The sequence below is a fragment of the Crenobacter luteus genome, assembly GCF_004345725.1.
Lineage (GTDB): Bacteria > Pseudomonadota > Gammaproteobacteria > Burkholderiales > Chromobacteriaceae > Crenobacter > Crenobacter luteus.
Genome location: NZ_SLXG01000011.1, coordinates 1 through 53602 on the forward strand (window position 1 = coordinate 1; position 53602 = coordinate 53602).

The 53602-nt window shown below is 66.8% G+C and carries 62 protein-coding genes and 1 tRNA gene (1 of these 63 cut by a window edge); 12 read left to right on the top strand and 51 right to left on the bottom strand.

Features of this window, described 5'->3' with window-relative positions; all coding sequences use genetic code 11:
• Positions 1-277: 277 nt before the first annotated feature.
• Positions 278-736 carry a GyrI-like domain-containing protein gene (locus tag EV683_RS07935; protein WP_131862430.1) on the top strand — a complete coding sequence of 153 codons (459 nt, stop codon included), beginning with the start codon at positions 278-280 and terminating at the stop codon, positions 734-736.
• A 189-nt stretch (positions 737-925) separates the two neighbouring features.
• Here EV683_RS07935 and EV683_RS07940 read toward each other — a convergent pair whose 3' ends face one another.
• The 22 genes from EV683_RS07940 to EV683_RS08040 all read right to left on the bottom strand — a co-directional run bounded on the left by EV683_RS07940 (position 926) and on the right by EV683_RS08040 (position 17585).
• Positions 926-1084: a hypothetical protein gene (locus EV683_RS07940; RefSeq protein ID WP_131862431.1), complete on the bottom strand. Its 159-nt coding sequence runs from the start codon at positions 1082-1084 to the stop codon at positions 926-928.
• Complete coding sequence (locus EV683_RS07945) at positions 1081-1392, bottom strand: hypothetical protein (protein WP_197457455.1); 312 nt, start codon at positions 1390-1392, stop codon at positions 1081-1083. Before EV683_RS07945 ends, EV683_RS07940 begins: the two co-directional genes overlap by 4 nt.
• On the bottom strand, positions 1389-2465 hold the full coding sequence (locus tag EV683_RS07950) for a TrbL/VirB6 family protein (protein WP_131862432.1): 1077 nt from the start codon (positions 2463-2465) through the stop codon (positions 1389-1391). Before EV683_RS07950 ends, EV683_RS07945 begins: the two co-directional genes overlap by 4 nt.
• A 3-nt stretch (positions 2466-2468) precedes the next feature.
• A complete protein-coding gene (locus EV683_RS07955; RefSeq protein WP_131862433.1) occupies positions 2469-2732 on the bottom strand; it encodes an EexN family lipoprotein in 264 nt (87 codons plus the stop codon).
• The gene (locus EV683_RS07960) at positions 2729-3217 is read right to left on the bottom strand and encodes a hypothetical protein (protein ID WP_131862434.1); all 489 of its coding nucleotides are present in this window, start codon (positions 3215-3217) and stop codon (positions 2729-2731) included. Before EV683_RS07960 ends, EV683_RS07955 begins: the two co-directional genes overlap by 4 nt.
• A 45-nt stretch (positions 3218-3262) precedes the next feature.
• Positions 3263-3547, bottom strand: a complete 285-nt coding sequence (locus EV683_RS07965; protein WP_066612727.1) for a hypothetical protein — start codon at positions 3545-3547, stop codon at positions 3263-3265.
• Complete coding sequence (locus tag EV683_RS14425) at positions 3544-3846, bottom strand: hypothetical protein (RefSeq protein ID WP_207910422.1); 303 nt, start codon at positions 3844-3846, stop codon at positions 3544-3546. The genes EV683_RS07965 and EV683_RS14425 overlap by 4 nt, the downstream gene beginning before the upstream one ends.
• A 175-nt stretch (positions 3847-4021) precedes the next feature.
• On the bottom strand, positions 4022-4387 hold the full coding sequence (locus EV683_RS14430) for a helix-turn-helix domain-containing protein (RefSeq protein ID WP_207910423.1): 366 nt from the start codon (positions 4385-4387) through the stop codon (positions 4022-4024).
• Positions 4384-4623, bottom strand: a complete 240-nt coding sequence (locus EV683_RS07975; RefSeq protein ID WP_082824190.1) for a plasmid-related protein — start codon at positions 4621-4623, stop codon at positions 4384-4386. The genes EV683_RS14430 and EV683_RS07975 overlap by 4 nt, the downstream gene beginning before the upstream one ends.
• 244 nt (positions 4624-4867) lie before the next feature.
• Entirely contained in the window at positions 4868-5962 is a 1095-nt protein-coding gene (locus EV683_RS07980) for an integrase (RefSeq protein ID WP_131862435.1), read from the bottom strand.
• 74 nt (positions 5963-6036) lie between these two features.
• A tRNA-Ile gene (locus EV683_RS07985) sits at positions 6037-6113 on the bottom strand.
• A 144-nt stretch (positions 6114-6257) separates the two neighbouring features.
• The gene (gene rpoD, locus EV683_RS07990; protein WP_066612742.1) at positions 6258-8189 is read right to left on the bottom strand and encodes an RNA polymerase sigma factor RpoD; all 1932 of its coding nucleotides are present in this window, start codon (positions 8187-8189) and stop codon (positions 6258-6260) included.
• A gap of 52 nt (positions 8190-8241) precedes the next feature.
• On the bottom strand, positions 8242-10032 hold the full coding sequence (gene dnaG / locus EV683_RS07995; RefSeq protein ID WP_131862436.1) for a DNA primase: 1791 nt from the start codon (positions 10030-10032) through the stop codon (positions 8242-8244).
• Positions 10033-10041: 9 nt separating this feature from the next.
• Positions 10042-10488, bottom strand: a complete 447-nt coding sequence (locus EV683_RS08000) for a GatB/YqeY domain-containing protein (RefSeq protein ID WP_066612746.1) — start codon at positions 10486-10488, stop codon at positions 10042-10044.
• 123 nt (positions 10489-10611) lie between these two features.
• Positions 10612-10824, bottom strand: coding sequence for a 30S ribosomal protein S21 (rpsU, locus tag EV683_RS08005; RefSeq protein WP_066612747.1), 213 nt, complete (start codon positions 10822-10824; stop codon positions 10612-10614).
• A 118-nt stretch (positions 10825-10942) separates the two neighbouring features.
• A complete protein-coding gene (locus tag EV683_RS08010) occupies positions 10943-11737 on the bottom strand; it encodes a thiazole synthase (RefSeq protein ID WP_066612752.1) in 795 nt (264 codons plus the stop codon).
• Positions 11738-11827: 90 nt separating this feature from the next.
• Positions 11828-12034, bottom strand: coding sequence for a sulfur carrier protein ThiS (thiS, locus tag EV683_RS08015; protein WP_231879871.1), 207 nt, complete (start codon positions 12032-12034; stop codon positions 11828-11830).
• The gene (locus EV683_RS08020; protein WP_131862437.1) at positions 12031-14184 is read right to left on the bottom strand and encodes a RelA/SpoT family protein; all 2154 of its coding nucleotides are present in this window, start codon (positions 14182-14184) and stop codon (positions 12031-12033) included. Before EV683_RS08020 ends, thiS begins: the two co-directional genes overlap by 4 nt.
• A 40-nt stretch (positions 14185-14224) precedes the next feature.
• Positions 14225-14431 (bottom strand): DNA-directed RNA polymerase subunit omega, encoded by a 207-nt coding sequence (rpoZ, locus tag EV683_RS08025; protein WP_066612758.1) that lies wholly within the window; start codon positions 14429-14431, stop codon positions 14225-14227.
• A gap of 76 nt (positions 14432-14507) precedes the next feature.
• Positions 14508-15137, bottom strand: a complete 630-nt coding sequence (gmk, locus tag EV683_RS08030) for a guanylate kinase (RefSeq protein ID WP_481764293.1) — start codon at positions 15135-15137, stop codon at positions 14508-14510.
• A 189-nt stretch (positions 15138-15326) separates the two neighbouring features.
• Entirely contained in the window at positions 15327-16706 is a 1380-nt protein-coding gene (locus tag EV683_RS08035) for an NCS2 family permease (protein ID WP_066612763.1), read from the bottom strand.
• A 492-nt stretch (positions 16707-17198) separates the two neighbouring features.
• Positions 17199-17585 (bottom strand): hypothetical protein, encoded by a 387-nt coding sequence (locus EV683_RS08040; protein WP_131862439.1) that lies wholly within the window; start codon positions 17583-17585, stop codon positions 17199-17201.
• A gap of 129 nt (positions 17586-17714) precedes the next feature.
• Here EV683_RS08040 and EV683_RS08045 point away from each other — a divergent pair, with 129 nt between their 5' ends.
• Positions 17715-18266, top strand: coding sequence for an adenine phosphoribosyltransferase (locus EV683_RS08045; RefSeq protein ID WP_207910424.1), 552 nt, complete (start codon positions 17715-17717; stop codon positions 18264-18266).
• Between the two features lie 66 nt (positions 18267-18332).
• Here EV683_RS08045 and EV683_RS08050 read toward each other — a convergent pair whose 3' ends face one another.
• Entirely contained in the window at positions 18333-18506 is a 174-nt protein-coding gene (locus EV683_RS08050; RefSeq protein ID WP_082824191.1) for a DUF3149 domain-containing protein, read from the bottom strand.
• A 244-nt stretch (positions 18507-18750) separates the two neighbouring features.
• Positions 18751-19785 (bottom strand): CDP-6-deoxy-delta-3,4-glucoseen reductase, encoded by a 1035-nt coding sequence (locus EV683_RS08055; RefSeq protein WP_131862441.1) that lies wholly within the window; start codon positions 19783-19785, stop codon positions 18751-18753.
• A 39-nt stretch (positions 19786-19824) separates the two neighbouring features.
• Between EV683_RS08055 and EV683_RS08060 the strand changes: the two genes are divergently transcribed.
• Positions 19825-20700, top strand: a complete 876-nt coding sequence (locus EV683_RS08060; protein WP_131862442.1) for an SDR family oxidoreductase — start codon at positions 19825-19827, stop codon at positions 20698-20700.
• Between the two features lie 77 nt (positions 20701-20777).
• Complete coding sequence (trmB, locus tag EV683_RS08065; RefSeq protein WP_131862443.1) at positions 20778-21458, top strand: tRNA (guanosine(46)-N7)-methyltransferase TrmB; 681 nt, start codon at positions 20778-20780, stop codon at positions 21456-21458.
• A gap of 60 nt (positions 21459-21518) precedes the next feature.
• Here the strand turns inward: trmB and EV683_RS08070 are convergent, their stop codons facing one another.
• Positions 21519-22007, bottom strand: a complete 489-nt coding sequence (locus EV683_RS08070; RefSeq protein ID WP_131862444.1) for a glutathione peroxidase — start codon at positions 22005-22007, stop codon at positions 21519-21521.
• Positions 22008-22059: 52 nt separating this feature from the next.
• Between EV683_RS08070 and EV683_RS08075 the strand changes: the two genes are divergently transcribed.
• A complete protein-coding gene (locus EV683_RS08075; protein ID WP_066612780.1) occupies positions 22060-22533 on the top strand; it encodes a DUF1841 family protein in 474 nt (157 codons plus the stop codon).
• A 67-nt stretch (positions 22534-22600) separates the two neighbouring features.
• On the opposite strand, the gene EV683_RS08080 is transcribed toward EV683_RS08075, so the two are convergent.
• From EV683_RS08080 to EV683_RS08130, 11 genes are all read right to left on the bottom strand, one after another.
• Positions 22601-23509: a MerR family transcriptional regulator gene (locus EV683_RS08080; RefSeq protein ID WP_066612781.1), complete on the bottom strand. Its 909-nt coding sequence runs from the start codon at positions 23507-23509 to the stop codon at positions 22601-22603.
• A gap of 30 nt (positions 23510-23539) precedes the next feature.
• Positions 23540-23953, bottom strand: coding sequence for a nuclear transport factor 2 family protein (locus EV683_RS08085; RefSeq protein ID WP_131862445.1), 414 nt, complete (start codon positions 23951-23953; stop codon positions 23540-23542).
• The gene (locus EV683_RS08090; RefSeq protein WP_207910425.1) at positions 23950-24726 is read right to left on the bottom strand and encodes an SDR family NAD(P)-dependent oxidoreductase; all 777 of its coding nucleotides are present in this window, start codon (positions 24724-24726) and stop codon (positions 23950-23952) included. The genes EV683_RS08085 and EV683_RS08090 overlap by 4 nt, the downstream gene beginning before the upstream one ends.
• Positions 24723-25292, bottom strand: a complete 570-nt coding sequence (locus EV683_RS08095) for a DUF3833 domain-containing protein (RefSeq protein ID WP_131862446.1) — start codon at positions 25290-25292, stop codon at positions 24723-24725. The genes EV683_RS08090 and EV683_RS08095 overlap by 4 nt, the downstream gene beginning before the upstream one ends.
• Entirely contained in the window at positions 25289-26518 is a 1230-nt protein-coding gene (locus EV683_RS08100; RefSeq protein WP_131862447.1) for an MFS transporter, read from the bottom strand. Before EV683_RS08100 ends, EV683_RS08095 begins: the two co-directional genes overlap by 4 nt.
• Positions 26515-27042 (bottom strand): chalcone isomerase family protein, encoded by a 528-nt coding sequence (locus tag EV683_RS08105; RefSeq protein WP_131862448.1) that lies wholly within the window; start codon positions 27040-27042, stop codon positions 26515-26517. The genes EV683_RS08100 and EV683_RS08105 overlap by 4 nt, the downstream gene beginning before the upstream one ends.
• Entirely contained in the window at positions 27011-28234 is a 1224-nt protein-coding gene (locus EV683_RS08110) for an SAM-dependent methyltransferase (RefSeq protein ID WP_066612787.1), read from the bottom strand. Before EV683_RS08110 ends, EV683_RS08105 begins: the two co-directional genes overlap by 32 nt.
• Positions 28231-28980 (bottom strand): DUF1365 domain-containing protein, encoded by a 750-nt coding sequence (locus EV683_RS08115; RefSeq protein ID WP_131862449.1) that lies wholly within the window; start codon positions 28978-28980, stop codon positions 28231-28233. The genes EV683_RS08110 and EV683_RS08115 overlap by 4 nt, the downstream gene beginning before the upstream one ends.
• Positions 28977-30299, bottom strand: a complete 1323-nt coding sequence (locus EV683_RS08120; RefSeq protein ID WP_066612793.1) for an NAD(P)/FAD-dependent oxidoreductase — start codon at positions 30297-30299, stop codon at positions 28977-28979. Before EV683_RS08120 ends, EV683_RS08115 begins: the two co-directional genes overlap by 4 nt.
• A 174-nt stretch (positions 30300-30473) precedes the next feature.
• On the bottom strand, positions 30474-31427 hold the full coding sequence (locus EV683_RS08125; protein WP_131862450.1) for a D-2-hydroxyacid dehydrogenase: 954 nt from the start codon (positions 31425-31427) through the stop codon (positions 30474-30476).
• An 8-nt stretch (positions 31428-31435) separates the two neighbouring features.
• The gene (locus EV683_RS08130) at positions 31436-32218 is read right to left on the bottom strand and encodes a DUF2189 domain-containing protein (RefSeq protein ID WP_066612798.1); all 783 of its coding nucleotides are present in this window, start codon (positions 32216-32218) and stop codon (positions 31436-31438) included.
• Positions 32219-32366: 148 nt separating this feature from the next.
• Here EV683_RS08130 and EV683_RS08135 point away from each other — a divergent pair, with 148 nt between their 5' ends.
• Positions 32367-32696, top strand: coding sequence for an FKBP-type peptidyl-prolyl cis-trans isomerase (locus tag EV683_RS08135; RefSeq protein WP_066612800.1), 330 nt, complete (start codon positions 32367-32369; stop codon positions 32694-32696).
• Positions 32697-32763: 67 nt separating this feature from the next.
• Here the strand turns inward: EV683_RS08135 and EV683_RS08140 are convergent, their stop codons facing one another.
• A complete protein-coding gene (locus EV683_RS08140) occupies positions 32764-33399 on the bottom strand; it encodes a DedA family protein (RefSeq protein ID WP_066612809.1) in 636 nt (211 codons plus the stop codon).
• A 101-nt stretch (positions 33400-33500) separates the two neighbouring features.
• Between EV683_RS08140 and alr the strand changes: the two genes are divergently transcribed.
• The gene (alr, locus tag EV683_RS08145) at positions 33501-34580 is read left to right on the top strand and encodes an alanine racemase (protein WP_131862451.1); all 1080 of its coding nucleotides are present in this window, start codon (positions 33501-33503) and stop codon (positions 34578-34580) included.
• Between the two features lie 135 nt (positions 34581-34715).
• Here alr and glmM read toward each other — a convergent pair whose 3' ends face one another.
• The 4 genes from glmM to rlmE form a co-directional block, all read right to left on the bottom strand.
• Complete coding sequence (gene glmM / locus EV683_RS08150; RefSeq protein ID WP_131862452.1) at positions 34716-36050, bottom strand: phosphoglucosamine mutase; 1335 nt, start codon at positions 36048-36050, stop codon at positions 34716-34718.
• Between the two features lie 44 nt (positions 36051-36094).
• Positions 36095-36934, bottom strand: coding sequence for a dihydropteroate synthase (gene folP / locus EV683_RS08155; RefSeq protein ID WP_131862453.1), 840 nt, complete (start codon positions 36932-36934; stop codon positions 36095-36097).
• 67 nt (positions 36935-37001) lie between these two features.
• Positions 37002-38912, bottom strand: coding sequence for an ATP-dependent zinc metalloprotease FtsH (ftsH, locus tag EV683_RS08160; protein WP_269446760.1), 1911 nt, complete (start codon positions 38910-38912; stop codon positions 37002-37004).
• A 79-nt stretch (positions 38913-38991) separates the two neighbouring features.
• Complete coding sequence (gene rlmE, locus EV683_RS08165; protein WP_066612818.1) at positions 38992-39609, bottom strand: 23S rRNA (uridine(2552)-2'-O)-methyltransferase RlmE; 618 nt, start codon at positions 39607-39609, stop codon at positions 38992-38994.
• Positions 39610-39781: 172 nt separating this feature from the next.
• On the opposite strand from rlmE, the gene yhbY reads away from it, so the two are divergent.
• Positions 39782-40102: a ribosome assembly RNA-binding protein YhbY gene (gene yhbY, locus EV683_RS08170; RefSeq protein ID WP_066612821.1), complete on the top strand. Its 321-nt coding sequence runs from the start codon at positions 39782-39784 to the stop codon at positions 40100-40102.
• Positions 40103-40175: 73 nt separating this feature from the next.
• Here the strand turns inward: yhbY and EV683_RS08175 are convergent, their stop codons facing one another.
• From EV683_RS08175 to EV683_RS08210, 8 genes are all read right to left on the bottom strand, one after another.
• The gene (locus EV683_RS08175) at positions 40176-40607 is read right to left on the bottom strand and encodes a DUF4149 domain-containing protein (protein ID WP_066612839.1); all 432 of its coding nucleotides are present in this window, start codon (positions 40605-40607) and stop codon (positions 40176-40178) included.
• 31 nt (positions 40608-40638) lie between these two features.
• Complete coding sequence (gene greA / locus EV683_RS08180; protein ID WP_066612842.1) at positions 40639-41115, bottom strand: transcription elongation factor GreA; 477 nt, start codon at positions 41113-41115, stop codon at positions 40639-40641.
• A gap of 150 nt (positions 41116-41265) precedes the next feature.
• Positions 41266-44472, bottom strand: a complete 3207-nt coding sequence (gene carB / locus EV683_RS08185; RefSeq protein WP_131862454.1) for a carbamoyl-phosphate synthase large subunit — start codon at positions 44470-44472, stop codon at positions 41266-41268.
• 21 nt (positions 44473-44493) lie between these two features.
• Positions 44494-45141 (bottom strand): leucine efflux protein LeuE, encoded by a 648-nt coding sequence (gene leuE / locus EV683_RS08190; RefSeq protein ID WP_131862455.1) that lies wholly within the window; start codon positions 45139-45141, stop codon positions 44494-44496.
• A gap of 54 nt (positions 45142-45195) precedes the next feature.
• Entirely contained in the window at positions 45196-46326 is a 1131-nt protein-coding gene (gene carA / locus EV683_RS08195; RefSeq protein WP_066612852.1) for a glutamine-hydrolyzing carbamoyl-phosphate synthase small subunit, read from the bottom strand.
• 198 nt (positions 46327-46524) lie between these two features.
• Positions 46525-48309, bottom strand: coding sequence for an acyl-CoA dehydrogenase (locus EV683_RS08200; protein ID WP_131862456.1), 1785 nt, complete (start codon positions 48307-48309; stop codon positions 46525-46527).
• Positions 48310-48472: 163 nt separating this feature from the next.
• The gene (locus tag EV683_RS08205; RefSeq protein WP_131862457.1) at positions 48473-49408 is read right to left on the bottom strand and encodes an electron transfer flavoprotein subunit alpha/FixB family protein; all 936 of its coding nucleotides are present in this window, start codon (positions 49406-49408) and stop codon (positions 48473-48475) included.
• 1 nt (position 49409) lies between these two features.
• Positions 49410-50159, bottom strand: coding sequence for an electron transfer flavoprotein subunit beta/FixA family protein (locus tag EV683_RS08210; RefSeq protein WP_131862458.1), 750 nt, complete (start codon positions 50157-50159; stop codon positions 49410-49412).
• Positions 50160-50195: 36 nt separating this feature from the next.
• Here EV683_RS08210 and EV683_RS08215 point away from each other — a divergent pair, with 36 nt between their 5' ends.
• Together EV683_RS08215 and EV683_RS08220 are read left to right on the top strand one after the other, a co-directional pair.
• Positions 50196-50438 (top strand): hypothetical protein, encoded by a 243-nt coding sequence (locus EV683_RS08215; RefSeq protein WP_131862459.1) that lies wholly within the window; start codon positions 50196-50198, stop codon positions 50436-50438.
• Positions 50435-50851 (top strand): MaoC family dehydratase, encoded by a 417-nt coding sequence (locus EV683_RS08220; protein ID WP_131862460.1) that lies wholly within the window; start codon positions 50435-50437, stop codon positions 50849-50851. Before EV683_RS08215 ends, EV683_RS08220 begins: the two co-directional genes overlap by 4 nt.
• Before the next feature lie 67 nt (positions 50852-50918).
• On the opposite strand, the gene murI is transcribed toward EV683_RS08220, so the two are convergent.
• Both murI and queG read right to left on the bottom strand, forming a co-directional pair.
• Positions 50919-51731: a glutamate racemase gene (gene murI / locus EV683_RS08225; protein ID WP_131862461.1), complete on the bottom strand. Its 813-nt coding sequence runs from the start codon at positions 51729-51731 to the stop codon at positions 50919-50921.
• 28 nt (positions 51732-51759) lie between these two features.
• Positions 51760-52848 carry a tRNA epoxyqueuosine(34) reductase QueG gene (gene queG / locus EV683_RS08230; RefSeq protein WP_131862462.1) on the bottom strand — a complete coding sequence of 363 codons (1089 nt, stop codon included), beginning with the start codon at positions 52846-52848 and terminating at the stop codon, positions 51760-51762.
• Here queG and tsaE point away from each other — a divergent pair.
• Positions 52847-53332 (top strand): tRNA (adenosine(37)-N6)-threonylcarbamoyltransferase complex ATPase subunit type 1 TsaE, encoded by a 486-nt coding sequence (gene tsaE / locus EV683_RS08235; protein WP_165916805.1) that lies wholly within the window; start codon positions 52847-52849, stop codon positions 53330-53332. The genes queG and tsaE overlap by 2 nt on opposite strands.
• A protein-coding gene (locus EV683_RS08240) for an N-acetylmuramoyl-L-alanine amidase (RefSeq protein WP_066612873.1) crosses the window boundary here: on the top strand, positions 53293-53602 show its start. Its footprint extends 935 nt past the window's final position; the window shows 310 of its 1245 coding nt (coding positions 1-310); its start codon is at positions 53293-53295; the stop codon falls past the right edge of the window. Before tsaE ends, EV683_RS08240 begins: the two co-directional genes overlap by 40 nt.

Here is a 53602-nt window from a genome sequence, read left to right on the forward strand (position 1 = left end):
GAAAACCGATGATCTGCTCTTCCGTGAACCGCTTCTTCAAGTCCGTTCTCCTCGTATAAAACGAACTTTACTAAGTTTCAGGTGGCCCTGTTTAGGGGGAGCAGGTCATGCCGCTGAAAAGCGCTTTTAGATTGACTCTTGTTTGATACTTCAACACGCCGCCCCGCTGGTGCGGCGGCGAAAGGCGGCTCTGCCGCGATGGCGCTCGGTACCATCTGTGCGACAACGCAGACCAATAATGACCTGCACCAACTCCAAACTCACATAGAGGGAAAATATGGAAATTCACGACACCGGCACCATGACGGTGCTATCGCGCACCCGCCGCCTGAATGTTTCGCAGATCGGTGAGGAGGCGGCATTGGTGTACGGCGAGCTTCATACTGAGGCTGCTGCGCGAGGTCTTGCGGTTAACGGGCCGGCAGTCTTTGTTGCTCGATCCATGCCGCAGGACGCACACACCCTTTTCGAGATTGATTTTTGCTTGCCAGTCGCTGGTGACGACCTGCCCACGTTGCCACCCTTGCGATGCGCTCGCCTAATTTACGAGGGGCCGCTAGCCAACCTGTTCGTTCAGGGCTATCAAACGCTGCTTCAGAGTATGGCCGATAAAGGTCTGACTCCGAACGGCGAATCCCGAGAGGTCTACCATGTTTGGTATGGACCAGAATCAGATGACAACCGGATTGAAGTACAGATTGGCGTCGCAAGCTCGACAGACGACAAAGCGCAGTAATTGATTGATGTTGCGCCGTCGTCGGTGATTTGCTGTCATTCCCCTGTTTGCGATAGTATTTGTAATAGTTTTACTACTACGATTACTACCGATTGCCATCAAGATGGCGACACAAACCTGGCCAGGCCCCGATGCCGCTGTCACCAAAAGAAAGCCCCGCCGAGGCGGGGCCGTGGTGCAGACCGAGAATTACCGCCGACGCAGCGCAAGCCGGACATGACGCCAGAAGATGCGCCATTCGCCACGCTGGCCGCCATCGAGCAGCAGCGACCGGAACATGGCGAAGGCTTCGGCGGGGCGCTTGCGGTACGCCTGGGCCATCGCTTCGTCGTGCGGCTTGTCCTTCATCGCTCAAACTCCATTGCCGGGAGAGGATGCGCCCGCGCGATGTTCTCCATGTTGAAGACGTACTCGCGGCGGCCGAGCGTCGAGGGCTTGGCCCACGTCGCTTGCGCCGCCTGTGCCAGCAGGCGAACGTCTCGCGCATGATCGGTGGCAAGGCCGGAAACATGGTCGGGGATATCCCGAGGGTCTTCGGCGCGCTCCCAGGCTTGCAGCCAGTGGGCGATGCGGCGGCTGTCGGGCACAAAGCCGAGCGCGTAGCGCATGAGCCGCATCAGCGCGGCGTGTTCTGCATTTCCGAACATCGTTGTCATCCTCGCTTCAGGCTGCCGCCGTTGGCGCGCCCCCAGTTGCTTTGCATGTGCTCCTTGACTGCCTGCTTGTAGGCCGGGTTCCACATCGTCCGGCCCATCATGAAGTGTTCTGCGCGACTACTGGTGGTTTGCAGGCCGGTTCGCGGGTCGAGCTTCGTCCGCTGCGCAAGCGGATTGACGGCATCGGCCAATGGCTTAGCGGGCGCAAGGATTTGCCGCAACCCAAGCGCCGCCATCGACACGCCGCCTGCAAGCCCCGCCGCGATGCCGGTCGCCTGCTTGGCGATGAAAGTGAGCGCCACCGTCAGCCCCAGCACTTGCAGACCGACCATAAACGGATGCTGTTGGCCATCGCCGGACAAGTTGGCCGACGCGACGAAGTGATCGAAGGCAACGATGCCGAACGACATGATGAGCGCCAGAATGACCACGGTGAAGGTGTAGTTGAGAACCTGCCCCATCCAGCTGTCGAAGAACTTCGACGTAACGGGGAACATCAGGGCCAGGATAAACAGCGGTCCCAGCGCGAACAGGATCGCCAGCGCGAACTTTGCCATGATGATGTTGACGCCGCCGACCAAGGCGAAGGCCAGCGTTCCCAGAGAGATGAACACGGCGGCCAGTACCCAACTAACGGCCGCGCCGATGTTCCAGCCTGCTTCCAGCGCATGATCGAGGCACGTTGAGGCCATCGTCGCCCCCTTGTTGAGCACGCCGTCCAGCGTTTCGTAAATCGACGTCGGTGGCGTTGCCGAACTGGCATCCAGCACGCTGGAAAGGCCGGTTTCCAGCCCCTGGAACGTCTCGACGACGTGGGCGTGATAGCCGTCCGCCGTGAGAGCGAAAGACGCGATGATGACAATCTTTACGCACTGCTTGATGAAGGTCGGAAAGGGAGCCTCAATCGATCCCGTCGCGATGGCATAGCCCGTCAGCACGAAGTACAGCGTCACGCCCAGCAGCGCGGTCATCTGGAGCTTGTAGATCAGGTCCGCAGCGGCGGGCACCACGAACGCATTGGTGGCGTTCGTGACCGTCTCGCCGATGAAGGTGAAAAGGGTCCAGTCCGGCATGGTTTACTCCCCCTTCTTCTTGAACGTCGGAGCCGTTGCGTTGACCCCGGACTGTGTCCCGAAAGCAATCGCATCCCTGGCCGCCTGAGCGTTGACACAGTTGGGGGTGAGCGCGAGTTCGCCGGGATTGGCTTTGCACTTGGCAAGCATCGCCTCGCGCTCGGCCTTGTGCGCTTTGTACCAGTCCACCGACTGGACGGGTTCGGGAGCCTTGTTGCAGCCCGCCAGAATGGCCGCTGCTGCGATGGAAAAGACGATCTTTCTCATTTTCGCATCTCCCGCGCTTCCGCTTCGATAATGCGGCCTGCCTCGCCATGCCGGCGTTCGGCTTCGTGGGCGCGCAGATAGTCCAACGCATGGGCCAGCTCGGCGGCATCGATGATGCGCAGGGCCGCTACCGTGCGCAGCGCGCTTTCGCGGGTGCCGGCCCAACTGCCGGCGAGCCGTTCGCCCGAGTTGCGCAACGCGAACAATGCAATGCCGATGCATGCGGCCGAGCACAGAACGGCGACGTAGGAATTGATCGGGTCTGCCTGGTGCGGCAGCGAGAAGCCGAGCCAATCGGCGGCCGCCATGGCGAACGGCATCACGCACATGATGGCGGCCACGTGATCGTTCTGGCGCAACGACGGCGCACGGCGGGCGACTTCCTGGGCGTAGCCCAGACGGTCGATACAGACCCAGAAGCGCCACAGAAACAGCAGCACGAAGGCCGATGCTGCCATCAGCCACAGGTGAACATAAGTGATCATGGGTTGCCCCTCCTTTCGATGTAGTGACCGGTTACCCCGGCCGGATTACCAACAGCTTCGATCGACGAGAAACGCGTCGTGCAGATACGGAACATTCGCCAGCTCCTCCAAGGCTTCATCCACGGTTCGGAACCACAATTGACGCCCGTGGTCGTCAATGACGCGCCGGAGGTCTCCGGCGTCCTCCACGCTCAAGGCGTATCCGCGCCGCCGATTCGCCTTGAGGATCACGCGCACGAGGCCGGTTCGCTCCAGGCTGTCGCAGTAGGCGTCTAGGTCTCGATAGCGCAAGGGCGCTGTCGGGCGGCGGCGTTGCGGCCGTTCGCTCATCCGATGGCGTTCTCCCTTCTGCCCAAGATCGCGCCAATGCGCGCCATGTGGTGCCGGATCGTCTCGGGCGAAGCTGCGCGAGTCGGCGGCTCGATGGGTGCGGACTGCGAGCGAAGCCGCTTTTCCTTCACTGCCAGTCCCGCCGAAGGCGCAAAGTGTCCTTGCCGGTAGCGCGCCACAATCGCGCGGAACCATCGTTCGGGCGTGGTCTTGAGGCTTCGGGTCGCCATCACACCCGCCAGCTCGTCCAGCAGCATTTGGGCGTCGCTGCCATCGATGCCGGCGAGCATCCGGGACATCACAAGCCGTTCGCCCGGCTCCATCCGCGAAGGCCACACCAAAGCGCCGCAGGCGCCTTTCTCCGCCTCGCCCGGCATGGGCGAGGGGGGCGGCGTGTGGATAACTTTCGCCGGTAGTGGTTGTGACGGTTCATTGATGGTTCTGTGTGGTGGTTCATGGGGTGACATAGCTCTGTCACCGGGGGGGGTGACAGAGCTGTGTCACCCCCGGGGTGTCACCGGTGCCGCCCCCCGGTGCCAATCTGTCGGAGGGGGGTGACGATTTGTCGGAGGGAGGGGCGAGGCTGAGGCTGTAGACGTTGGACGACTGGCCCCCGTCTTTCCGGTAGTTACGTTCGATGTGCAAGAAGCCTGCTGCTTCCAGCTCCTTCAATACACGCTGCACGGTGCGTTCGGACGTACAGCACTTTTCGGCAATGAGGCGGACACGTGGCCAGCATTGGCCGACCTCATCGGCTGCATCGGCCAGCGCCATCAGGATCAGCTTTGAATTGGGCGGCAGTCGCTGCTCCCACGCCCAGTTCATTGCCTTGATGCTCATCGCACCGCTGCTCCCGACGCGCTGCCATCGAGAGCCAGCGCGTCTTTCACCTGAAGAGTGCGGAAATACACGCGTCGTCCGACACGCAGCATCGTGGGCTTGAGCTTGCGGGCTACGTCGGTATCCGAATACAGGGCGACCCGAATGCCATCAGGGGAGCGGCCAAGTAATCCGGCGACATCGCCGAGACTCATCAGCGGACCATATCGCTGAAGGAGATATTCTTCCGTTGTCATCAATCCATCCACCGCAAGAAAGAGTAGATGGACGTATTTTTTGACTGGAAGAAAAACGAGTCAAACGCAAGTCATTGATTTATAAGACCAAAATACAGCATCTTGGTCAGCCAACCTATATCGTCGGAAACAACCAAAACGGTATATCTTGGCTTTTAAGTGTTTCGCGCCCTGGCGAAAAAATCGAATCAAATCAATGTCTTGACGGGTGCATAATCGAAAACAAGATTTCAATAAATAAATTTCATGAATGATCCGCCTTTTTCGCTACCTGATCGAGCTTTCCGACCAAATCCTCCGCGCGCAGGTGGGTGTAGCGTTTGAGCATCTGCATCGACTTGTGGCCGCTGATGGCGGCGACTTCTTGATCGGACAAGCCTGCCTCCACGAAGCGGCTCACAGCCTCATGGCGCAGGTCGTGAAAGCGGAAGTCGGGCACGCCTGCTTCCTTCTTGATGCGCATCCACACCGGATTGAACTGGTAGGGCCGCCGTTTGCCGTCGCGCCCCGGCTCGCCGAAGAAGATCAGGTCGGTATCGATGGGGCGCACCGGGTTGTTCAGCGCTTCGCGGAGCAGGCGTGTCGCCTCGGTGGTCAGCGGCACGGTGCGCGGCAGGGTGTTCTTCGTTTCCTGAAGGCGCACCACGCGCCGGGCCAGATCGACCTGACTGCGGCGAAGGCCCACGATCTCCGAGGAACGCATCCCCGTTTCCAGGGCAATGCGAACGATCCAGCCGAGCATCGGGTTCGAGTGAGCATCAACGGCCACTATCAGCCGCGCTTCTTCCTCGCGCGTCAGCCGCCGATCACGGCCCGGACTGGGTGCGGGTCGGCGAATGCTCTGCACCGGGTTATAGGTCAGCCCGATGCCCCACTCCTTGATCGCCACGTTGTACAGGTGGCCGAGTAAGGCGAGGTCGAGCCGCACCGTGTTAGGCGAGCGAGGCTTCGGCGCAGGCTTGCCCTTGGCGTCCTTGCGATCCAACCCGGCGAGCCGGTCGTCGCGGTACTTGGCGATGAGTTCAGGCGTCAGCGCGGCCAGCGAGTACTTGCCCAGGTGCTGCATCAGCGGCTTAGCGTGGCGCGCGTCGCTGGCGGCCGATGCCGGGCGCTTGGTCGGTGAGACTTCGGACAGGTAGCGCTTGAGCGCTTCTTCGATGGTCATCCGCTCGGACGGCGCACGTTGGATGTAGACGCCGCGCACCATCTCGTCTTCGGTGCGCCGCGCCCAATCCTCAGCGTCGCGTTTGGTGCGGAAGGTTTTGGCTGTGGTCGGCCATCCCGTCTTGCGGATGACCGCCTTCCACGTGCCGGAGGGTGTCTTGACGATGGTCGCCATTCGGTTGCTCCAGAACAGGGCTCGTGTACCGCCACTGTACCGAAACTGTACCGAAGCGCCAGCGCACGCGAAGATGGTGGGCCCAGCAGGACTTGAACCTGCAACCGACGGATTATGAGTCCGCTGCTCTAACCTATTGAGCTATAGGCCCTTTTTGACTTTTCGCGGTTCGTCTTGCCGCCGCTTCCGCCTTGCTCTCGCCCTGCCGATCCGGTCTCGATCAGTGGATTATGAGTCCTCTGCTCTAACCGACTGAGCTACAGGCCCGAGGGTTGGCATGATAGCAGATTATGGCTTACTGGTTACCGGGTTCGCTATCCAAGAAGCTCTTCAGCCGCTCCGAACGCGTCGGGTGGCGCAGCTTGCGCAGCGCCTTGGCCTCGATCTGACGGATACGCTCGCGGGTCACGTCGAACTGCTTGCCGACTTCTTCCAGCGTGTGGTCGGTGTTCATGTCGATGCCGAAGCGCATGCGCAGGACTTTCGCCTCGCGCGGCGTCAGCGTGTCGAGCACTTCCTTGGTCGCCTCGCGCAAGCTGGCGTACATCGCCGCCTCGGACGGCGCCACGGTCACCGAGTCCTCGATGAAGTCGCCCAGATGCGAATCGTCGTCGTCGCCGATCGGCGTTTCCATCGAGATCGGCTCCTTGGAGATCTTCATGATCTTGCGGATCTTCTCCTCGGGCATCTCCATCTTCTCGGCCAACTCGGCCGGATCCGGCTCGCGCCCCGACTCCTGCAGAATCTGGCGGCTGATCCGGTTCATCTTGTTGATGGTCTCGATCATGTGCACCGGGATACGGATGGTGCGCGCCTGGTCGGCGATCGAGCGGGTGATCGCCTGACGGATCCACCAGGTCGCGTAGGTCGAGAACTTGTAGCCGCGACGGTATTCGAACTTGTCCACCGCCTTCATCAGGCCGATGTTGCCTTCCTGGATCAGGTCGAGGAACTGCAGGCCGCGGTTGGTGTACTTCTTCGCGATCGAGATCACCAGACGCAGGTTGGCCTCGATCATTTCCTTCTTGGCGCGACGAGCCTTGGATTCGCCCATCGACATCTGACGGTTGATCTCCTTGAGCTCTTTGATCGACAGCATGGTGCGTTCCTGCATCTCGTCGATCTTGGTCTGCTTCTCGATGATCGCGTGCTTGAAGCGCGACAGCGCGTCGCTCCACGGCCGGCCGGCGTCGATCTCGCGCACCACCCAGTCGGTGTCGATCTCGTGGCCGGGGAAGCTGGCGATGAAGTGGTTGCGGTCCATGCGGACGCGGGTCACGCAGATGTCCTGGATGGTGCGTTCGTAGCGACGCACTTCCTCGACCTGCGAGCGCAGGCTTTCGCACAGCGCCTCGATCTGGCGGGTCGAGAAACGCACCTTCATGAACTCGGCGGAGATCGCCTCCTGCAGCTCGATGTACTGCTTGTGGCCGGTGCCGTGCTTTTTCAGCACCTCGAGCAGTTGCTCGAACAGCACTCGCACGCCGGCGAAGTGCTCGAGCGTCTGGCGCTTGAGTTCCTCGAGGTTGGCGTTGGTGGCCGCCTCGGCGGCCGCCTCGTCGTCCTCGGCCTCTTCTTCGTCCTCCTCGCCCTCGAGCGATTCGTCCTCGTCCACCGGCTCGGGGAATTCGACCTCCTCGGCAGCCTCGGCGTCCGGGTCGATGAAGCCGTCGACGACCTCGTCGACGCGGATCTCTTCCTTCTCGATGCGGTCGACCAGCGCCAGCACTTCGGCGATGGTGCCCGGACAAGCCGAGATGGCCTGGATCATGTTCTTCAGGCCCTCCTCGATGCGCTTGGCGATCTCGATTTCGCCTTCGCGGGTGAGGAGTTCGACCGAGCCCATTTCGCGCATGTACATGCGCACCGGGTCGGTGGTACGACCGAATTCGGAGTCGACCGACGACAGCGCCGCCTCGGCCTCTTCGACCGCATCCTCGTCGGCGACGGTAGGCGTCGCGTCGGACATCAGCAGGGCCTCGGCGTCGGGCGCCTCCTCGCACACCTGGATGCCCAGACCGGCGATCATCGTGACGATGTTCTCGATCTGCTCTGCGTCCGACACGTCTTCGGGAAGATGGTCGTTGATTTCGGCGAAGGTGATGTACCCCCGCTCTTTACCCAAGGCGATCAGCTGCCGCAGACGGCGTCGCTGCTCTTCCAGGCTCATTTGCGGAGCTTGGTCCTTGTCCTGCGAATCCTTGTTGTGCTCGGGAGAAGCCGCCATTTCGATTCCTGCTCGAAAAAAAGCCGAAAAAACACTCAATTATACCACAAAATCAGCTGTCTGCCGGGCCGCCGGCTTGGGTGCGGCTCAGCAACAGAGCCCAGAGCAATCGCTTCTCTTCCGGGCTTAGACCTTCGTGTTGACTCTTCAGTTTTAACTCGTCCAGCTGCGCGTCGTTCAAGACGCGCCACAAACGCGCGACCCCCTCGCGGAAACCCTCGCGGTCGGCCTCGTCCGGCTCGGCGAACTCGCTCGCTTCCTTAAGCGCGTGGTTCAGGATGCTGTCGATCAGCGCGTGGTAGGGGGTGTCGCGCAGGCTCTCGACCAGTTGCCCTGTCGACGGCGGCACCTCGTAGCCCTGCAGGCGCTCGACCAGCATCGCGAAACAGGCGGCCTCGTCGGTGAGTGGCACGCTATCGGGGATCACGATGTCGGCGGCCCAGCCCGGGTTCATCAGCAGCCAGCGGATCTGGCGCCGCACGATCGGCGTCACGTCGCGCCGCTGCGACTGCGCCGGCAGGCGGAACTCGCGCCTGCCGCGCGGCGCCGCCGGCTTGCCCTGCCCGCTCAGCACGTCCAGTTCGTCGAGCGTCACGCCGGCCAGCTCGGCCAACCTTTTTTTGACGATCAGCCCCAGGGCCGGCGCGGCGATCTGCGCCAGCAGCGGCGACGCGAGCTTGAGCAGATGCGCGCGCCCCTCGGGCGACTCCATGTCGACGCGGCGCGTCAACTCCTGGGTGAAGTACACCGACAGCGGCAGACTGTCGGCCAACAATCTCTCTTCGAAGCGTTCGGCGCCGAATTCGCGCACGAAGCTGTCCGGGTCGTGCTCGGCCGGCAGGAACAAAAAGTGCAGCGCCTTGCCGTCGACGAGAAAAGGCAGGCTGTTTTCCAGCGCCCGCCACGCCGCCTTCTGCCCGGCCGCGTCGCCGTCGAAGCAGAAATAGACGTCGTCGGCGTGGCGCAGCAACTTCTTCACATGCTCGCCGGTGGTGGCGGTGCCGAGCGTCGCCACCGCGTAGCCGACGCCGTGCTGCGCCAGCGCGACCACGTCCATATAGCCCTCGACCACCAGCACGCGGTTCTTGTCGCGGATCGCCTGGCGCGCCTCGTACAGGCCGTACAGCTCGCGGCCCTTCTCGAACAGCGGCGTCTCGGGCGAATTCAGGTACTTGGGCTCGCCCTTGCCGAGCACGCGGCCGCCGAAGCCGATGATCGCGCCGCGCTGGTTGCGGATCGGGAACATCACCCGCTCGCGGAAGCGGTCGTAGCGCTTGCCTTCTTCGCCGGCGATCACCAGCCCGACCTCCTCGAGCCGAGCGTCCTGATAGTCGGGAAACACCTCGGCCAACCCTTGCCAGCCGGCCGGCGCGTACCCGAGGCCAAAGCGGGCGGCGACCTCGCCGGTCAGGCCTCGGCCTTTCAGGTAAGTGATTGCATTGGGGGCGGTTTTCAACTGCTGGCGGTAAAACTGCGCGGCCCGCTCGAGCAGGTCCTCGAGGCTGACCGCGCGCTCGCGCGCGGCGCGCGTCGCCTCGGGGTTGGCCGAGCGCACCTCCGGCACAGGCATGCCCATCTGCTCGGCCAACAGGCGCACCGAGTCGACGAAGCCCAGCCCCTGGTACTCCATCACGAAGCCGATCGCCGAACCGTGCGCGCCGCAGCCGAAGCAGTGATAGAACTGCTTGGCCGGGCTGACGGTGAACGACGGCGACTTTTCCTTGTGGAAGGGGCAGCAGGCCAGGTAGTTCTGACCGGCCTTCTTGAGCGGGACGTAGCGGTCCACCACGTCGACGATGTCGACGCGGGACAGCAACTGGTCGATGAAGTCCTGCGGGATCATCCGCGCCGATCAGCCGGCCAGACGGGCCTTGATCGCCGCCGACACCTTGGCCATGTCGGCGCGGCCGGCCATCTTCGGCTTCACCAGCCCCATCACCTTGCCCATGTCGGCGACGCCGGCAGCGCCGCTCTCGGTCACCGCGGCGTCGATCAGCGCGGCGATCTCGTCGTCGCTCAACGGCTGCGGCAGGTAGGCGGCCAGCACGGCCATCTCGGCGCGCTCCTTGTCGGCCAGATCCTGGCGCGACGCGGCCTCGTACTGGGCGATCGAGTCGCGGCGCTGCTTCTGCATCTTGTCGACCAGCGCGACGATCGCGGCGTCGTCGAGTTCGACGCGCTCGTCGACCTCCTTCTGCTTGATCGCGGCCAACAGCAGGCGGATGGCGGCGAGGCGTTCGGCGTCCTTGGCCTTCATCGCGGCCTTCATGTCGTCGCTGATACGGGTCTTCAGGCTCATGGGATATCTTTCTCGGAACGGATCGATGAGGCGCGCCGGCGCGGGATCGGCGCGCACCGTGCACAAAAGCCAAGACCGCAGGCCGGGGCCTGCGGTCTTGGATTCACGCCTGACGCGAAGCTCTTAGTAGAGTTTCGGCGGCAGCTGCTGGCTGCGCAGACGCTTGAAGTGGCGCTTCACGGCGGCAGCGGCTTTGCGCTTGCGCTCGGCGGTCGGCTTCTCGTAGAACTCACGGGCGCGCAACTCGGTCAGCAGACCGGTTTTCTCGACGGAGCGCTTGAAGCGACGCATGGCTACTTCGAACGGCTCGTTCTCTTTGACGCGAATGATCGGCATGGGCTGAAATCCTTAAATTCTTGTAGAGCGTTGAACTCTAAAAACAATATTCTAGCAAGTTGCGCGGGAATAGAAAACCCTGCAACCGATATGACAAGCCAACTGTGCGGTTTGCGCCTCAGGACTTGTGCGAAGCAATCACCCCCTCGCTTGGCGAGCTGGGCGTCGCACTGTAAAAGCGTTTAGGCATGCGGCCGGCCAGATAGGCTTCCCGCCCGGCCTCGACCCCCATTTTCATCGCGCGCGCCATCCGCACCGGGTCACGGGCGGCGGCGATCGCGGTATTCATCAGCACGCCGTCGCAACCGAGCTCCATCGCGATCGCCGCGTCGGACGCGGTGCCGACGCCGGCGTCGACCAGCACCGGCACGCGGCTCTGCTCGATGATGAGCTGCAGGTTCCACGGGTTCAGGATCCCCATGCCGGAGCCGATCAGGCTCGCCAGCGGCATGATCGCGCAGCAGCCGATGTCCTCGAGCTCGCGGGCGATGATCGGGTCGTCCGAGGTGTAGACCATCACGTCGAAGCCCTCGCCGACCAGCACTTCGGCGGCCTTCAGGGTTTCCCTGACGTTCGGGTACAGATTGCCCGGATCGCCCAGCACCTCGAGCTTCACCAGACGGTGGTCGTCCAGCAGTTCACGCGCCAGACGCAGCGTGCGGATCGCGTCGTCGGCGCTGTAGCAGCCGGCGCTGTTCGGCAGCAGCGTGTAGCGCCCCTTGGGCAGCGCGCTCAGCAGGTTGGGCGTGTTCGGGTCCTGCCCGAGGTTCACGCGGCGGATCGCCACGGTGACGATCTCGCAACCGGAAGCGTCGAGCGCCCGCGCGGTTTCGTCGAAATCCTTGTATTTGCCGGTACCCACCAGCAGCCGCGAACCGTATTCGCGGCCCGCGATCACGAGCTTGTCGTCCACCCGTTGACTCCTTCCTGTCGGTTCTGTCTCTTTTGTGTAAGTCCCGCGCGCGCCGTGTTGTCGTTGTTGTCGTCGCCGCGCCCGTCGCGCTCAGCCGCCGCCGACCGCCACGACCACCTCGAGGCGGTCGCCCTCGGCCAACGTCTGCTCGGCGTGCCGGCTGCGCGGCACGATCTCGCCGTTGCACTCGACGGCGATGCGCTGGCCGGTGAGGCCGAGCGCGACGAGCAGGTCGTGTACCGAGGACACGCCGTCGAAACTGCGCGCCTCGCCGTTGACGTAAATATTCAATGTCATCTCCTCTCCACCCGCTGCACGAAGGGCACCTGGCCGACCGCGGCCAACACCTGCTCGAGGTGGGCGAGGTCTTCGACCTGCAGGCGGAAATGAATGTGGATGTAGCCGTCGCCACCGTGGGTGTCCTGGGTGTCGACCGACTCGATGTTGGCCGAGGCGTTCGAGATCGCCGCCGCGATCTCGGCCAGCGAACCGCGCTCGTTGCGCGCGATCACGCTGACGTTGACACCGAACATGCGGTCCTTCTGCGCGTCCCAGGTCACCTCGAGCAGCTTCTCGGCGTCGACCTTGCGCACGTTGGCGCAGTTGCTGCGGTGGATCACCAGCCCCTGGCCCTTGGTCATCACGCCGACGATCTCGTCGCCGGCGATCGGGTGGCAGCAACCGGACAGGTGGACCGCGCCGCTCTCGGTGCCGCGGATGGTGACCGGGCCGACGCGCACCGCCTCGCCGAGCCGCTCGCCGGCCAGTTCGACCAGACGACGCGCGGCGACCACCGGCAAGAGCTTGCCGACGCCGATGTCGGTCAGCACGTCGGCGAAGGCGTGTCCGCCGTAGGCCTGCAGGTAGGCGGCGCGCAGCTCGTCGCCGAGCTGCAACGGCGGCGACGACAATGCGGCGAGCGCCTGCTTGAGGAGCCGCTCGCCCAGCTGGGTCGCCTCGCTCTTTTGCAGGCCCTTCAGATAGTTGCGGATGCCGGAGCGCGCACGCCCGCTGGCGACGAAGTTCAGCCACGACGGGTTGGGCTTGGCCTGCGTCGCGGTGATGACCTCGATCGTGTCGCCGTTCCTGAGCACGGTGCGCAGCGGCACCAGCGTGTGGTTGACGCGCGCGGCGATGCAGCGATGGCCGACGTCGGTGTGCACCGCGTAGGCGAAGTCGACCGGCGTCGAGCCCTGCGGCAGCACCATGATCTTGCCCTTCGGGGTGAACACGTACACCTCGTCCGGGAACAGGTCGATCTTGATGTGCTCGAGGAACTCGATCGCGTCGTCGCTCTCGGCCTGGATGTCGAGAATGCTCTGCAGCCACTGGTGGGTGCGCTGCTTGGCCTCGTCGAGCGAGCCGTCGCCGCTCTTGTACATCCAGTGCGACGCGACGCCCGCCTCGGCGACGCCGTTCATCTCGCGGGTGCGGATCTGGATCTCGACCGGCGTGCCGTAGGGGCCGAACAGCGTCGTGTGCAGGCTCTGGTAGCCGTTGCCCTTCGGGATCGCGATGTAGTCCTTGAACTTGCCGGGAATCGGCTTGTACAGGCTGTGCAGCGCGCCGAGCGCCAGATAGCAGCTGGGCACGTCGTTGACGATCACCCTAAAGCCGTAGATGTCGAGCACCTCGGAGAACGACAGGTGCTTTTCCTGCATCTTGCGGTAGATGCTGTGCAGGTTCTTCTCGCGCCCCTTGATTACCGCCTCGATATTGCACTCGACCAGCTTCTGGCTGATCGCGCGCAGGATCTTGCTGACCACCTCGCGACGGTTGCCGCGCGCGGCGCGCACCGCCTTAGACAGCACGTGGTAGCGGTGCGGATGCAGGTGCTTGAACGCCAGATCCTGCAGTTCGCGGTAGATCTTGTTCAGGCCGATGCGGTTGGCGATCGGCGCGTAGATCTCCAGCGTTTCGAGCGCGATGCGCTTGCGCTTGTCCTCGCGCATCGCGTCGAGCGTGCGCATATTGTGTAGACGGTCGGCCAGCTTGACGAGGATGACGCGGATGTCGCGCGCCATCGCCAACACCATCTTGCGAAAGTTCTCCGCCTGCGCCGCCTCCTTGGTCTCGTACTCGAGCCGCTCGAGCTTGGAGAGACCGTCGACCAGGTCGGCGATGGTCTTGCCGAACTCGCCGATCAGCGTCGGCTTGGTGACGCCGGTGTCCTCCAGCGTGTCGTGCAGCAGCGCGGCTGCCAGGCCCTGCGCATCCAGCCGCCACTCGATCAGCAGGGTCGCGACCGCCAGCGGATGGGTGATGTAGGGCTCGCCGCTCTTGCGCGCCTGCCCTTCGTGCGCGTCGCGGCTGACGACGAAGGCGCGCCGCAGCATCGCGACATCCTCCGGCTTGAGGTAACGCCCCGCCGCCGAGAAAAAGGCCTCGGCGTCGGCGTCGATCAGCGCTTTGTAATCGATGGCGGAGACGGGGACTTCAGACGTCATTGCAAGCGAAGGGATGAGCGTGCCGGGACGGATGGGCCGATCAGGCCTTGCCGCGGTTCAGGACTTCCTTGCCGACGTGGCCGGCGGAAATCTCGCGCAGCGCGACCACGGTCGGCTTGTGGCGGCCGCCCTCGACGAAGGCGGTCGCGCCGGACGCCAGCTGGCGCGCGCGGTAGGCGGCGGCCAGGGTCAGGTCGAAGCGGTTCTCGATGCGGTCGAGGCAGTCATCAACGGTAATACGGGCCATTGTCGTTCCTTGAATGTAAAGCCGCCGTTCAGGCGAAAACTATATAAAAAACCGGCGTATCGACCAAGCACCCCGATCAGGGCGCGGTCTTCATCGACGCGATCAGCGCCGCGTGGCGGGTCAGCTGCTTAGTCGCGCGCAGGCGTTCGGCGCGAATGATGCTGATCAGGTCCTGCTTGGCAACCTCGATGTCGTCGTTGACCAACACGTACTCGAAATTGCCGACGTGGTCGATTTCGGAGCGGACCACCGCGAGGCGGCGCTCGATCACCTCGTCGCTGTCGGTCGCCCGGCCGCGCAAGCGCGCCTCCAGCTCGTCGAGCGACGGCGGCAGGATGAAAATGCTGATCGCCTCGGGGAAGGCCTCGCGCACCTGCTGCGCTCCCTGCCAGTCGATTTCGAGCAGGATGTCGTCGCCCTCGGCCAACCTTTCGCGAATCCACAGCGAACTGGTGCCGTAGTAGCGGCCGTAGACCTCGGCGTGCTCGAGGAACTCCCCCCGTTCCAGGCGCGCGAGGAAAGCGTCGCGATCGACAAAATGATAGTGCACGCCGTCTACCTCGCCCTCACGCGGCGCACGCGTCGTGTAGGAGACCGACAGCTTCACACCGGGTTCGGCGGCGAGCAAGGCGGCGACCAGCGTGGTTTTACCGGCGCCGGACGGGGCCGTGACGATATAGATGTTACCACCGGGCTTGGCCATGATCGTTGCGATAGTCTGTAAAGATTAATTTTTCAGAATACCACAACCGTCCCCGCTGAATAAGCGCACACGGGAAAATCCCAAGCCAGGCCGCGCCGCCGCCCGGGCAAAAAAACAAACCCTCCGCCCTAAGGCGGAGGGTGAGACTTGCCCGGCGCGACGCTGCCGCCGCGCCTTTGGACGGGGGCGCGATCAGATCGCCCAGCCGCCCGCGTAGAACACCGCCAGCGCCACCGCGATCAGCACGGTACCGACGTTGAGCTTCTTGAATTCGCCACCGACGATGCGGCCGACGACGAGGGTGCAGAAGCCGAGCATGATGCCGGTCACGATGTTGCAGGTCAGCACGATGAACACCGCGCACACCAGACCCGCCATCGCGTCGATCATGTCGTCCATGTGCAGCTTGCTGATGCTGCCCAGCATCAGGAGGCCGACGTACATCAGCGCGGGAGCGGTCGCGTACGACGGCACCAGGGCGGCCAGCGGCGAGAAGAAGATCACCACCAGGAACAGCAGACCCACGACCACGGCGGTCAGGCCGGTCTTGGCGCCGGCGGCCACGCCGGCGGCCGATTCGATATAGGCAGCCGCCGGGGCGCCACCAAAGAAGCCGGCGAAGATCGAGCTCACCGAGTCGGTGGTCAGCGCCTTGTTGCCGTTGATGATCTGGCCGTCCTTGTCGAGCTGGCCGGCCTGACCCGCGACGGCGCGGATGGTGCCGGTCGCGTCGAAGATGGCGGTCATCACCAGCGCGAGCACGCTCGGGATCACGGCGGCCGTCAGCGCGCCCTGGATGTCCATCGAACCGATCAGCGACTGACCCGCAGCGCCGAGGCTAGGCATCGCGAACACGCCGGAGAACTTCACCGCCGGGTCGAAGGCCAGGCCGACGAGCGAGATCGCGACGATCACCAGCAGAATGCCACCCGGCACGCGCAGGCGCTCCATGCCGAAGATCGCGGCCAGCCCCAGCAGGGACATGTAAACCGGGAAGGCGGTGATGTCGCCCAGGTGCACCGGCAGGCCCGGGTGCGGATTCTTGATCACCAGACCCACGCCGTTGGCGGCGATCAGCAGCAGGAACAGACCGATGCCGACGCCGGTGCCGTGCGCGATGCCGGCCGGCAGGTTGCGCAGGATCCAGGTACGCACACCGGTCACGGTGATCGCGGTGAATACCACACCCATCAGGAACACGGCGCCCAGCGCCACCTGCGGCGACAGACCCTTGCCGAGCACCAGACCGAAGGCGGTGAAGGCGGTCAGCGAGATCGCGCAGCCGACGGCCAGCGGCAGCTTGGCCCACAGCCCCATCAACAGGGAGCCGAAGGCGGTGGTCAGGCACACGGCGACGAACACCGCGCTCTTGTCGAAGCCCGCCTCACCCAGCATGCCCGGCACGACGATGACCGAATAGACCATCGCCAGGAAGGTGGTGACACCCGCGATCACCTCTTGGCGCTGCGTACTGCCGCGCGCGGTGATCTGGAAATATTGATCGAGTTTGCCTCTGCCCGCAGAAGCCCCCACCCCGGCACCAGTCAACGGCTGGCAATCTTGTTCATTCATGATACAGCTCCTTTATCAGCGTGCTGAAACGGCCGGCAATCCGTCCGTCATCAGGTTTGCTCTCATGTCTTACGTGTTTGTGAACAAGGGAAAGGTCAGACAAAGCCATGCGGCCCGCGCTTCTCTTTTTCCCTGCAGTTTGCAATTGCAACCGGAGCGGCACGGAGGGATCACCCCCGCAAACAACCCCGATAGTTTGGGCTGAAGCGAGCAGAAGGGAAAGCGCAGGAGGGACAAGGACAAGCGCAGCGCCCGTATCAGGCACGCCGCGACATCGCCACCCACGCCGCCGACGCGGCGCGGACGCGCGCCATCCCGATGCGGGACGGTACGAGTTTTCTCCTCCTGGACGGTCGGCGCCGCCAAGCGGTCGCGACCCTCTCTTTCTCTTTGCAGAACACGCTCCCGAACGGAACTCTTTTTATCGTTGGTTTCCGTTACACCTCGGGTTGATCGGCCAACCCTAGTCGGGCGCCGAGTCGTGAACTTATCTTACAAGGAAGATACTTTTTTGCACAACCGATTCTGTGCCCGGCCGTTTCGCGGGCCACCGCCACGAAAAAAATCGCCAAAACACGGAAAAACACGCACAAATTCGGCAAAAATTGCACAAAAATATGTTGCAAAATCACCCATCACCCGAGCCGTCACCGCCATCGCCACCCGAATTGCCGCCAGAAAAGCCGCTTCGGCGGCGCGGATGGCTGCCCCCTCCGCCGCCGTAGCGGTCGCATATCGACAAACTTGGCGATAACAGCCTGACAATACAAAACAAAAAGAAATAACGACCACCCGGCTCGCGCAAGAAAAAGCGCCTTCACAGTCTCTTTTTATAAAGCAAAGCACGGGCGCGGCCGCCCCACCCGTTTCGCCGGGCATCGCATACCCCACCTGCCCCGCACCCGGCAGACCAAGCCGACGCGCTGCTGGCGGCCGTGGCATGGCTTTTAGTCTAGACTGGCAGGGTTTTCCTTTCCTGCGCCGTTCGCCGGCCGCGACGAGTTGCCCATGCCAACCTCCTTCGACTACGCCACCCATCTGAAGAGCGCGATCCGCACCGTGCCCGACTGGCCGCAGCCGGGCGTGATGTTCCGCGACATCACGCCGCTGCTGCAAACCCCTAGGACCTTCCGGCTGCTGATCGACGTGTTCGTGCACCGCTACATGGACGCCGACGTCGACCTGATCGCCGGGCTCGACGCACGCGGCTTCATCATCGGCTCGGTGCTCGCCTACGAACTGAACCTCGGCTTCGTGCCGATTCGCAAAAAGGGCAAGCTGCCGTTCACCACGGTGGCCGAGGAGTACGAACTCGAGTACGGCAACGCCACCGTCGAGATGCACACCGACGCCTGTCGCGCCGGCGACCGCGTCGTGCTGGTCGACGACCTGGTCGCGACCGGCGGCACGATGATGGCCGGCTACAAGCTGCTGCAAAAGCTCGGCGCCGAGGTGGTCGAGGCCGCCGCGATCATCGAGTTGCCCGAACTGAAGGGCGGCGAGCTGATCCGCACCGCCGGCCTGCCGCTCTACACCGTATGCAGCTTCGACGGCGAGTAGCTCGATACCGGCAACGAAAACGGCCGCCCTCGGGGCGGCCGTTCTGCCTAGGTGCTCGCTGTCGGGTCAGCCCGCCTGCGGGCCTTGCCGGTGGGCGCGCCGCCGCTCGGCCTCCTCGGCCTCGCGCGCCTTGCTGATGAACAACCACACGCAATAACTGACCATGCCGGTCGCGACGACGATGGTGAGCAGGCTCAGAATGCCCACGTAGGACGACAGCAGCTCTTTCCACAATTCCATGGTCTTGCCCTTTCCCGCATCGCCGGTCTCGCGACCGGCTTCGTGTATGGATACCACTGCAGGATAAGGAGGCGGGCCGCACCCGGCCTTGACCCAAGTCAAGCATCATAAGCATGCCAAAGACGGCGCGGCCATGCCTTCAAAGCCGTCGTTTCACACATTCCGCAGCAATCCGGAAAACCCTGCCCCAAACACGAAGCCCCGCACAGGGCGGGGCGGAAAGGCGGTTCAAGGTTGGCCGAGCTTACTTCTGGCCGAGGTCCTTGGCGAGGAAGAAGGCGTCGGAGAAGAACTCCTCCTCGGGCAGGGCGCGCTCGGCGGTGAAGCTCTTGTGCGCCGCCTCGACCATCACCGGCGCGCCGCAGGCGTAGACCTGGTAACCCGACAGGTCGTCGAAGTCGTCGAGCACCGCCTGGTGGACGAAGCCGGTGCGGCCGGTCCAGTTGTCTTCCGGCAGCGCCTCGGACAGCACCGGGATGAACGAGAAGCCCGGCAGCTTTTCTTGCCACGAGCCGGCCAGCTCGGCCATGTAGAGGTCGGCCTTGGTGCGCGCGCCCCAGTACAGCACCATCGGTCGGGTGATGCCGTTGTGGATCGCGTGCTCGACGATGCCCTTGATCGGCGCGAAGCCGGTACCGCTGGCGATGAACACGATCGGCTTGTCCGACTCCTCGCGCAGGAAGAACGAACCCATCGGCCCCTTGAAGCGCATGATTTCGCGCTCCTTCATCGTGTTGAACACGTACTCGGAGAAGCTGCCGCCCGGCTGGTTGCGGATGTGCAATTCGAGGAAGGCGTCGTCGTGCGGCGCGTTGGCGATCGAGAAGCTGCGCTTCTTGCCGTCCTTCATCAGAATGTCGATGTACTGGCCGGCGCGGAACTGCAAGCGCTCGGACACCGGCAGCTTGAGCTTGAGAATGGCGACGTCGTGGACCTTGACGATCGACTCGACGCGACAGGGCAGCGTCTTGATCGGGATGTCGCCGATGCCGGTCACCTCGCGCGCCTCGATCGCGATCTCGGCCTGACCCTCGGCAGGGCGCGCGCAGCAGAACAGCGCGAAGCCCGCCGCGCGCTCGGAGTCGGTCAGCGCCTTTTCCTGGTGCGCGCCGTGCTCGACGACACCCGACACCACCTTGCCCTTGCAGGCGCCGCATGCGCCGTCGCGGCAGCCGTACGGCAAGCCAATGCCCTGACGCAGGGCCGCTTCCAGCAGCGTTTCACCCGCCGCCACCGCAAAGCCGTGGCCGCTCGGGAGCACCTTGACCTGACACGTCATCTCGTTCCTCTACTTCAAAAGATCGCTAAAATGCGCGGCATGCGAACCCTGCTGATAGCCGGCCTCGGCGACGTCGCCCGCCGCGCCCTGCCCCTCCTCGCCCGCCGCTGGCGGATCCTGGCGCTCGCGCGCTCCGACGAAGCCGCCGCGCGCGCCCGTGCGCTGGGGGTGCTGCCGGTGCGGGCCGACCTCGACGACGCCGCCTCGCTCGCGCGCGTCGCGAACCTCGCCGACGCGGTGCTGTACACCGCGCCGCCGCCGCTGTCCGGCGACGTCGACCCGCGCGTTCGCAAGCTGTTGTCCGCGCTGGGAAAAGGCGCAAGCATACCACAGCGCTGGGTCTACATCAGCACCACCGGGGTCTACGGCGACGCCGGCGGCGCCTGGATAGCCGAAACCGCGCCGACGCGCCCGGGCAGCGCGCGCGCGCGGCGCAGGCTCGACGCCGAGACGCGCCTGCGCGCCTTCGCCGCGCGCCACGGCGCCGCCCTGACCATCCTGCGCGCGCCCGGCATCTACGCCGCCGAGCGGCTGCCGCTCGAGCGGCTCAAGGCCGGCACGCCGTGCATCGAGTCGGGCGACGACGCCTGGTCCAACCACATCCACGCCGACGACCTGGCGGCGATCTGCGTCGCCGCGCTCGCCCGCCCTGCCGGCATCCGCGTCTACAACGCCTGCGACGACGCGCCGTGCGCGATGGGTGACTGGTTCGACGCGCTGGCCGACGCGCACGGCCTGCCGCGCCCGCCACGGCTGCCGCGCGACGCGGTGCGGCAGGCGGTATCGCCGGCCTTGTGGTCCTTCCTCGCCGAATCGCGCCGCGTGTCGAACGCGCGCCTTCGGCACGAACTCGGCGTCGAACTGGCGTGGCCGAGCGTGCACGACTGGCTCGCGCGCGGGCTCGGCCAGGCTTGAGCGCCGCGCGGCGACTCGCGCCGCGGCGGACGATTCGGTAACATTGCCGTTTTTTTACGCTGCCATCCGCCAACGCCATGGAAAACCCGGCTTTTCAACGCCATATCAAGAGCTTCGTGCTGCGCCAGGGTCACCTGTCGCCGAGCCAGCAACGCGCCATCGACGAGGGCATGCCGCGCTGGGGCATCGAATACCGCCCCGCGCCGCTCGACCTTGACGCCGCCTTCGGCCGCGCCGCGCCCAAGATCCTCGAGATCGGCTTCGGCATGGGCGGCGCGACCGCCGAGATCGCCGCGGCCCTGCCCGGCAACGACTACCTCGGCGTCGAGGTGCATTCGCCGGGCGTCGGCAACCTGTTCAAGCTGATCGCCGAGAAGGAGCTGGCCAACCTGCGCGTGATCCGCCACGACGCGGTCGAGGTGATCGACCACATGCTCGCCGACGGCAGCCTCGACGGCATCCACATCTTCTTTCCCGACCCGTGGCACAAGAAGCGCCACAACAAGCGCCGCCTGATCCAGACTCCCTTCGTCGCCAAGCTGGTCAAGAAGCTCAAGACCGGCGGCTACCTGCACTGCGCGACCGACTGGGAGGACTACGCGCTGCAGATGATGGAGGTGCTGTCGGCCGAGCCTGAGCTTGCCAACCGCCACGACGGCTACGCGCCGCGCCCGGACTACCGCCCGCTGACCAAGTTCGAGCAGCGCGGCATCCGCCTCGGCCACGGCGTGTGGGATCTGGTGTTCGAACGCCGCTGAGCGTCGTCCGCCCGCAAGGCAAAAGGCTCGGCCAACCCGATGAGGTTGGCCGAGCCTTTTTCAGACGGCGTCGGGCGGCACCAGCCGGGCGATGTCGTCGACCAGTTCGTGCGGCCGCACGCCCGGTTCGTAGCGCTTGACCAGCCGCCCCTGCGAATCGATCAGGAACTTGGTGAAGTTCCACTTCACCGGCTGCGGGTAGGGGCTGTCGGCGCCGGTCAGCCAGCGCCACAGCGGCGGCGCGGCCGGGCCGTTGACGTCGACCTTGGCGAACAGCGGGAAGCTGACGTCGAAACGACGCTTGCAGAACTCGGCGATCGCCGCGGCGCTGCCCGGCTCCTGGCCGCCGAACTGGTTGCACGGAAAGCCGAGCACCGCGAAACGCTCGGCACCGAAATGCCGGTACAGCTCTTCGAGCCCCTCGTACTGCGGCGTGTAGCCGCACTCGCTGGCGGTATTGACCACCAGCACCACGCGGCCGCGGTAGTCGGCGAGGGCCTCGGACTCGCCGGACAGCCGCTCGGCGTCAAAGTCGTAAAGCGTAGTCATCGCATTCCTCCATCGCTATAATTTCCCGAGTCTTTTACTCGGTTTTTACACGATGTTCACTCCCAGCCGTCAGGACGCGCGCCAGTTCTTCTTCGATACCTGGCGCAAGCACAAGGCGGGCGATCCGCTGACCGATCTGGAAAAGCTCACGCTGTCGATCCTGATCGAGCACCCCGAATACCATCCCATCGTAGACAATCCCGACCGCTATGGAGAACGCGAGTGGCGGCCGGAGGACGGCGACACCAACCCCTTCCTGCACATGGGCCTGCACCTGGCGATCGAGGAACAATTGTCGATCGACCAGCCCTTCGGCATCCGCGCGCTGCACGACGCGCTCGCGCGCCGGCACGATGCGCGCCACGCCGCCCAGCACGAGATGATGGAATGCCTCGCCGAGATGATCTGGCACGCGCAGCGCAACGGCGGCATGCCCGACGTCAACCTGTACCTGACCTGCATCCGCGGCCGGCTCGGCCTGGGCGCCGAGGACGTGCCGCGCGCGAATCCGGGCGACATCGACTGAGCCGCGGCCCCGACGCGACAACGCCCGGCCAAGGCCGGGCGTTTGTCCGTCCGGACCAGCCCCGTGTTCAGGTCGCGTTCCGCCGCGCGCGCCAGTCGTCGAGCGCGACGTCGATCGCCTCGAGCGAGCCCATCAGCCGCAACCAAGGCGCCGCACTCTTGAGCCCGACGCAACCGCCGCCGCCGATCCAGACCTCGGTCGTGTCGGACAGCAGCGGCCGCAGGCGCGCGACCTCGTCCAGCGGCGCGCCCTGGTACGCCACCGAGAACGACAAGGCGACCACGTCGACCCGGTGCTTGGCCGCCGCCGCCGCGATGTCCGCCAGCGGCAGCTCGGTGCCGAATCCTATGGTTTGCGCGCCGGACAGGCGCAAGATGGCCTCGACCATCATCAGGCCGATCGAGTGCCCCTCGCCCTGACAGGTGGTCAGCATCACGCGCGGCGGCGCGCCGGGGACCGGCATCGCCGCCAGCGTCTCGCGCAGCAGGCGCTTGACCTCCTCGGTATAGAGGTGCTCCTCGTGCACCTGGATATCGCCGCGCATCCACGCGTCGCCGACCACGGTGTTCGCGTGCGGCAGGAATTCGGTCACGAAGCGCCGCAGCCCCAGCTCCAGCAGGCGCCGCTGCATCAGCTCGCGCAGCGCGTGCGCGTCGTGGCCGGTGAGCCGCTCGACGAAGCCGGCGCAGATCTCCGGCACCGGCCGCTCGGGCCGGTTGGCGACGGCGAGCTCGGCCAACTCGGCGTCGGACAACTTCACCAGCTTGCCCGGCCGGAACCCCATGTCCATCAGGCGCCGGACCAGACGCAGCTTGTCGACCTCGCCGGCCGTGTATACCCGGTCGCCAGCCGCGTCGCGCGCCGGCGCCGGGAAGCCGTAGCGCCGCTCCCACATGCGCAGCAGCTCCTTGGGAATGCCGGTTTCCCGCTCGACGGCGGCGATCGGCAGGCCGATCAGCCCCTCGTTCCCAGCCATCTTCCCTCCCGCCAGAATCAAAGCGCCCGATTATGCCATGCGCCGTTTGAGACACCGAAGCAGGCCACCGACGATGGGCACGCGTTCGTACACGCCCTCGGCGGCGTCCCAGTAGTCGCGGTGCTCGGCGATCAGCCCGGCCTCGTTGAGCACAAACAGCGTGCCGCCGTGCAGACCGTGCCGGCGCCCGGCCGGGCCGTATTCGAAATCCCAGGTGACGAAGGCGCGCCGGCCGTCATGCAGGCGTTCGCGCACGACAAAGCGCGGCGCGTCGAGCCGCTCGAACATGCGCGCGTACAGCCGCGCGATCGCGTCGCGCCCCTCGAGCGCGTTGAAGGGGTCGCGAAAGCGCGCGCCTTGCGCGTAGACGCGGTCGATCGCCGTCAGCGACGCCGGCGTCAGCGCCTCGAACCAGGCCAGGTGCGTGTCGAGCGGATCGTTCATAGTCCGGTCACCTTGTGCAGCAGCGGAAAGTAAGCGCGGTAGGGCAGCTTGGCCATCAGCCTGACCTGGCGTGCAAAGCGGCGCGGGAAGGCGATGTGGAAGTCGCCGGCCTCGAAGCCGGCGATCATCGCGTCGGCGGCCGCTTCGGGCGTCAGCAGCCCGGGCATCGCGAAGTCGTTGCCGGCGGTCAGCCGGGTGGCGACAAAGCCGGGGTTGACCAGGTAGACCGGCACGCCGCGCGGCGCGAGGTCGAAGTAGAGCGTCTCGGCGAAGTTGACCAGCGCCGCCTTGGTCGCGCCGTACACCAGCGCGTTCGGCATCCCGCACAGACCCGAGAGGCTCGCGACCACCGCGATGCCCCAGTCGCCGGCGTCGGCGCGCGCCGTCGTCAGCGGCATCAGCGCCGCGACGCCGTTCATCACGCCCAGCAGGTTGACCTCGACAAGGCGGCGCGCGGTGGCCGCGTCGAGCTCCCAGGCGCGCACCGCGCGGTAGTCGCCGGCGAGCATCACCGTCAGGTCGACGGCGCCCCACTCGTTGGCCAGCGTGCGCGCCGCGCCCTCCCAGGCCGCCGCGTCGGTCACGTCCAGCGGCAGCACCCGCATGCGGGCAGCCGCGACCTCGGCCAACGCCTCCTCGCTACGGCCGGATACCGCGACCTGCGCGCCGCGCCCGGCCAGCCGCCGCGCCAGCGCCGCGCCGATGCCGTGGCTCGCGCCGACCAGCCAGACGCGCCGGCCCTGCCAGTCTGCGATCGGCGGGTTCAGGCTCACGGCCGCGGCCCCTTGCGGAAGAACAGCGTCACCTCGCCCAGCCTGAGGCCGAACTTCTTCATCTCGGAGCGGTTGATCATCGTCGCGGCGTCGACCTGGTACATCCAGTCGTCGAAGTCGACCTCATACTCCTTGTCGCCGACCTGCAGCTTCAGCGTGTAGGCCCAGCGCAGCGCGTAGCCGACCGTCTTGCCGCGCGCGACGCCGACCACGTCGCTGGCGGTGCCGGTGTACTCGCCGTTCTCCCCCTTCTTGACCGTCCACACCCGCCGGCGGCGTTCGCCGTCGTCGTAGACGAAGCGCTCGTCTATCGTGCCGGTGTCGCCCTTCCAGTGCGCGTCGATCTGCACCGTGAAGCGCCGGATCACCTTGCCCGAGCGGTCCTGGAACATGCCCCAGGCGGTGATCGGGCCGTCGAAGTAGCGCACCAGGTCGAGCTGGGGGCGGGTGCCCCGGTAGTCGTCGAGCCGCGCGCTGCCGCAACCGGCGGGCAACAGCAGCAACAGCGCGACAACCGGCCACCAGCGGCGCGGCAGAAGAGAGGGGCGGAACGGGTCGGTTTTCATCGGGCGACCTCCAGCAGGGGGCGCGAACGCACCAGGACGGCGACGGCGGCGAGCTTCACCGCGCAGGGCAAGGCGGCGTACCAGAACGACAGCGCCGCGGCGCCGGACGGATCGCCCGGACGGTAGCCGGCCCAGTCGACCAGCGGCAGCGCGACGCCGGCCGCCAGCGCCAGCGCCAGCTTGTTGACGAGGCTGACGCCGCCGAAATAGGCGCCGCCGGAGCCGTCGACCGCACGACCGATCGCGCGCGCGACCAGGCTGGTCGCGAACGCGAGGTCGGCGCCGAGCGCGACGCCGGTCGCCGCGCAGACCGCGACGAAGGCCGCCGCGTCTCCCGCGTCCAGCCACGGCACGGCGACGAAACCGGCGACGGCGAGCGCGAGACCGGCCAGCCAGGCGTTCACCGTGCCGACGCGCCCGGCCAGCCACACCCAGCCGGGCAGGCTCGCGACCGCGGCGAGAAAGTAGACGAGCAGGAAGGCGCCGCTCAGCTCGCGCGCCGCGAGCACGTCGGCGACGAAGAAGTTGACCAGCGTCGCCGGCAGCGACATCGCCAGCGCGTTCAGGAACAGCACCCCCAACAGCGCGAGGTAGGCGCGGTCGGCGAGCACCGCGCGCCACGAGCCAGGCTCGGCCAACCTCGGCGGCTCGGCCGGCGCCGCCAGCAGCGCGAGTAGCGACAAGACGGCGCCGGCCGCCAGCAGCGCCGCGAACAGCAGCAGCCCGGCGTCCTGACCGTAGCGGCCGGCCAGCCACGCCGGCAGCGCGGCGGCCAGCAGCACGCCGATCACGCCGGCTCCCTCGCGCCAGGCGACCACGCGCAAGCGCGTCGGCTCGTCGCGCCCGAGCGCGGCGCCGTAGCGCAGCAGCGCGATATTGAGCCAGCCGTGCGCGGTGTAGACGCAGAGCAGGCTGAGCGCGAGCTGCCACAGCAGGCCGCCGCCGACCGGCGCGACCAGCCAGACGAAGCCGGCCAGGCCGAGCACGGCGAAGGCGCCGACGGCGGCAAGGCGCGCGGCACGGCCGAGCCGGTCCTGCCACCAGCCGATCAGCGGGTCCTGGGCGGTATCGATCAGGCGGGTGAAGAAGAACACGCCGCCGAGCACCGCGAGCGGCACGCCGTGGCGCTCGGCGTACAGGGCCGGCACGTGGACGTAGACCGGCAACGCGACCATCGCCAGCGGCAGCGCGCCGGCACCGGCGCAGGCGAGGTCGCGCGCCCTCATGGCGCCCCCCTGCCCAGCAGGGCCTCGCGCAGGCGCGCCTCGCGGGTCGCCTCGTCCAGCCAGATCGAGAAGAAGCGGCGCGCGAAGGCCGCCTCGTCGATGCGTCCCAGGTAGCGGCCGTTGTGCCAGAACGCCGCGCCGGCGCCGTCCATCAGCCCGATGATCGTGTCGCCGCGCCGCACGTCGGGAAACAGCCGACTCATGCGCGCGTACCAGCGCGTGCGTTCGGCCTCGCTCTGGCCGAAACGGTCCATCTCGTCGCGGCTGACCCGCGCGATCGCCGCGCCGTCGACGTCGCGCGCGTAGCTGAGCTTGAGCGCGAACGGGCGCTCCCAGGAAAACGGCGCGCCGGCCTCGGTGTAGAGCGTCGCGTCGTAGAGCTTCAGCCCCAGCCAGCGCATCGCGCCGCTGCCGCGCGCCACGAGCGCCGGCTCGCGCGCCTCGAGCACCGCGGGCAATTGCGCCCACGCCGGCGCCGCCAGCAGCGCCAGGCTAAGGACGACGGATTTCCAGTTGCCAGACATCGGTTCGCCCCGCCGTAAAGCCGGCCTCGCAATAAGCCAGGTAGAAACGCCACAGCCGCACGAAATCCTCGTCGAAGCCCAGCGAGCGCACCCGCGGCAGCGCCGCCTCGAAGGCCCGCGCCCAGCGGCGCAGCGTTTCGGCGTAGTCGTGGCCGAAGGCGAAGCGGTCGGCCAGTTCGAGACCGGCCGCCGCGATCGCACGCGCCAGCGCCGACGGCGACGGCAGCATGCCGCCCGGAAAGATATATTGCTGGATGAAGTCGGTGCCGCGCCGGTAGCGCGGAAAGTGCTCGTCGGCGATGGTGATGCCCTGCACCATCGCGCGGCCCCCCGGCGCCAGCCGCTCGCGCAGCACGGCGAAGTAGGTCGGCCACCAGCGCTCGCCGACCGCCTCGATCATCTCGATCGACACCACGTGGTCGTAACGGCCTCCGACGTCGCGATAGTCGGCCAGTTCGAACCTGGCCGAGCCGGCCAGCCCGGCGCGCGCCAGCCGCGCGCGCGCGTAGTCGAGCTGCTCGGTCGACAGCGTGATGCCGGTCAGCTGCACGCCGCGGGTCCGGATCGCGTATTCGGCGAAGCCGCCCCAGCCGCAGCCGATCTCGAGCAACGTCGCGCCGGGCTTGGGGTCGAGCCGGGCGAGAATGCGCTCGTACTTGGCCTCCTGCGCCGACGCGAGCGAGCGCTGCGGCTGACCGTCGAACAGCGCCGACGAGTAGCTCATCGTCGAGTCCAGCCACAGGCGGTAGAAGGCGTTGCCCAGGTCGTAATGGGCGTGGATGTTGCGACGGCTGCCGCGACGGGTATTGGCGCGCCGCAGGTGGCGCAGCCAGTAGGCGAGCGTGCCGAGCAGCCGGCCGTGGATCGGCCTGCTGAAAGCCGCCTCGTTGGCGAGCGCCAGCGCCATCAGCGTGCTCCAGTGCGGGCTGTCGACCTGACCGTCGCGGTAGGCCTCGGCCAACCCGATGTCGCCCGATAGCATGATGCGGCCCACCGCACGCCAGTCGCGTATCGTCAGCTCGGCACGGCGGCCCGGCCGGTGGCCGCAGAAGCGGTGGCGCGCGCCGTCGGGCGTGCAGACTAGCAACTCGCCGGTTTCGATACGCGCCAGCGTGGCGAACAACGCGCGCGCCGCCGCCGGCGGCAGCGGCGCGACGATGGCGGGCGAACGGGGGGACGAATCGGAGCTCATCCTGCTCTCCTTGCCGTGGTGTCGGACGGACGACCCTGTTTTCCGAAGAAAGGCACCCGCTTGAAGCCCAGGCGCAGCGCCTGCCAATGGATGCGCAGCAGCACGAGCGCACTCGAACACAAGGGGGCGATTAATCCCAGCTTAGTCAAGACACGCGCGCGACCGGAAAGAGTCGCGGAAAAGTCGGCGCTCCCCTCCTCCCGGCCATAGTCGATCCGGACGACGCAGGCCCCGTCACGCGGGTCGCGCACCCGGAAACGGTAGCGGCCCTCGACCCGGAAGAAGGGCGAGACGTGCAGGCGCTTGACCGCCACCAGGCTGTCGCCCGGCCCGATCGGCCCGCCGTCCGGGCGGCGCAGGCAGTAGTCGTGCCGCTCGCCGAAGGTATTGCGCACCTCGGCCCACAGCGCGACCAGCGCGTCGCGCTCGTCGTAGACGAAGTAGAAGCTGACCGGGTTGAACACCCGGCCGAAGAGTGCGGGCATCGTGTGCAGTTCGGCGCGCGCCGCCGCGGCGAGCCCTTGCTCGGCCAAGCGCTCGCTCAGCCACGGCCACAACGGCGCGCCGTCGCACGGACCGTGGTGCTCGCGCCGCCAACTGAGCGCCGGCCCCAGACGCAGGACGGGCTCGTCGGCCTGCGGCAGCGCCACCGCGATCCAGCCGTGTGGATAGCGAAAGGCGTGCTCGGCCACCGCGTGGCGCGCGTGCCACACCGTGCCGCGGAACAGCCGCACGCAGGCATTCATGCCGGCTCCCGGACCGCCGCGCTCCCGAGCGCACGGAGCCCCTCGACGGGTGCGCTGCCGCCGGCGGACAACCACGGCACCGGCGCGCCGAGCGCCTGCGCGACCGCCATGCCCGCCTTCAGCCCGTCCTCGTGGAAACCGTAACCGGCCCAGGCGCCGGCGTACCAGGTGCGATGCCGCCCCTGCAGTTCGGCAAGCCGGCGCTGCGCGGCGATGGCCGCCGAGTCGAACACCGGGTGCTCGTAGTCGAAGCTCTGCCAGACCGACTCGGGCTCGCGGTAGGGATTGAGCGTGACGATCACCGGCGAGGCGAACGGCAAGGGCTGCAGCTTGTTGATGAGGTAGCTGACCATGCTCGGCGCCTCGCTGACGCCGCCCTCGGCCATGCGGTAATTCCAGGCCGCCCAGACGGCACGGCGGCCGGGCAGGAAAGAGACGTCTGCGTGCAGCACCGCGCGGTTGCGCTGGTAGCGGATCGCCGACAGCACCGCGTATTCGGCGTCCGAAGTCTCGGCCAACATGCGCAGCGCCTGGTCGGCGTGGCAGGCCAGCACCACCTGCTCGAAACGCTCGCGGCCGCGCGGGCTGCGCAGCGTCACACCCGCCGCGTCGCGCACGACGCGCTCGACCGGACAGGACACGCGCACGTCGGCGACCGCCGCGACCATGCGCGCGACGTATTCGCGCGCGCCGCCGAGCACGGTGCGCCACTGCGGCCGGCCAAAGAGCTGCATCAGGCCGTGGTTGGCGCAGAACTCGAACAGCGTCGCGGCCGGGAAGTCGGCGACGTGACGGGTCGAGCCGGACCAGATCGCGGCGCACATCGGGTACAGATACCAGTCGCGCATCGGTGCACCGAAGCGGTGGCGCGCCAGCAGTTCGCCCAGCGTCTCGCCGCTGCGCCGGGCCTCGTCGAGCATGCGCGGCGCGCTGCGATGCAGGCGCAGCACGTCGCCCAGCATGCCCCAAAAACGCGGCCTCACCAGGTTGCGCCGCTGCGCAAACAGCGTCGCGAGGCTGGTGCCGGCCCATTCGAGCGCTTCCTTGTCGAGGCTGACCGAAAAGCTCATCTCGCTGGGATGGGTCGCCACGCCCAAGTGTTCGAACAGCGCGATCAGGTTCGGATAGGTGCGGTCGTTGTGAACCAGGAAACCGGTATCGACCGGCGCGCTCAGGCCGTTCAGCGTCACGTCGACGGTATTGCTGTGCCCGCCGACGTAGTCGTTGGCCTCGAACAGGGTGACGCGATGGCCGGCGCGGCTGAGCAGCCAGGCGGACGACAAACCGGCGATGCCGGAACCGATGACGGCGATATTCATAGTCGGCGACCTCCGACGATGGCAGGACACGGTGCGAAGGACCACCGCATGCTTCTTTATCCGATCACCCCGGTTATTTGTCAATATTTTGTATTATACAAAAATAAGAAAACAAAAAAGCGGGCCCGCTCGCGCAGCCCGCCCCTGCCGGAAAACCTTACCGCCCTGCCCTCGCTATACGACCCGTCTCAACGCCTCGCCGCCGACGAAGGCCTCGATGTTTTCGGCCACCTGCGCGGCCAGCGCGCGCATCGCCTGCTGGCTGGTCCACGCCACGTGCGGCGTGACGATCAGATGCGGCAGCCGTGCCTTGAGCAGCGGATTGCCGTTGCGCGGCGGCTCCTCGCTCAGCACGTCGAAGCCGGCGCCGCCGAGTTGCCCGTACTTGAGCGCAGCCACCAGCGCGACCTCGTCGACCAGGCCGCCGCGCGCGGTGTTGATCAGCACCGCGCCGGGCTTCATCGCCTGCAATTCGGCCTCGCCGATCAGATGGCGGGTCGCGTCGTTCAGCGGGCAATGCAGCGAGATCGCGTCGGCACGCGCCAGCACCTCGTCGAAGGCGGTGTAGCCGTCGCGGACCGAGGCGACGCCCTTGCGCTCGGCCAACAGCACCGTCATGCCAAAGGCGCGCGCGCGCGCCGCCAGCGCCTGGCCGATGCCGCCGGAGCCGACGAGGCCCAAGGTCGCGCCGGCAAGGTCGCGCACCGGTGCACCGAAGTGGCAGAACTGCGACGAGCTCGCCCACAGACCGGCGGCCACGTCGCGCTGGTAGGCCGGCAGATTGCGCATCAGCGCCATCATCAGCATGAAGGCGTGCTCGGCTACCGCCTCGTCGCCGTAGTGGCGCGCGTTCGCCACCGCGACACCGCGCGCCTCGCAGGCCGCAAGATCGATCATGTTGACGCCGGTGGCGGCCACCGCGAGCATCTTGAGCCGCGGCAGCACGGCCAACGTGGCGTCGTCGAACGGTACCTTGTTGGTGATGACGATGTCGGCGTCGGCGAGGCGCTCGGCCAAGGTCTCGGGACGGCTTGCCGGGTATTCACGGTAGACGTGCGGAAAGCCCAGAACGGGAATCGGGACAGGCAAGCTGTCCCGATCGACGAAAACGATGTTCAAAGGGGTCATCTAGTGACTCATTGGTCGGGTTCGAAGACGATCATGTCCCGATAGGCGTGCCAGGTAGCCAGGGCGACGAGCGGGATCAAGAACAGCAGGCCGACATAGTAGGTCAGAAAGCCGATCACCGTCATCGCCACGATGATGGCGGCCCATACCGCCATGGTCAGGATGTTCTTGTAGACCGCTTCGAGGCTGGTGACCATCGCGCTGATGGTGTCGATCTCCTTGTCGAGCATCATCGGGATCGACACCGCGCTGACCGCGAACACCAGCAGCGCGAAGAAGAAACCGGTGCCGAAATAGGCGATCAGGAAGCCGGCGTTCTCGAGCGTGAACGCCGATGCGACGATCTGCTCGAGCGTGGGCAGCGGCCCCTCGAAGAACAGCGCGAAGATCAGCAGCGAGATGCGGAACCAGGCGAACACCAGCACCGTCAGCAGCGCGGCGTACAGCGTGAAAGCCGGGATGTTGACGCGCCAGGCGGTCATCGTGTGCACCAGGTCGACACGGCGGCCGCCGAACACCTCGAGCTGGCGCGCCACGTCGTAAAGGCCGATCGCAAGAAAGGGCCCGACCAGCAGGAAGATGGTCGAGAAGGTGATCACGTACTGCGGCGCGCGGTCGAAATAGAAGGCGAGAAAGAAACCCATCACCACGAAGATCACTCCGTAGAAGGCGCAGTCGGCCGGCGCGCGCTTGAAGTCCTTGTAGCCCATCTTCAGCCACTGCAAGGTGTGGGCCGGCGTAACGTGGCGGACTACCGGGTGGTCGTGCGAAGGAAGGTGCGTGATGTCCATGGTGATTCCCCTTGCAAGAAGATACGACACGGTGGGCAGACCCGAACTACTTCCTTTATAAGCAAGCGCGCTAGCGATTGCCATCCGCGGCGATATGGCGCGAGCGCTGCTACAATGCCGGCACGACACAACGCGAGGACGCAAGGCAATGAGCACCGAACTGATCATCGAGGACCTGGTTGTCGGCGAAGGCGCCGAAGCCCGCACCGGCCAGGAAGTCACCGTGCACTACACCGGCTGGCTGACCGACGGCACCAAGTTCGATTCGAGCAAGGACCGCTCGCAGCCCTTCACCTTCCCGCTCGGCGCCGGCTACGTCATCAAGGGCTGGGACCAGGGCGTGGTCGGCATGAAGGTCGGCGGCCAGCGCAAGCTGACCATCCCGGCCGAACTCGGCTACGGCGCGCGCGGCGCCGGCGGCGTGATCCCGCCGCACGCGACGCTGGTCTTCGAGGTGGAGCTGCTGTCGCTCGACTGAGCCGGCACGCCATCCAGCAAAAAAGCCACCCCGGGGTGGCTTTTTTCATGACGGCCTCGGCCAACGTCTACTTGTGGACGGGGTCCGTCGTGGCGGCTTCGCGCGCGCGGCGCTTTTTCCAGAAGAACACGCCGAGACCGACCGCCAGCACGGCGATGAGGATCATCAGCCCGGACTGGCCGCGGTGGACCATGGTCATCAGCCAGTCGCGGTTGTAGGCGCCGAAATAGCCGAGATAGACCCAGACCGGCACCGAGATCAGCGCGGCGAAGCCGTCCATCAGCAGGAAGCGCCAGAAGCTGACGCGCCGCGTCATGCCGGCGGTGAGGAAGATCGGCGAGCGCAGGCCGGGCAGGAAGCGGGCGACGAACAGCACCCAATTGCCGTACTTGGCGAATTTTTCCTGAACCTGCTGGAAACGCTCCTCGGTGAGGATCTTGGCGACCAGTTTCAGGCGCAGCACCTTGTGGCCGTAGATGCGCCCGAGCCCGAACATCACGCCGTCGCCGACCAGCACGCCGGCCATGCCGACCGCGAACATGGTGTGGACGTTGGTGTAGCCGAGCCCGGAGATGATGCCGCCGGCGACCAGGGTGATGTCTTCGGGGATGGGGACGCCGAAGCCGCAGGCCAGCAAGACCAGGAACACGGCCAGGTAGCCGTAACCGGTGAAGAAGTCGATGAGAGTCTGCAGGATATCCATGTTGTCCCGGCTGTCGCTGCCGCAGGGCACGGCGCGCGGGCCCTGTATTGGGTCCGCTCAGAGCGGCTTATAATAGCACACCTCCTTAGCGGACCACTCTCATGACGCGCCCCATCCGGGTCGACATCGATCTTGCCGCGATTCGCCACAACTACCTGATCGCCAAGCGCAAAGCCCCCGCCAGCCGCGCCTGGGCGGTGGTCAAGGCCGACGCCTACGGCCACGGCGTGCGCCGCGTCGCCCAGGCGCTCGCCGACGTCGCCGACGGCTTCGCGCTGTTGAACATAGAAGACGCGGTCGCGCTGCGGCAGGACGGCGTCAGCGCGCCCATCCTGCTGCTCGAGGGGCCGTTCGACGCGGCCGAGGTCGCGGCGATGGCCGAATACCGGCTCTCCGGCGCGCTGCACAGCCGCGAACAGCTGGCCTGGCTGGCGAAAGCGCCGGCGCCGCTCGAGGTGTGGCCCAAGGTCAACAGCGGCATGAACCGGCTCGGTTTTGCGCCCGGGGCCCTGGCCGGGGTACTCGCCGACTTGGCCGCGCTGCCGGCCGTGCGCGTTGCCGGCGTGATGACCCATTTCGCGACCGCCGACGAGGCACGCGGCGTCGCCGAACAGTGGGCGCGCTTCGAGCCCCTGGTGCGCGGGCTTGGCCTGCCGGTCAGCTCGGCCAACACCGCCGCGTTGTGGGACTTCCCCGACACGCACCGCGACTGGGTGCGGCCCGGCATCGGCCTGTACGGCTGCTCGCCGTTCGCCGACCGGCTCGGCGCCGGACTGGGCCTCAGGGCGGCGATGCGGCTGTCGGCCGACGTGATTGCGGTGCAGTCGCTGGCGCCCGGCGACGCGGTCGGCTACGGCCGCCTCTTCGTCGCCGAGCGGCCGATGCGGATCGGCATCGTCGCCTGCGGCTACGCCGACGGTTACCCGCGCGTCGCCGGCAACGGCACGCCGGTCGCGGTCGACGGCGCACCGTCAGGTCTCGTCGGCCGCGTGTCGATGGACATGCTGGCGGTCGACCTCAGTCATCTGCCGGACGCCGGCGTCGGCAGCACCGTCGAGTTGTGGGGGCCGGCGGTGCCGATCGAGACGGTCGCCGCCGCCGCCGGCACCATAGGCTACGAGCTGATGTGCGCGGTCGCGCCGCGCGTACCGCGCGTCTACCACGGGCTCAGCCAAGTCTGAGGCAAGGAACCCGGCGAAGCGAGACGGGCACCGCCGGGGACCCTGCGCCTCACCCTGCGTGCGCCGGCTCCGACATGAAAAACCCCGCGGCTCGCGTCGCGGGGTTTGTCGTTCCGGCCCGGGCGAACCCGGGACTCAGGCGGCCGACTCGATCGCGGCGGCGATGGTCCTGGCCCAGCGGCCGGCGAGGTCGGCCTCGTCGGCCTCGACCATCACGCGCACCACCGGCTCGGTGCCGGAGGGGCGCAGCACGACGCGACCGCGACCGGCCAGCGCCGCCTCGGCCTCGGCCAACGGGCCGGCCGACGCCGCCTTCCAGTCCTGACCGGCGAGGCGCACGTTGATCAGCGTCTGCGGGAAGGGCTGCCAGTCGCGGCCGATGTCGGCCAGCGTCATGTCGAGCTCGGCCAGGCTCTTGAGCACTTGCAGCGCCGAGATGATGCCGTCGCCGGTGCTGTGCTTGTCGAGGCACAGCACGTGGCCCGACGCCTCGCCGCCGACTTCCCAGCCCTCGGCGTGCAGCATCTCGAGCACGTAACGATCGCCGACCTTGGCGCGGCCGAAGGCGATGCCGCGCGCCTTGAGCGCCAGCTCCATCGCCATATTCGTCATCACCGTGCCGACCACGCCGCCTTTCAGCTCGCCTTTCGCCGCGCGCGCCTTGGCGATGGTGTAAATCAGCATGTCGCCGTCGTAGACCTGTCCGTTGCGGTCGACCATGATCAGCCGGTCGCCGTCGCCGTCGAGCGCGACGCCGTAGTCGGCCTCGTGCTGCAGCACCGCCGCCTGCAGCGTCTTCGGGTAGGTCGCGCCGACCTTGTCGTTGATGTTGAAGCCGTTCGGCTCGGCGCCGATCAGCACTACCTCGGCGCCGAGCTCGTGGAAGACCTTGGGCGCGATGTGGTAGGTCGCGCCGTTCGCGCAGTCGACCACCAGCTTCAGGCCCTTGAGGTCGCGCTCGTTCGGGAAGGTGCTCTTGCAGAATTCGATGTAGCGCTCGGCGGCGCCCTCGATGCGGCGCGCACGACCCAGTTCGCGCGACGACAGCGTCAAAAGCGGCGCCTCGAGCATCGCCTCGATGTCGAGCTCGACCGCGTCGTCGAGCTTCCTGCCGCCCTCGGCGAAGAACTTGATGCCGTTATCCTGGAACGGGTTGTGCGAGGCCGAGATCATCACGCCGGCCGACAGGCGCAGCGCGCGCGTCAGATACGCGATGCCGGGCGTCGGCAGCGGGCCGGTCAGCAGCACGTTGACGCCGGCGGCGGTGAAGCCCGCCTGCAGCGCAGCCTCGAGCATATAGCCGGAGATGCGCGTGTCCTTGCCGATCAGCACCGTCGGGTGCGCGTGGCGCTCGCGGTCAACCAGTACGCGGCCGGCGGCGTAGCCGAGTTTGAGGACGAATTCCGGGGTGATCGGCGCCTTGCCGACCTCGCCACGCACGCCGTCGGTGCCGAAGTATTTTCTGCTCATTCTGTTCTTCTCCGTCGCCGCCGCGTCGCGCGGCGGCCGTGGTTTCATTCTGCGGCTTCGAGGGCCCGCCACACGTCGAGCGCCTGGCGCGTCGCCTTCACGTCGTGCACGCGCACGATGGCCGCGCCGCGCTGCGCCGCCAGCAGCGCGCCGGCGACGCTGGCGCCGAGCCGCTCGGCGGGCACCGCCTCGCCGGTGATCGCGCCGAGCATGGACTTGCGCGACAGCCCGATCAGCATCGGCACGCCGGCCGCCTGCTCGAGTGCCGGCACGTGCTTCAACAGCGCGAGATTATGCGCCAAGGTTTTGCCGAAACCCAGCCCCGGGTCGCCGAGCAGCCGCGCGCGCGCGATGCCGGCCGCCTCGCACAGCGCGACGCGGCGCGCCAGGTAGCCGCCGACCTCGGCGACCACGTCGGCGTAGCACGGGTCGTGCTGCATGGTGTCCGGGTTTCCCTGCTTGTGCATCAGGCAGACTGCGACGTTGGCCGAGGCCAGCAGCTCGAGTGCACCGTCGTCCTCGAGCGCCGACACGTCGTTGATCAAGTCGACGCCGCCGATGGCGAGCGCCTCGCGCATCACGACGGTGCGGCGCGTGTCGAGCGAGACCGGCACCCCAAGCCCGGCCAGGCCCGGCAGCACCGGCAACACCCGCGCGAGCTCCTCCTCCGGGCTGACGAAGGGCGCGTTCGGCCGCGTCGATTCGCCGCCGACGTCGATCAGGTCGGCTCCCTCGGCGATCATCTGGCGCGCGCGTTCGAGCGCAGCGTCGACGCGGTCGAAGCGCCCGCCGTCGGAGAAGGAATCGGGGGTGACGTTGAGGATGCCCATCACCAGCGGACGGGTCAGCGGCAGCCGGAAACGGCCGCAAAGCAGTTCGGACATGGATTTCGGACCGGAAAAACGAGAAAGGCGGCAGCCAAGCTGCCGCCTCGTTGCGGATGGACGGGGTTCAGACTTCCTGCGCCGGCGTCGCGCTCGGCGCCGGGGTCGGGCCCGACGGGGTGTCGCCGCTCTTGGCCGTCACGCTGCCGTTCGGCTTGGGCGGGCGCGGCGGGCGGCCGGCCATGATGTCGTCGATCTGTTCGGCGTCGATGGTTTCCCATTCGAGCAGCGCGGCGGTCATCGCCTCGACCTTGTCGCGGTTCTCGTCGAGCAGGCGGCGCGCCAGGCCGTACTGCTCGTCGATGATGCGGCGGATCTCGGCGTCGACCTGCTGCATGGTCGCCTCGGACACGTTCTTGTGCGTGGTGATCGAACGACCGAGGAAGACTTCGCCCTCGTTCTCGCCGTACACCATCGGACCGAGCTTGTCGCTCATGCCGTAGCGGGTGACCATGTCGCGCGCCATCTGCGTCGCACGCTCGAAGTCATTGCTGGCGCCGGTGGTCATCTGGTTCATGAACAGCTCTTCGGCGATGCGGCCGCCGAACAGGATCGCGATGCGGTCGAGCAGGTACTGGCGGTCGTAGGCGTAGCGGTCCTCTTCCGGCAGCTGCATGGTCACGCCCAGCGCGCGGCCGCGCGGGATGATGGTGACCTTGTGCACCGGGTCGGACTTCGGCAGCAGCTTGGCGACCACCGCGTGACCGGACTCGTGGTAGGCGGTGTTCTTCTTCTCCTCCTCGGACATCACCATGGACTTGCGCTCGGCGCCCATCATGATCTTGTCCTTGGCGGCCTCGAAGTCGATCATGTCGACCAGGCGCTTGTTGCGACGCGCGGCGAACAGCGCGGCCTCGTTGACGAGGTTGGCGAGGTCGGCGCCCGAGAAGCCCGGCGTGCCGCGCGCGATGACGCTGCCGTCGACGTCGGCGGCGATCGGCACCTTGCGCATGTGGACGTTCAGGATCTGCTCGCGGCCACGGATGTCAGGCAGCGGCACCACGACCTGGCGGTCGAAGCGGCCCGGGCGCTGCAGCGCCGGGTCGAGCACATCCGGGCGGTTGGTCGCGGCGATCACGATCACGGTCGAATTGGTGTCGAAACCGTCCATCTCCACCAGCAACTGGTTCAGCGTCTGTTCGCGCTCGTCGTTGCCGCCGCCGAGGCCGGCGCCGCGCTGGCGGCCGACCGCGTCGATCTCGTCGATGAAGATGATGCACGGCGAGTTCTTCTTCGCCTGCTCGAACATGTCGCGCACGCGGGCCGCGCCGACGCCGACGAACATCTCGACGAAGTCCGAGCCGGAGATGCTGAAGAACGGCACCTTGGCCTCGCCGGCGATCGCCTTGGCGAGCAGGGTCTTGCCGGTACCCGGCGAGCCGCACAGCAGGATGCCGCGCGGGATGCGGCCGCCCAGCGTCTGGTACTTGGACGGGTCGCGCAGGTAGTCGACGATCTCCTTGACCTCTTCCTTGGCCTCGTCGCAACCGGCGACGTCGGCAAAGGTGACGGTGTTGGTGTCCTGGTCCAGAAGACGTGCCTTGCTCTTGCCGAACGAGAACGCGCCGCCCTTGCCACCGCCCTGCATCTGCCGCATGAAGAAGATCCACACGCCGATCAACAGCAGCATCGGGAACCAGCTGATGAAGATGTTCATCAGCATCGACGGCTCCTCCTCGGGCTTGGCCGAGAAGCGCACGTTGTTCTTGATCAGGTCGTCGACCAGCTGCGGATCGTAAGGGGAGAAGGTCGAGAACGTCGTACCGTCGGTCCGCTTCCCCTTGAGCCACTGGCCGCGCAGCGGATGGCCTTCGATCGTCAGCGACTGCACCTTGCCCGTCTCGACATCGCTGATGAACTGCGAATACTCGATCTGGTTCTGGGCTTCCTGACGCTTGTTGAACTGGTTGAACACCGTCATCAGGACCAGGCCGATGATCACCCAGATGGCGATGTTTTTGAGGATGCTATTGTTCACTCGAACGGACTCCTATGTGCCCTGACGTTGCTTGCCCGTATATATCTGTTTCGAATTGTAAACCCGAGCCCTCCGCTTGTCAGCGGCGCCCCTTTCCCAACAGGTAAATCTCGCTGGAGCGGTCGCGCGACGCCTTGGGCTTGCGCGTCTGCACGTCGGAAAAGAGGTCGCGCATCGCCTTCAGGTAGGCCTGGAATTCACTTCCCTGAAAAACTTTGACGAGGAAGTGGCCACCGGGTTTCAAATGCTCGCGGGCGAAATCGAGCGCGAGTTCCGTCAGATGAAAACTGCGCGCCTGGTCGATGGCGCTCATGCCGGAGATATTGGGGGCCATGTCGGAGATTACAAGGTCGAGCGCGCGCCCGCCCAGAAGCTGCACGAACTCGTCGAGCACCGCGTCCTCGCGGAAGTCGCCCTGGATGAAGTCGACCCCGGCGATCGGGTTCATCGGCAGGATATCGAGCGCGAAGACGCGGCCCTTGTCGCCGACCAGGCGCGCGGCGACCTGAGACCAACTGCCCGGCGCGCTGCCCAGATCGGCGACCACCGAGCCGGGACGGATCAGCCTGTCCTTCTCGTTGATCTCGAGCAGCTTGTAGGCCGCGCGCGAGCGGTAGCCGTCCTTCTGCGCCATGTGAACGTAGTGGTCGTTCACGTGTTCCTGCAACCAGCCCTTGCTGGTCTTGCTGCGTGCCATAAAACGCCTTCTTCGGTAAAACAGGATGGCGACGACGCGTACACGCGCCGCACCACCCGCACATGATACCCGTCGGACGGCGGCACGCTAGCGGCTTGGCAGCCGAATGTGGGGAAAAACCCGAAAAAATCGGCGAAGTCGAGTAAAATCGGCTTTTACTCGGAATCCCGCCATGAAAATCGAACTCAACCCGACCGAGCGCAAGTACCTGAAGGCACTCGCCCACCATATCGACCCGGTGGTCACGATCGGCAACAACGGCCTGACCGAGTCGGTCGTACGCGAGATCGCGGTCAACCTCGACGCGCACGAACTGATCAAGATCCGTGTCGCCGGCGACGACCGCGACGCGCGTGTCGCGATGTACGAACAGATCTGCGACGAACTGGGCGCCGCCCCGGTCCAGCACATCGGCAAGCTTCTGGTGCTGTGGCGCCCGTCCGACAAACAGCGCATCGTCCCACCCAAGACCAAGAAGCAGGCCAAGCAATAAGCGCTGCGACGCAAAAAAAGGCGGCTCCCGATCGGAGCCGCCTTTTTCATTCCCCCGGCACGCCAAGCCGCGCTCAGTCCCTGACGCGCAACACGTAGACCAGCCCCATCAGGCTCTGCACCAGATAGATCAGGCTGGAGATCGTGTGCCAGGTCGCGAAGCCGCCGCCAAAGGCGCCGCTGGCGGCCTGGCTCATCTGCGTCTTCAGGCCGGCGATGATGGGGGTCACCGCGAAGTGGTTGAGCAGGGTGCAGGCCAGCATCCCGAACACCAGCCAGAATGCCGCCCCCTTGAAGGCCTTGATGCCCTGCTGCCAGACGGTACCGACCATCAGCAAGGTGCCGCACACCAGGCCGACCCAGGCGATCGCCGCGAACAGGTGGCCGGCGACCATGCCGGCCACGCTGCGCTCGAGCGCCGAAAACAGGACCGGCGCCACCAGCAGGCCGATCACCCACATGCCGCCGATCCAGAAGGTCACGGCGACTGCACGCAAGGCATTCATGCTTCCCCCCATCACGGCGCCGGGCGCCGCATCAGATGTAGTGCACGTCCAGGACTTCGTATTCGCGGATGCCGCCCGGCGCCATCACCTCGGCGACGTCGCCGGCCTCCTTGCCGATCAGCGCGCGCGCGATCGGCGAGTTGACCGACACCTTGCCCTCCTTGATGTCGGCCTCGTCGTCGCCGACGATCTGGTAGCGGACGGCCTCCTCGCTCTCCAGGTCCATCAGCTCGACGGTGGCGCCGAACACCACGCGCCCCTCGGCGTCGAGTTCGAGCGGGTCGATGATCTGGGCATTCGCCAGTTTACCTTCGAGTTCGGCGATGCGCCCTTCGACGAAAGCCTGCTTCTCCTTGGCCGCGTCGTACTCGGCGTTTTCCGACAAGTCGCCGTGCGAACGGGCCTCGGCGATCGCGGCGATCACCGCCGGACGCTCTTCGCTTTTCAGACGCTGCAGTTCCTGCTTGAGAAGTTCCGCACCGCGGACGGTCAACGGCACCTTGATCATATCTTTCTCCTGAAGGCGGCCCCGCCGCCTTGCAAAAACGGAAGCCGCCGTGCAAGACGGCGGCTTTGGGAATCGGTTGATGGCCGACATTCTAACGGCAAATCGCGCCCGCATCAAAGGTTGGCCGAGGCGCGACCTGCCCGGGCTTCATCAGGCGTCGACCTGGGCGTGCAGCTCCTGCACGCTGTAGACGTCGAAGTCCTCGTGCGCGAGGCCCACCGCGACCGCCTTGGCGCCAGCCAGCGTGGTGTACTGCGGCACGCGCGCCTGCAGCGCGGAACGACGCAGCGTGTGGCTGTCCTGGATCGCCTGGCGCTTCTCCTCGACGGTGTTGATCAGCAGCGTGACCTCGCCGTTCTTGATGAAGTCGGCCACGTGCGGACGGCCCTCGTTCACCTTGTTGACGACCTCGACCGCCACGCCGGCCTCGCTCAGCGCCTTGGCGGTGCCGCGCGTCGCGCAGATCTGGAAGCCCAGGCGCGACAGCTCCTTGGCCACCTCGACCGCGCCGGCCTTGTCGGAGTCGCGCACCGACAGGAACACCTTGCCGGCTTTCGGCAGGCGGTCGCCGGCGGCCATCTGGCTCTTGACGAACGCTTCGGCGAAGGTCTTGCCGACGCCCATCACCTCGCCGGTCGACTTCATCTCCGGGCCGAGGATGGTGTCGACGCCCGGGAACTTGATGAACGGGAACACCGCTTCCTTGACCGCGTAGTACGGCGGCACGATTTCACGGGTAAAGCCCTGCTCGGCCAACGTGATGCCGGCCATGCAGCGTGCGGCGATCTTGGCCAGCGGCGCGCTGGTGACCTTGGACACGAACGGCACGGTGCGCGACGCGCGCGGGTTCACTTCGAGCACGTAGATGGTGTCGCCCTGCACCGCGAACTGCACGTTCATCAGGCCGACCACGTTGAGCGCCTTGGCCATCGCGACGGTCTGGCGGCGGATCTCGTCCTGGATCGCGGCCGGCAGGCTGTACGGCGGCAGCGAGCACGCCGAGTCGCCCGAGTGCACGCCGGCCTGCTCGATGTGCTGCATGATGCCGCCGATGACGACCTGCTCGCCGTCGGACACCGCGTCGACGTCGACCTCGATCGCGTCGTTCAGGAAGCGGTCGAGCAGCACCGGGCTGTCGTTCGACACCTTGACGGCCTCGCGCATGTAGCGCTCGAGGTCGGCCGGGCCGTGCACGATTTCCATCGCGCGGCCGCCCAGCACGTAGGACGGACGGACCACCAGCGGGTAGCCGATCTCCTCGGCCAGCTTCATCGCGTCGACCGGGTTGCGCGCGGTGCGGTTCGGCGGCTGCTTGAGGCCCAGCTCGTTGAGCAGCTTCTGGAAGCGCTCGCGGTCTTCGGCGGCGTCGATCATGTCCGGGCTGGTGCCGATGATCGGCACGCCGTTGGCTTCCAGCGCGCGGGCGAGCTTGAGCGGGGTCTGGCCGCCGTACTGCACGATCACGCCGAACGGTTTCTCGACGCGGCAGATCTCGAGCACGTCCTCGAGCGTCAGCGGCTCGAAGTACAGGCGGTCGGAGGTGTCGTAATCGGTCGACACGGTTTCCGGGTTGCAGTTGACCATGATGGTCTCGAAGCCCGAATCCCTGAGCGACAGCGCCGCGTGCACGCAGCAGTAGTCGAACTCGATGCCCTGGCCGATGCGGTTCGGACCGCCGCCGAGCACCATGATTTTCTTCTTGCCGGTCGGTTGCGACTCGCACTCTTCCTCGTAGGTCGAGTACATGTAGGCGGTGTTGGTCGCGAACTCGGCCGCGCAGGTGTCGACGCGCTTGTACACCGGGTGCAGGTTCAGCCCCCAGCGGCGCGCGCGCACCGCGCCCTGGTCGCTACCCAGCAGTTGGCCGAGGCGACGGTCGGAGAAGCCCTTGCGCTTGAGGCGACGCAGTTCGGCGAAGTCGAGGCTGTCGACGCTGCGGCCCTTGAGCGCGTTCTCCTCGCCGACGATGTCCTCGATCTGCGCGAGGAACCACGGGTCGATCTTGCTGATCGCGAAGATGTCGTCGCGGCTCATGCCGGCGCGGAAGGCGTCGGCGACGTAGAGGATGCGCTCCGGCCCCGGGGTGCCGAGCTCGTGACGGATCTCGGTCAGGTCGGTGGTGCGCTCGTCGAAGCCGGACAGGCCGGTCTCGAGGCCGCGCAGCGCCTTTTGCATCGACTCCTGCAGCGTGCGGCCCATCGCCATCACCTCGCCGACCGATTTCATCTGCGTGGTCAGGCGGTCGTCGGCCTGCGGGAATTTCTCGAACGCGAAGCGCGGGATCTTGGTGACGACGTAGTCGATCGACGGCTCGAACGAGGCCGGGGTCGCGCCGCCGGTGATGTCGTTCTTCAGCTCGTCGAGCGTGTAGCCGACCGCCAGCTTGGCGGCGACCTTGGCGATCGGGAAGCCGGTCGCCTTGGACGCCAGCGCCGACGAACGCGACACGCGCGGGTTCATCTCGATGACGATCATGTCGCCGTTGGCCGGGTTGACCGCGAACTGCACGTTCGAGCCGCCGGTGTCGACGCCGATCTCGCGCAGCACCGCCAGGCTGGCGTTGCGCATGATCTGGTATTCCTTGTCGGTCAGCGTCTGCGCCGGCGCGACGGTGATCGAGTCGCCGGTGTGCACGCCCATCGGGTCGAAGTTCTCGATCGAGCAGATGATGATGCAGTTGTCGTTGCGGTCGCGCACGACTTCCATCTCGTACTCTTTCCAGCCGAGCACCGATTGTTCGATCAGCAGTTCATGGGTCGGCGACGCTTCGAAGCCGCGCTCGCAGATCGCCAGGAACTCTTCCTTGTTGTAGGCGATGCCGCCGCCCGAACCGCCCATGGTGAACGACGGGCGGATCAGGGTCGGGAAGCCGACCTTGCCCTGCGCCTCGAGCGCTTCTTCCATCGTGTGGCAGACGAAGGACAGCGGGCACGACAGGCCGATCTTCTCCATCGCCTCCTTGAAGCGGCCGCGGTCCTCGGCCTTGTCGATCGCATCCTCGGTGGCGCCGATCAGCTCGACCTTGTACTTGTCGAGCACGCCGTTGCGCGCGAGGTCGAGCGCGCAGTTCAGCGCGGTCTGGCCGCCCATGGTCGGCAGGATCGCGTCCGGGCGCTCCTTGGCGATGATCTTCTCCACCACCTGCCAGTTGATCGGCTCGATGTAGGTGACGTCGGCCATGTTCGGGTCGGTCATGATGGTGGCCGGGTTGGAGTTCACCAGGATGACCTTGTAACCCTCCTCGCGCAGCGCCTTGCACGCCTGCGCGCCGGAGTAGTCGAATTCGCAGGCCTGGCCGATGACGATCGGGCCGGCGCCGATGATCAGGATGCTCTTGATATCTGTGCGTTTTGGCATTGCTTCACTCAAATAATCGGGTTAATTCATGCTGGCGGTGGCGAGCTTGGCGCCAAAGCCGATAAACAGGGCGCCGACGCCGCCGGCCATCGACGCGGCGAGGCGCTGGCGACGGCGGAACTCGGCGGCGACGCGCGCGCCGACCAGGATCACCGCGGTCAGGTACAGCGCGCTGCAGGCCTGCACGATCGCGCCCAGCACGGCGAAGGTCAGCGCCGGGTACGGATAGCCCGGGTCGACGAACTGGATGAAGAAGGACACGAAGAACAGGATCGCCTTCGGGTTCAGCAGGCTGATCAGCAGCGCCTTGCGGAACGGGTTGCCGTCGTCGACCTTGCCCGTCGCGGCCTCGGCCAAGGTCTGGCCGCGCCTCAGGCGCCGCAGCGCGCCGATCAGCATCTGCAGGCCGATCCAGCCGAGGTAGGCGGCCCCCGCGTACTTCAGCACGAAGAACAGCGTCGGGTTCGCCTTGAGCACGCCGGCGACGCCGGTGGCCGACAGCAGCATCAGGATGAAATCGCCGACAAAGACGCCGCAGGCGCCCTGATAGCCCTTCTTCACGCCGCGTTGCGCCGCCACCGACAGCACGTACAGCGAATTGGGGCCCGGCAGCAGGATGATCGCGATCGTCCCCAGAACGTAGGTGGCCAGATCGGTGATGCCGAACATGTTTGCCTCTCTTTCGTCGTCAGGATGAATCCGTCTTGCCGGGCCCGGTGCGCCTTAGGCGCGCTCTTGCATCGCCTTGATGAAGCGGTCGAACAGGTAGGCGACGTCTTCCGGGCCCGGGCTCGCTTCCGGGTGGCCCTGGAAGGAGAAAGCCGGGCGGTCGGTCAGCGCGATGCCCTGCACGGTGCCGTCGAACAGCGAGCGGTGCGTGACGCGCACGTTGGCCGGCAGGCTGGTCTCGTCGACCTGGAAGCCATGGTTCTGGCTGGTGATCATCACGCGGCCGGAGTCGAGGTCCTGCACCGGGTGGTTGGCGCCGTGGTGGCCGAACTTCATCTTGGAGGTCTGGCCGCCGGCGGCCAGACCCAGCAGCTGGTGGCCGAGGCAGATGCCGAACACCGGCAGGCGGGTCTCGAGGATCTCGCGGATCGCGGCGATCGCGTAGTCGCACGGCTCGGGGTCGCCCGGACCGTTGGAGAGGAACACGCCGTCCGGATTCATCGCCAGCACGTCGCGCGCCGGGGTCTGCGCTGGCACCACGGTCAGCTTGCAGCCGCGCTCGGCCAACATGCGCAGGATGTTGTGCTTGACGCCGAAGTCGTAGGCGACCACGTGGTATTTCGGCTCGGTCTGGGCGGTGTAGCCCTGGCCGAGACGCCATTCGCGGGTGTTCCACGCGTACGGCTCGGTGCAGCTGACGACCTTGGCGAGGTCCTGGCCGGCCATCGAGCCGAAGCCGCGGGCCAGTTCGACCGCACGCGCCGGGTCGAGGTCGTCGCCGGCCATGATGCAGCCGGCCTGCGCGCCTTTTTCGCGCAAGAGACGGGTCAGCTTGCGGGTGTCGATGTCGGCGATCGCGACGACGTTGTTCTGCTTGAGGTAGTCGGACAAGGACGCGTCGGCGCGGAAGTTGCTGTGCAGCAGCGGCAGATCACGGATGATCAGGCCGGCCGCGAACACGGCGCGGGACTCGGTATCTTCCGGATTCGCGCCGACGTTGCCGATGTGGGGGTAGGTCAGGGTAACGATCTGCTTCGTATAGGACGGATCGGTAAGGATCTCCTGATACCCGGTGATGGCGGTGTTGAACACCACTTCGCCGACGGTATGGCCGGTGGCTCCGATGGCACTGCCGGTAAAGAGGGTACCGTCAGCCAAGGCAAGGATCGCGGGTACGGTTGACACTGGCTGGCTCCTGTCTGCTGTCTGCACTTGCTGTATTTTTTCGGACGATGGATGTGAAGAACGGGACCGGGCTCTCGGCCCAATCCCGTTTGGTTAAACTTTTCAATAATAACGTTTTTCTGCTTTCCGATCAAGCCACCAGCCGGTGGAAAACCCGCACCGCCCGCCGCCGACGGTGGCGGCACGGGTTTGCGCCGCTCAGAACGCGGCGTCGTCGCAGCCGAGCACCGCGTCGGCGCCGTCCAGCAGCGACGCGGCGAGCGCCCCGACCTGCGGCAGCAAGTGCGCGCCGTAGAAGGCGGCGGTGGCGCGCTTGGCGGACAGGAAGGCGACGTCGGCGCCCTCCTCGGCCAACCTTTCCTTCGCGATCAGCGCGGCGCGCCCCATCTGCCAGCCGCCGAGCAACAAGCCCATCAGCTTGAGGAAGGCAACCGAACCGGCGGCCGGGCGGCGCGCGTCGCGCGCGAACTCGTCGACGACGTAGGCGACGCAAGCCTCGGCGCGCTCTGCGCCGTCGCGCAAGCCCTCGGCCAGACGGGCCATCTGCGCATCCGCCGACAGCGCCTCGGCGGTGCGGCGCACCTCACCGATCAGCGCACGTGCAACACGGCCGCCGTCGGCGGCGGTCTTGCGGCCGACCAGGTCGAGCGCCTGGATGCCGGTGGTGCCCTCGTAGATCGCGGTGATGCGCGCGTCGCGGTAGTACTGCGCGACGCCGGTCTCTTCGATATAGCCCATGCCGCCGTGCACCTGCACGGCGAGGCTGGTGATGTCGTTGGCCGCCTCGGTGCACCAGCCCTTGACGATGGGGATCAGGAAGTTCAGCAGCGCCTGGTTGCGCGCCTTCTCCTCGGGGTTCGGGTGACGCGCGGCGCGGTCGAGCGCGGCGGCGGCGACGCAGGCGAGCGCGCGCTGCGCCTCGATCTGCGCCTTCATTGTCAGCAGCATGCGGCGCACGTCCGGGTGGCGGATGATGGCGACCGGCTGCTGGTCGGCGGCGCCGATGTCGCGGCTTTGCACGCGCTCGCGCGCGTATTCGACCGCCTTCTGGTAGGCGCGCTCGGACAGCGCCAGCCCCTCGACGCCGACGCCGAGGCGCGCGTGGTTCATCATCGTGAACATGTAGGCAAGGCCCTTGTTCGCCTCGCCGACCAGGTAGCCGATCGCGCCGCCGTTGTCGCCGTAGCTCATCACGCAGGTCGGGCTGCCGTGGATGCCCATCTTGTGTTCGAGCGACACGCAGTGCACGTCGTTGCGCGCGCCGAGGCTGCCGTCGGCGTTGACGAGGAACTTGGGCACCACGAACAGCGAGATGCCCTTCACTCCCTCGGGCGCGTCAGGCAGGCGCGCCAGCACCAGGTGGACGATATTCTCCGCCAGCTCGTGCTCGCCCCAGGTGATGAAGATCTTCTGCCCGCTGAGCTTGTAACTGCCGTCGGCCTGCGGCACCGCGCGGGTGCGCACCTGCGCGAGGTCGGAGCCGGCCTGCGGTTCGGTCAGGTTCATCGTGCCGGTCCACTGGCCGGTGGAGAGTCTGGGCAGGTAGGTGTTCCGCAATTCTTCGCTGGCGTGGTGCAGCAAGGCCTCGACGGTGCCGAGCGTCAGCATCGGCGCCAGCGAGAACGCGAGGTTGGCCGAGCACCACATTTCCTCGGCGGCGAGCGCCACCAGCGCCGGCAGGCCCTGCCCGCCGAAGTCCTGCGGCGCCCGCAGGCCGATCCAGCCGGCGTCGACGTACTGGCGCCACGCGTCGGCGAAGCCCTCGGGCGTCACCACCTTGCCGTCGACCAGACGGCTGCCGGCGTCGCCGGCGCGGTTGGTCGGCGCCAGCACGCCCTCGGCGAACTTGGCGGCCTCTTCGAGGATCGCCTCGGTCAGTTCGACGCTGCAGTCCTCGTAGCCGGGCAAGGCGCACACGGCCGGCAGCTCGGCCAGCTCGTTGAGTGCGAACAGCATGTCTTTCAGCGGGGCGTGGTAAATCATGGTCAGCTCCTTTGCGTTGCCGCCCCAGCCCGGGCGGCGCTTCCTCGTTGGACGGCCCCGTAAGGTTGGCCGAGAGCTCGGCCAACCCTGCCGGTTTTTTTGATGGCGGGGTCCGGATGGTAAAACCGCCCGGGAGCGGACTCGCGGGCGGCGGTATTTCGACTTACTTGGACAGCTCGGCCACGAGCTCGGGCACCACGGTGAACAGGTCGCCGACGATGCCGTAGTCGGCCACCTGGAAGATCGGCGCTTCCTCGTCCTTGTTGATCGCGACGATCACCTTGGAGTCCTTCATGCCGGCCAGGTGCTGGATCGCGCCCGAGATGCCGACCGCGACGTACAGTTCCGGCGCCACCACCTTGCCGGTCTGGCCGACCTGGTAGTCGTTCGGCGCGTAGCCGGCGTCGACCGCCGCGCGCGAGGCGCCGACCGCCGCGCCCAGCTTGTCGGCCAGCGGTTCGAGCACGCCGTGGAACTGCTCGGACGAGCCGAGCGCGCGGCCGCCGGAGACGATCACCTTGGCCGAGGCCAGTTCCGGACGCTCGGACACGGTCAGCTCGGCGCCGACGAAGCGCGACAAGCCGGCGTCGTGAGCCGCGCCGACCGCCTCGATCGCGGCGGAACCGGTCTCGGCGGCGGCGTCGAAGGCGGTGGTGCGCACGGTGACGACCTTGACCGGGTCGGCCGACTTGACCGTCGCCAGCACGTTGCCGGCGTAGATCGGGCGCACGAAGGTGTCGGCCGCTTCGACGGCGACGATGTCGGAGATCTGCATCACGTCCAGCAAGGCGGCGACGCGCGGCAGCAGGTTCTTGCCGGCGGTGGTCGCCGGCGCGAATACGTGGCTGTAGTCCTTGGCGAGCTCGGCCACCAGCGGCGCGACGTTCTCGGCCAGGTTGTGCGCGTAGGCCGCGTTGTCGGCGACCAGCACCTTGGCGACGCCGGCGATCTTGGCCGCCGCGGCGGCGACGTCGCCGACGCTCTGGCCGGCCACCAGCACGTGGAGCTCGCCGCCGACGCGGGCGGCGGCGCTCGCCGCGTGGTGGGTGGCGGACTTCAGGGTTTTGCCGTCGTGTTCGGCGATCAGGAGGATGGCCATGTCAGAGCACCTTCGCTTCGTTTTTCAGTTTGGCGACCAGTTCGGCGGCGTTGGCCACCTTGACGCCGGCTTTGCGCGCCGCCGGCTCGGCGACCTTCAGCACGGTCAGGCGCGGCGCGATATCGACGCCGAGCTCCTCGACCGACAGCTTGTCGAGCGGCTTCTTCTTGGCGGCCATGATGTTCGGCAGCTTGATGAAGCGCGGCTCGTTCAGGCGCAGGTCGGTGGTCACCAGCGCCGGCAGCTTCAGTTCGACGTTCTCCAGGCCGCCGTCGATCTCGCGGGTCACGAGCAGCGCGCCGTCGGCCGCCTCGACCTTGGACGCGAAGGTGCCCTGCGGCCAGCCCAAGAGCGCGGCCAGCATCTGGCCGGTCTGGTTGGCGTCGTCGTCGATCGCCTGCTTGCCGACGATCACCAGCTGCGGCGCTTCGCGTTCGACGACGGCTTTGAGCAGTTTGGCGACCGCCAAAGGCTCGAGCGGCGCGTCGGTTTCGACGTGCACGGCGCGGTCGGCGCCCATCGCCAGCGCGGTGCGCAGCGTTTCCTCGCAGCCCTTGACGCCGAGCGACACGGCGACGATCTCGCTCACCTTGCCGGCCTCCTTCAGGCGGACGGCTTCCTCGACGGCGATTTCGTCGAAGGGGTTCATGGACATTTTGACGTTGGCGATGTCCACATCGGAACCATCGGCCTTGGCGCGGACTTTGACGTTGTAGTCCACCACGCGTTTGACGGCGACCAGCGCTTTCATAGGATTGACAGCCTCCCAAAATGAGGGGGATTGACGATGGATGGGGCGCCCGCCGCACCGCCCGCGCCCCTGCGCGGACGGCACGACGGCGGACGCCGCCTTGAATCGATTCTTGCCCAGCCGGGCAAATCAAACAATCGTTTGATCGACACGCATTCCGCCCGCGTGGCGAAAACGCAACGCGGCGCACGCAAACGTTTACGCGACTGCCCTTATGCCTTTGGCTTGGGCAGAATGGGCATTCATCTGACCTGGAACAAAAAAGGGGCGCGTTTGTGAAAGTGTACTTCGAAGACATCCAGTTGGGCGATTTTGCCGAATACGCCAAGACCGTGACCGAGGCCGACATCCTGCTGTTCGCCGCCGTCTCGGGCGACGACAACCCGGTCCACATCAACCAGGAATACGCCGAGACGACGCCGTTCAAGGCGCGCATCGCGCACGGCATGCTGACCGCGAGCTTCATCTCGACCATCCTCGGCACCCGCCTGCCGGGCGAGGGCTGCATCTACCTGTCGCAGTCGACCCGCTTCAAGGCGCCGGTGAAGATCGGCGACACCGTGCACGCCAAGGCGACCGTGATCGAGCTCGACCCGGCCAAAAAGCGCGTCAGGCTCGCGACCGAGTGCCGCGTGCGCGACGTGGTGGTGCTCGAGGGCGAATCGCTGGTGATCGCGCCCAGCCGCGGCTGAGCGCCCGCCGGCGCGCAAAAAGCTCGGCCAACCTCGAAAAGGTTGGCCGAGCTTTTGTCTTGTCGCCTCAGCCGAGCTTGACCATTTCGAGGTCGCGCATGCTGCGGCCGAGGAAGCGCTCGCCTATGGTCTGGAAGCGCAGCGGGATGTCCGACACGTAGAAGTGGTAGTCGGGCACGCCGCGCGACGGGTTCAAGAGCCCGGCCGCGGCCAGCCGCTGCGCGGTCGCCTCGGCGGTGGTGACGGCCGAGTCGACCAGCGTGACGCGGCCGTCGGTGACGTCGGTCAGCAGGGGCTTCAAGAGCGGGTAATGGGTGCAGCCGAGCACCACGGTGTCGACCTGCTCGACCAGCACCGACTTCATGTACTCGAGCGCGGTCAGCCGGGTGACCTCGTGGTCGAGCCAGCCCTCCTCGACCAGCGGCACGAACAGCGGGCAGGCCTGCGAGTAGACGCGGGTGTGCGGGTCGAGCTGGTGGATGGCGCGCGCGTAGGCGTTGCTGTTGACGGTGGTCGAGGTCGCGATCACGCCGATGTCGCCGGTGCGGGTCGCCTCGACCGCGGCGCGCGCGCCGGCGTCGATCACGTCGAGCACCGGGATGCCGCCGGCCATCTGCCGCACGCGGTCGGCGGCGACGGCGGCGATGGTGTTGCAGGCGATGATCAGCGCCTTCACCTCGCGCTTGAGCAGGAATTCGACGATCTGCTGCGTGAACTGCTCGATCGTGCCGACCGACTTCACGCCGTAGGGCACGCGCGCGGTGTCGCCGAAGTAGACGATGTTCTCGAACGGCAGGCGGTCCATCAGCGCGCGCACCACCGTGAGGCCGCCGACGCCGGAATCGAACACCCCGATCGGGCGGCAGTCCATCGTGTTCATGCCGAATCTCCGTGCTGCAAAGCGCGCATCATACCACGACGCCGTGCCGGCCCAGCGCCCAGCGCACCGTCTCGGCCACCGGCGGCGACGGGTGGTCGAGCCGAGCGCGCAGCGCGGCGACCACCGCGTCCGAGCCCGGCGCGTTGCCGAGGCCGACGGCGAGGTTGGACAGCCACTTTTCGTAGCCGATGCGGTAGATCGGGCTGCCGGCGAGCCGCTCCTTGAAGTCGGCCTCGCTCCAGCCGAACAGTTCGACGAGGCCGACGTCGTCGAGGCCGTGGCGCACGGAAAAATCGGCCTCGGCGGTATCGACCGCGAAGCGGTTCCACGGGCACACCAGCTGGCAGTCGTCGCAACCGTAGACACGGTTGCCGATCAAGGGACGCAACGCCTCGGGGATCGCGCCTTTCAGTTCGATGGTCAGGTAGGAAATGCAGCGGCGCGCGTCGACCTCGTACGGCGCGACGATGGCGCCGGTCGGACAGGCCGACAGGCACTGCGAGCAGCGGCCGCAGTGACCGTTGTCGGTCGGCTCGTCGGCCGGCAGCGGCAGGTCGGTGAACAGCTCGCCGAGGAAAAACAGCGAGCCCTGATTCTTCGTCAGCAGCAGCGTGTGCTTGCCGCGCCAGCCGAGGCCGGCCTGCTGCGCCGCCTCGACCTCCATCACCGGCGCGCTGTCGGTGAACACGCGGTGGCCGTAGGCGCCGACCGCCGCCCCGACACGCTCGGCCAACTTCTGCAGCCGGTTGCGCAGCACCTTGTGGTAGTCGCGGCCGAGCGCGTAGCGCGACAGGTAGGCCGCGCTGCCGTCGGCGAGCACGTCCTCGGCGCGTTTCGCGCCGCCGGGCCAGTAGTTCATCCTGACGCTGACCACGGAGAGCGTGCCGGGCACCAGCTCGTACGGCCGCGCGCGTTTCATGCCGTGCTGCGCCATATAGGCCATCTCGCCGTGCCGGCCCTCGGCCAGCCACGCCGCCAGCCGCGCCTCGACCCCCTCGGGCAGCGTCGCCGGGCCGATGCGGGCGTCGGCAAAGCCCAGTTCGAGCGCCCACGCTTTGATTTGCGCCGCCAATTCGCGATAATTTGCCGGGTTTTCCATAGATTCCTGCATGGTCATGAATGATAGCAGCCTCGCGTCCGGCCACCTCGCCGACGAAACCGCCACGCTGGCGCTGGGCGCCGCGCTCGCGCGCGCCGTCGCCGCCGGCACGGTGATCTACCTCGAAGGCGAGCTGGGTGCCGGCAAGACCACCCTGACGCGCGGCCTGCTGCGCGCGCTCGGCCACGCCGGCCGCGTCAAGAGCCCGACCTACACGCTGGTCGAGAGCTACCCGCTGCCCGGCCTCACGGCGCACCACTTCGACCTGTACCGGATGGCCGACCCGGAGGAGTGGGAAGACGCCGGCTTTCGCGAACTCTTCGACGAGACCAGCGTCTGTCTGGTCGAATGGCCGGAAAAGGCCGCCGGCCTGGTGCCGCCGCCGGACCTGACGCTGTCGCTCGCGATCGACGGCGACGGCCGCCGCTATCGTCTACACGCCCACACCCCGAACGGACACGCATGTCTCAATCGACTTTCGACCCCGTCCGCCGGCGCCTAGTCGGCCTGGCCGCCGCCAGCTGGCTGCTGACGGTCAGCCGCGTCGGCGTGGCCGCCGCCCCGCAGATCGTCGCGGTGCGCGTCTGGCCCTCGTCCACCTACACCCGCGTCACGCTCGAAGCCAGCGAAAGCCTGCGCTTCAAGACCACCTCGCTGGCCAACCCGAACCGGCTGGTGATCGACATCGAGGGCGTCGAGCTCAACAGCCTCTTGCGCGACCTGGCCGGCCAGGTCACCGCCCACGACCCCTTCGTCAAGACCGTGCGCGCCG

Coding starts and splice junctions, on each gene's coding strand:
- EV683_RS07935 (WP_131862430.1), top strand. CDS start 278: ATGGAAATTCACGACACCGGCACCATGACGGTGCTATCGCGCACCCGC.
- EV683_RS07940 (WP_131862431.1), bottom strand. CDS start 1,084: ATGAAGGACAAGCCGCACGACGAAGCGATGGCCCAGGCGTACCGCAAG.
- EV683_RS07945 (WP_197457455.1), bottom strand. CDS start 1,392: ATGACAACGATGTTCGGAAATGCAGAACACGCCGCGCTGATGCGGCTC.
- EV683_RS07950 (WP_131862432.1), bottom strand. CDS start 2,465: ATGCCGGACTGGACCCTTTTCACCTTCATCGGCGAGACGGTCACGAAC.
- EV683_RS07955 (WP_131862433.1), bottom strand. CDS start 2,732: ATGAGAAAGATCGTCTTTTCCATCGCAGCAGCGGCCATTCTGGCGGGC.
- EV683_RS07960 (WP_131862434.1), bottom strand. CDS start 3,217: ATGATCACTTATGTTCACCTGTGGCTGATGGCAGCATCGGCCTTCGTG.
- EV683_RS07965 (WP_066612727.1), bottom strand. CDS start 3,547: ATGAGCGAACGGCCGCAACGCCGCCGCCCGACAGCGCCCTTGCGCTAT.
- EV683_RS14425 (WP_207910422.1), bottom strand. CDS start 3,846: ATGTCCCGGATGCTCGCCGGCATCGATGGCAGCGACGCCCAAATGCTG.
- EV683_RS14430 (WP_207910423.1), bottom strand. CDS start 4,387: ATGAGCATCAAGGCAATGAACTGGGCGTGGGAGCAGCGACTGCCGCCC.
- EV683_RS07975 (WP_082824190.1), bottom strand. CDS start 4,623: ATGACAACGGAAGAATATCTCCTTCAGCGATATGGTCCGCTGATGAGT.
- EV683_RS07980 (WP_131862435.1), bottom strand. CDS start 5,962: ATGGCGACCATCGTCAAGACACCCTCCGGCACGTGGAAGGCGGTCATC.
- rpoD (WP_066612742.1), bottom strand. CDS start 8,189: ATGGCGGCTTCTCCCGAGCACAACAAGGATTCGCAGGACAAGGACCAA.
- dnaG (WP_131862436.1), bottom strand. CDS start 10,032: ATGATCCCGCAGGACTTCATCGACCAGTTGCTGTCCCGCGTCGACATC.
- EV683_RS08000 (WP_066612746.1), bottom strand. CDS start 10,488: ATGAGCCTGAAGACCCGTATCAGCGACGACATGAAGGCCGCGATGAAG.
- rpsU (WP_066612747.1), bottom strand. CDS start 10,824: ATGCCGATCATTCGCGTCAAAGAGAACGAGCCGTTCGAAGTAGCCATG.
- thiS (WP_231879871.1), bottom strand. CDS start 12,034: ATGACATTGAATATTTACGTCAACGGCGAGGCGCGCAGTTTCGACGGC.
- EV683_RS08020 (WP_131862437.1), bottom strand. CDS start 14,184: ATGACGTCTGAAGTCCCCGTCTCCGCCATCGATTACAAAGCGCTGATC.
- rpoZ (WP_066612758.1), bottom strand. CDS start 14,431: ATGGCCCGTATTACCGTTGATGACTGCCTCGACCGCATCGAGAACCGC.
- EV683_RS08035 (WP_066612763.1), bottom strand. CDS start 16,706: ATGAATGAACAAGATTGCCAGCCGTTGACTGGTGCCGGGGTGGGGGCT.
- EV683_RS08040 (WP_131862439.1), bottom strand. CDS start 17,585: ATGCCCGGCGAAACGGGTGGGGCGGCCGCGCCCGTGCTTTGCTTTATA.
- EV683_RS08045 (WP_207910424.1), top strand. CDS start 17,715: ATGCCAACCTCCTTCGACTACGCCACCCATCTGAAGAGCGCGATCCGC.
- EV683_RS08050 (WP_082824191.1), bottom strand. CDS start 18,506: ATGGAATTGTGGAAAGAGCTGCTGTCGTCCTACGTGGGCATTCTGAGC.
- EV683_RS08055 (WP_131862441.1), bottom strand. CDS start 19,785: ATGACGTGTCAGGTCAAGGTGCTCCCGAGCGGCCACGGCTTTGCGGTG.
- EV683_RS08060 (WP_131862442.1), top strand. CDS start 19,825: ATGCGAACCCTGCTGATAGCCGGCCTCGGCGACGTCGCCCGCCGCGCC.
- trmB (WP_131862443.1), top strand. CDS start 20,778: ATGGAAAACCCGGCTTTTCAACGCCATATCAAGAGCTTCGTGCTGCGC.
- EV683_RS08070 (WP_131862444.1), bottom strand. CDS start 22,007: ATGACTACGCTTTACGACTTTGACGCCGAGCGGCTGTCCGGCGAGTCC.
- EV683_RS08075 (WP_066612780.1), top strand. CDS start 22,060: ATGTTCACTCCCAGCCGTCAGGACGCGCGCCAGTTCTTCTTCGATACC.
- EV683_RS08080 (WP_066612781.1), bottom strand. CDS start 23,509: ATGGCTGGGAACGAGGGGCTGATCGGCCTGCCGATCGCCGCCGTCGAG.
- EV683_RS08085 (WP_131862445.1), bottom strand. CDS start 23,953: ATGAACGATCCGCTCGACACGCACCTGGCCTGGTTCGAGGCGCTGACG.
- EV683_RS08095 (WP_131862446.1), bottom strand. CDS start 25,292: ATGAAAACCGACCCGTTCCGCCCCTCTCTTCTGCCGCGCCGCTGGTGG.
- EV683_RS08100 (WP_131862447.1), bottom strand. CDS start 26,518: ATGAGGGCGCGCGACCTCGCCTGCGCCGGTGCCGGCGCGCTGCCGCTG.
- EV683_RS08105 (WP_131862448.1), bottom strand. CDS start 27,042: ATGTCTGGCAACTGGAAATCCGTCGTCCTTAGCCTGGCGCTGCTGGCG.
- EV683_RS08110 (WP_066612787.1), bottom strand. CDS start 28,234: ATGAGCTCCGATTCGTCCCCCCGTTCGCCCGCCATCGTCGCGCCGCTG.
- EV683_RS08115 (WP_131862449.1), bottom strand. CDS start 28,980: ATGAATGCCTGCGTGCGGCTGTTCCGCGGCACGGTGTGGCACGCGCGC.
- EV683_RS08120 (WP_066612793.1), bottom strand. CDS start 30,299: ATGAATATCGCCGTCATCGGTTCCGGCATCGCCGGTTTGTCGTCCGCC.
- EV683_RS08125 (WP_131862450.1), bottom strand. CDS start 31,427: ATGACCCCTTTGAACATCGTTTTCGTCGATCGGGACAGCTTGCCTGTC.
- EV683_RS08130 (WP_066612798.1), bottom strand. CDS start 32,218: ATGGACATCACGCACCTTCCTTCGCACGACCACCCGGTAGTCCGCCAC.
- EV683_RS08135 (WP_066612800.1), top strand. CDS start 32,367: ATGAGCACCGAACTGATCATCGAGGACCTGGTTGTCGGCGAAGGCGCC.
- EV683_RS08140 (WP_066612809.1), bottom strand. CDS start 33,399: ATGGATATCCTGCAGACTCTCATCGACTTCTTCACCGGTTACGGCTAC.
- alr (WP_131862451.1), top strand. CDS start 33,501: ATGACGCGCCCCATCCGGGTCGACATCGATCTTGCCGCGATTCGCCAC.
- glmM (WP_131862452.1), bottom strand. CDS start 36,050: ATGAGCAGAAAATACTTCGGCACCGACGGCGTGCGTGGCGAGGTCGGC.
- folP (WP_131862453.1), bottom strand. CDS start 36,934: ATGTCCGAACTGCTTTGCGGCCGTTTCCGGCTGCCGCTGACCCGTCCG.
- rlmE (WP_066612818.1), bottom strand. CDS start 39,609: ATGGCACGCAGCAAGACCAGCAAGGGCTGGTTGCAGGAACACGTGAAC.
- yhbY (WP_066612821.1), top strand. CDS start 39,782: ATGAAAATCGAACTCAACCCGACCGAGCGCAAGTACCTGAAGGCACTC.
- EV683_RS08175 (WP_066612839.1), bottom strand. CDS start 40,607: ATGAATGCCTTGCGTGCAGTCGCCGTGACCTTCTGGATCGGCGGCATG.
- greA (WP_066612842.1), bottom strand. CDS start 41,115: ATGATCAAGGTGCCGTTGACCGTCCGCGGTGCGGAACTTCTCAAGCAG.
- carB (WP_131862454.1), bottom strand. CDS start 44,472: ATGCCAAAACGCACAGATATCAAGAGCATCCTGATCATCGGCGCCGGC.
- leuE (WP_131862455.1), bottom strand. CDS start 45,141: ATGTTCGGCATCACCGATCTGGCCACCTACGTTCTGGGGACGATCGCG.
- EV683_RS08200 (WP_131862456.1), bottom strand. CDS start 48,309: ATGATTTACCACGCCCCGCTGAAAGACATGCTGTTCGCACTCAACGAG.
- EV683_RS08205 (WP_131862457.1), bottom strand. CDS start 49,408: ATGGCCATCCTCCTGATCGCCGAACACGACGGCAAAACCCTGAAGTCC.
- EV683_RS08210 (WP_131862458.1), bottom strand. CDS start 50,159: ATGAAAGCGCTGGTCGCCGTCAAACGCGTGGTGGACTACAACGTCAAA.
- EV683_RS08215 (WP_131862459.1), top strand. CDS start 50,196: ATGGATGGGGCGCCCGCCGCACCGCCCGCGCCCCTGCGCGGACGGCAC.
- murI (WP_131862461.1), bottom strand. CDS start 51,731: ATGAACACGATGGACTGCCGCCCGATCGGGGTGTTCGATTCCGGCGTC.
- tsaE (WP_165916805.1), top strand. CDS start 52,847: ATGAATGATAGCAGCCTCGCGTCCGGCCACCTCGCCGACGAAACCGCC.
- queG (WP_131862462.1), bottom strand. CDS start 52,848: ATGACCATGCAGGAATCTATGGAAAACCCGGCAAATTATCGCGAATTG.